The following is a 57,671-nucleotide window of genomic DNA, read 5'->3' as shown; positions in this document are numbered from 1 at the left end:
GCAGATCTTTGATGGTGCTTCCATCAATATCTTTCCATTAAAATCAACGGATGGTACAAGCTCCTGTTTGAAGAAATGCAGATACTCCTCCTTATATCCAAAATTCTTATGCTCTACAAAGAAGGATGTCGTTGCTTCGTAGTTCTTATCACTGGTCATGATATAGAGATGGATCCATCGTCCAAGTGTCCTCACAACAGTCAGGATCGTTTTCACCTGACATTCGAATATATAAAGGTCCCTTGTCTGCCCAAGATTATAGGTTCCTTTCGGTCCGTCAAACCCCAGTCTGGTGCCCTGACCTCCGGCAAGCATAACAAGAGCGAGCTGTCCTTTCTGGATCGCCGTTTCACCAAGCACCTTATAGGCAAATTCATATTCCTTGATCGTGTCAAGTGTCAATGCCTCTGTTGGTGTGATCGTTTCTTCCTTACCGGCTGATTCTTTCTCTTTTAATACATCAAATATAGAGAAGTCGATCTCTTCAATCTGGGAAAGCAGGCTCTGCTTCTCTTCATCGTTTAATTCATCATAATAGGCAAGCACATGCTCCTGCCCGTACTTTTTTAGCACTTCTAAAGCGTTTTCATATGTCATATAATTTTCCCTCATTTCACACTATCTATAATTTTTAACTCGTTTCTTCACCGCAACCGTCTCACCAAACACTTTGAATACATCCTTTAACCCGATCCTTCTTCCGCCCTTGCTGTCATCCCGGCTGTAGTTCAGCTCGATCGGAGCTTCGCAGATCTTTCTGCCATCTTTTGCTGCCATGGCAAGGATCTCAATATCAAATGCATATCCTTCTGCCTGCATCCGGCTGACGATCGGTTTGATCACTTCTTTTTTGAATAACTTAATACCGGTCTGTGTATCGTGGGTGTTCAGATGGAACATCATCTTTAACATCAGATAATATCCATAGCTCATGATCTTACGCAGCATCGGATAATGGAGCTTCGACTCCGGATGCAGCTTGGAACCGATCACGATATCGGCATCCTGCTCCTTCATATCCTTTAAGAATCGTTTCAGCAGGATCGGTGGCAGTTCCAGATCGGAATCCAAAAATGCGATGTATCGTCCCTCTGCTGCTGCGATCCCTGTCCGGATGGCATGTCCTTTTCCACCATTTGGCTGATATGAGATTCCTCTGATATGAGTATCCTGCATTTCTGCCCGGCGGATGCACTCTGCGGTGTTATCTGCACTTCCGTCGTCAACTGCTATGATCTCATACCGTTTGACGAAACCGGACAGCACTCTGCTGGTTTCAAGCAGATTATCTGTTATATGTGCTCCTTCATTATAGGCGGGCATGACGACAGATAGTGTCACATCCCCTTCCTTATTTGTTTCCATGGTCAACGTTCTCCTGTCTGACAGTCTTATTCTTCTATGTTCGCCTGTTTTACGATACCGTAGACTGCCTCTCTGACGATTTCTGACATGGATACACCTTTTTGCTTTGCATACTTTGACAGCAGTTCATGTGTATCTGTGTCGATCCTAAGTCTTAGAATTGTGTCTTTCCGTTTATCGGTCGGTCTTCCCGGACCTCTCTTGATTTCCTCTGCCATCTCCCTGCTCCGTTTCTTTTTATTTAAAGAAAATATTTCTTTACTCCATGTATCGCATATCCTGCAAAATATCCAAGTGACTTCACTGTTCCAAATCCCATCTTCCGGTATACCTGATATGTCATCTTTGCAGAATGTAATTTGGAACCTGATTTACTGTTCTTCACCATCCGGTAAAGCAATAACGGTTCATTGATGCCTGCTGCCTCCCCGTATTTCTTAAGGATTTGCAGCCAGCAGATATAATCCTCGTGAGCATCATCATCCCCCATCGGGAACTCTGCTGCCACCTCCCGCTTCATCACTACGGATGAGCAGTTGATCACATTCCCATACAGCAGCATCTTGTAAGTGATGTTCTCCGGTACCGGTAAGATCCGTCCGGTATGGGTTCCGTCCTCTTCCATCAGTTCTCTGGCAGTTGAGGATAATACCACTCCGGTCTTCTTCATAACAGCAAGCTGCTTTGAGAGCTTTCCCGACCGCCAGATATCATCGGAATCTAAGAATGCTACATATTCGCCCTCTGCAAGCTGCACACCTTTATTTCTCGTTGCTGCTACGCCAAGATTGGTTTCATTCTTATATAGTCTGACCTGTGGATTGCTTTTATATTCTGCCAGACACTCCGTCAGATCCTCCGGTGAACAGTCGTTGATCACGATGATCTCTGATATCACATCCTGACAAAGTGCGGAATCGATTGCCTGTTTAATTGTTCTGCTGCAATTATATGCCGGAATGATCACGGATACTTCTGGTTTCATTTATTTCTTTTCCTCTACACTATAGAAGGCATCCTCGGCTTCATCATGCGGATGCTTGATGCCTGTTTTCTTTGTCTTGTCTTCGCGGATCGCTGTCGTCTGATTTGCATCAATTCCCTCTGTATTCTCCTTCTGGAATAAGATCTTGAAGGTCAGCAGGATCAGCTTCAGATCCAGCCATAAGGAATACTGCTCATAATATGTCAGGTCAAGCTTCACCTTATCTCTCGGTGTGGTGTTATATTTACCGTAAACCTGTGCATATCCGGTAAGTCCGGCCTTCATCTTCAGACGATAGTCGAATTCCGGGAAAGTCTCCCTATACTGTGCTGCGATCTCCGGACGCTCCGGTCTAGGGCCTACGACTGACATATCGCCCTTTAAGATATTAAAGAGCTGTGGCAGCTCGTCTAAGTGTGTGGCACGGATCACACGGCCAACCGGTGTGATTCTGTCATCATGCTTTCTTGCAAGCTGTGCGCCATGTTCCTCGGAGTCCATCCGCATACTTCTGAATTTCATGATCTTGAATACCCTGCCATTTAAGGTCAGACGATCCTGTTTATAGAATACAGGGCCTCTGTCATAGAGCTTGATCGCAAGTGCGATCAGGATCATAAACGGTGAAAAGATAATGATCATGATCAGGGATACGATGATATCCATCAGACGCTTGAAGATCATATCTTCTCCTGTCAGTCCCTGGTTTCTGGATAATAATAACGGTGTATCAAACAAATGGATCGGTTCTGCTCCTAAGATAATGATATCCGATAACTTCGGTACCACATACGAACGGATCGAATGCTCGAAGCAGTATTTTACCAATTCGTTTCTGATATATGCCTTTGTCTCACAAAGGATAATACCATCGTACTGTAAGATTTTTTCTTTTAATGCTTTCTCACCTTCACTGACATGAATACGGTCAGCAATGATGTATTTGTCTTTTCTGGCATTGATCTTATCAATGAATTCGGTCGGTGTCTTATATCCGTAGACAAGCAGTAAATGTCTTGGAGGATAAAACTTACGGTACATCATCCTACAGACAAATACCCATATAAATATAACTATGATCTCTAAGAATGTAAGCTCGATCATGTTCAGTGCCGGCAGATAATTACGGGCAATGATACACAGCTCGACATAACCTACGATATTTGCACAGACCAATGATAATATCTGTGAAAAGAGAACATCCATCACCCGGAGGAAGCCTACTTTATAACCACCATACAGCTTCGTAAACAGATAAATGATAATCGCATACATACCGATTACCGCCCAGTTACCTTTGTTCCAGAACGGAATCTGGATAGCCTGAGTATTATCTGCATATTCGGTATACCACATTCTCGCAAACAGCAGTACTTCCGCAGCTAACAGAAGCACGCCTTCCGAAAATGTGATAATACGTTTGTAAATGTCTCTCTTTCTCACATGTCTGGTTTCTTCCATATCAATCTCCATCCCACCATGAGAGGTGGTCACCAGGTGGATATGCCACCTGCTTTCTCTTCATTTTTTTCTATTGGTATCGATTATTTTAACAGTTCACGGAGCATCTGGTTTACGGATGCCGGATCTGCCTTGCCCTTCATTGCTTTCATGGTCTGTCCAACCAATGCGCCAAGTGCTTTTTCTTTTCCGCCACGGAAGTCTTCGATTGCTTTTGGATTATTGGCAATAACTTCTTCTACGACCTTGCGGAGTGCACCTTCATCATTTACGGTGGCGAGTCCATGTTCTTTTACATAGCTTTCCGGTTCAATATCATCTGTAAATATCTTCTCAAATACTTCCTTTGCGACATTGCTGTTGATGGCTTTCGCATCTACCATCTGTATCAGCTTTGCAAGGTGCTCTGCGCTAAATGACAACTCATCTGCATCGATGGAATGTTCTTTCATCAGACGCATGGTCTCTCCCATCAGCCAGTTGGATACCTTCTTCGGATTTGCTCCGAGAGCGATCGTCTCCTCGAAAAGGTCTGCCATCTTCTTTGTATTTGTAATGATATCTATATCATAGTCTGGGATATCATACTCTTCTTTATACCGGATCTTCTTCTCATCCCGGAATTCCGGCTGACGGCTTCGGATCTCCTCCATCCACTCGTCACTGATCTGTACCGGTACAAGGTCAGGATCAGGGAAATAACGATAATCCTGTGCATCCTCTTTGGAACGCATCGGATATGAATATTCCTTGGTATCATCCCATCTTCTGGTCTCCTGTACAACCTTTTCGCCTGCTTCGATCAGATCGATCTGACGTTCTCTCTCATTCTCGATCGCATGGGCGATAGCCTTGAATGAGTTCAGGTTCTTTGTCTCTGTTCTTGTTCCGAATTCTTCTGCTCCGACTTCACGAACAGACAGGTTGACATCGGCACGCATCGAACCTTCATTTAACTTACAGTCTGATGCTCCGAGATACTGGATGATCAGACGTAATTTCTCAAGATAAGCAATTACTTCTTCCGCAGAACGCATATCCGGCTCAGATACGATCTCGATCAGAGGTACACCGGAACGGTTGAAATCGACCAGTGAACTGTCTGTATATGGATCATGTACCAGTTTACCTGCATCCTCTTCCATATGGATCTCATGGATCCTTACGAATTTCTTCTTGCCCTCCACTTCGATCTCTACCTTTCCATTTCTGCAGATTGGGTAGTACAGCTGAGAGATCTGATAGTTCTGTGGGTTATCCGGATAGAAATAATTCTTACGGTCAAATTTACAGTTCTGTGTGATCGTACAGTTGGTTGCAAGACCGACAGCAACTGCTTTTTCTACTACCCCTTTATTCAGTACCGGAAGGGAACCCGGCATACCGGTACAGACCGGACATGTATGTGTATTCGGTGCACCACCAAATGCGGTACTGCAGCCGCAGAATATCTTCGTCTTTGTCGCAAGCTCTACATGAACCTCCAGACCGATCACGGTTTCGTATACTTTACTCATCTTACAGACCCCTTTCTGCTACAGCGGCAGGCTGCTTGTACTCTCTTGTCTGCTCAAATGCATATGCCGCCTGAATGATTGCTTTCTCGTTAAATGCATCTCCTACCATCTGGACACCGATCGGCATGCCGTCTTTGTCGTACCCGCATGGAAGGGAAATACCCGGAAGTCCTGCAAGGTTAACCGGAACGGTGTATACATCGCCCAGATACATCTTGATCGGATCGGATAAGGATTCACCCATGGTCAGTGCCGTTGTCGGAGCAACTGGGCCGAGGATGATATCGTATTTTGCAAATGCTTTATCATATGCCTGTTTGATCAGGGCTTTTACCTTAAGTGCTTTTACATAGTATGCATCATAGTAACCGGATGACAGGGTAAAGGAGCCTAACATGATACGTCTCTTTACTTCTGCGCCGAAGCCTTCGGAACGTGTCTTCTTATACATGTTGTGAAGGTCTGTGTACTCTGCTGTACGATAGCCGTATTTTACGCCGTCGAAACGTTCCAGATTCGAGCTTGCCTCTGCGGATGCAATGATATAATATGCAGGAATTGCATATTCTACCATACCAAGGTCAAATTCTTCCACGATCGCACCTTTTTCTTTTAACACTTCAGCTACATGGTACACAGCATCCTTGATCTCAGGATCCAGTCCTTCTGTGAAATAGTCCTTTGGAAGTCCGATGCGCATACCTTTTACATCGTCCTTTAATGCGCTTGTAAAATCATTATCCATACGTTCTACAGATGTAGAATCTTTCTTATCATACCGGGAAATGATCTCTAATATCGTTGCACAGTCTGTTACATCCTTTGCAAGTGGTCCGATCTGGTCAAGAGATGAACCATATGCAACCAGACCGTATCTGGATACTCTGCCGTAAGTTGGCTTGATTCCTGTTACACCACAAAATGCTGCCGGCTGACGGATCGATCCACCGGTATCGGAACCGAGTGCACACGGTACTTCTTCTGCTGCAACAGCGGCTGCTGATCCACCGGAAGAACCACCCGGAACTTTATTTGTATCCCATGGATTCTTTGTCTCGCCATAATAAGAAGTCTCGGTTGTACTTCCCATCGCGAACTCATCCATATTTGTCTTGCCTACGATCACGGCTCCTGCTTCCATTAATTTCACAACAGCATCTGATGTATAGGTCGGTACGAAGTTTGATAAGATCTTGGATGCGCAGGTGGTAAGTACACCATTCTGACACATATTATCCTTGATCGCGATCGGTACACCTGCCAACGGGCCTGTCAGCTCGCCGCTGTCGATCTTCTTCTGTATTTCTTCTGCCTGTTTGAATGCACCTTCTTCATCTACGGTGATAAAACAGTTATATTCTTTGTCGTATGTCTTTATATTCTCGATGCAGGCTTTGGTTGCTTCCATAACGGAGATCTCTCCGGCCTTGATCTTCTTTCCAAGCTCTACTGCTGTCATACTCATCATATCCAATGTCCGTTACCTCCTAATCAAATGTTCTTGGCACCTTATAGCAGCCATCTTTCTGCTCCGGTGCATTTGACAGCATATTCTCTCTGTCGTCGCCATTTGTTACTTCATCTTCACGGAATACATTATTATAAGAAAATGTATGGCTCATTGCTTCCACATTCTCAGTGTCCAGTTCGTTTAACTTACTTACATAGTCAAGCATATCTGACATATCTTTCTTTGCCTGCTCCTTCTCCTCATCGGAAAGCTCAAGTTTCGCCAGATACCTACATAATCGATTGTTTCGTCTGTAATAACCATGGTATGTCTCCTTGTCTGGGTTTTATTAGGCAATTGCAATACTACTCTTTACTATGTTTGGATACTTTTGACCTTACCAATCAGGGGACGCTTTCGCTCGTTTCGGTCTGCAGCGGTACTAAGATGCCGCTTAATGCGCCATCTAAGGACCGGCGACCTCAAATACCCCTGTATTAGTAAGTCAAAGTATCCAAACAACATTCAGACTATTGTTTTCGCAATTGCCTACTATTATTTATAGTACCACAAAATTAGTTAGAGTGTACCACATAACTCCGTTGTTTGCAAGTCTACATAAAAAGGAAGGCATACTGCCTTCCTTTTTTCTGTCTTTGTAGCCATTCACACCTCATCATATGCAAAGAGGAGTGTGATGAAAACCACACTCCTCTTTGTATTCTTCATAAAGAGTTTTATGCTGGTTGTCAGCCTCGATACCCAGTTAAGATATCTAAATCGGCGTGGAAATCATTAAGTCCCCCACGTGGACTACAACCATATCCTGATTGCACGGCTCGATATCAATTAAGATATCTAATGAAATGGATTTTTTACCCTGCTCCATTTGCAGCCCAACTTTTTACGATGCTCTTTCATCGAGAATATCTCTATTCTTATATTTATTATACTCAAATCATATTATAAAAACAACATTTTTATAGTTATTTTATAACATGCCCTCTAAGGTCTCACGGATTGCCTTGATGAAGTTCTCGCTGTTTAATACAGTTGGATTCTCAAGGGTTGTGATAAGTGCAAGATCCTTTGTCATCTTTCCGGATTCGATCGTTGCGATCGTCGCTTTCTCAAGCTTGTTTGCGAAATCAACCAGAGCGTCGATGCCATCGAGTTCACCACGTTTTCTAAGTGCACCTGTCCATGCAAAGATTGTTGCAACAGAGTTTGTGGATGTTTCTTCACCCTTTAAGTGCTTGTAGTAGTGTCTCTGAACTGTTCCGTGTGCAGCTTCGTACTCATACTTTCCATCTGGGGAAACCAGTACAGATGTCATCATGGCCAGTGAACCAAATGCAGATGATATCATATCACTCATTACGTCACCATCGTAGTTCTTACATGCCCAGATGAATCCACCCTCGGATTTCATAACTCTTGCTACAGCATCATCAATCAGTGTATAGAAATATTCAATACCTGCTGCATCGAATTTCTCTTTGTATTCTTTATCAAAGATCTCCTGGAAGATATCTTTGAATGTATGGTCGTATTTCTTTGAAATCGTATCCTTGGTTGCAAACCAGATTGTCTGCTTGATATCCAGCGCATAGTTGAAGCAGCATCTTGCAAAGCTTTCGATTGACTTATTGATGTTGTGCTGTCCCTGGATCACACCCGGTCCGTCGAATTCATGGATCGTCTCTTTGATCACTGTACCATCTGCACCTGTAAACACCAGTTCAGCCTTACCGGCACCCGGAACCTTGATCTCTACGTTCTTATATACATCACCATATGCATGTCTTGCGATTGTAATAGGAGCCTTCCAGTTCTTTACACATGGCTCAATGCCCTTTACGATGATTGGTGTACGGAATACAGTTCCGTCGAGGATTGCACGGATCGTTCCATTTGGACTCTTCCACATTTCCTTCAGATCATACTCTGTCATACGTGCAGCATTTGGTGTGATTGTTGCACATTTAACAGCTACGCCATACTTCTGTGTTGCATATGCAGAATCAAATGTTACCTGATCATTTGTCTCATTTCTATATTCAAGTCCCAGATCGTAATACTCGGATTTCAGATCGATAAATGGATAGATCAGTTCATCCTTGATCATCTTCCAGAGAATCCTGGTCATCTCATCTCCATCCATCTCTACTAAAGGGGTAGTCATTTGAATTTTTTCCATCTTGCTCGTTCCTCCATGTTCTTTTATTATAGTTCTAATTACTTACCTGTTTTTATACACGCCTAGAATTATACATGAAAAATGTTGCTATTTCCAGTTTTTTGAAAGTTTTTTACACATATCCGTAAATTCCGCGCACGGACACTTCCCCGGATATAATGATCGACTCCTGTCCATCTTTATCCTTCACACGAAGTCCTCCATTTGGTGCAAGTCCGAGGGCTGTGTATTCTGTCCGGTTATATCCTTCGATCACATAGACCTGTTCATCCTTGTTCACAAGGATGGAATTATATTCATCCAGCATGAACTGAAGATCCTGGCATTTGACAAATGCGTCATACAGCTCTTCAAAATGATTTGCCACACTGGCGACCAGTTTGCTTCTGTCACAGCCGGTTCCGTTTTCCAGCTTGATCGATGTCGCCTTATCTGCCAGTTCTTCCGGAAATTCCATCATGGATACATTGATACCGATACCTACAACTGCATATTTGATATCCATACCTTCCGAACTCATCTCTGTAAGAATGCCACAGATCTTCTTGCCGCCGACTACAACATCATTCGGCCATTTGATCTGTGCCTGTAAGCCCGCTGTATCGGCAAGAGCACGCGCCGTTGCAAGTGCCGAAAGGATCGTAAGTCTGGATACATTCTCGATCGGCACATCCGGACGGAGCAGAAATGTCATGGCTATGCTGGTTCCCTTCGGGGTGCTCCATGCCCTTCCTCTTCTTCCTCGTCCTGCATTCTGTTCGTTTGCAACAAACAACGCTCCGTGTGTTCCATCTGTCTCTCCTGCAAGCTTTGCCCGTATATTTGTGGAATCCGTCTCATCATAATAATACAGTTCTCTTCCGATCACCGATGTCGTGAGTGCTGCCTCTATCTTCTCTTTCGTAACGATATCCGGCTCTCCGACCAGACGATAGCCTTTATTATTTACAGCATCTATAATGTAGCCTTCTGCCTTTAAGGCATTGATGTTTTTCCAGACAGCGGTTCTTGAGACACCTAATTTCTCACAGATCGCCTGACCGGATATATAATCACTGCTTGTCCGAAGCAACGCAAGGATTTTTTCTTTCATGATTTACCTTCTTTCTGTCTCACTTTCCTGATAAATTCCCATCTTCTTTAATAAATGATAATAGATTGCATCGCACTTATCACGTTTTCCGCTGAACGGCAGTACGAATTGCTCTTTTCCTATATCAATCTTCAATATGTAATATGGCAAATGCGGATCCGGAATGACCAGATTCACATTTGTAATCTTCTCATATGGTGTATGATAAGATTTCTTTCCCTTTTCTATGATCAGTTCATCGTCTTCAAAATGATAGGTCAGATCAAATGCCGATTTTCGAAATGATGATTTCACCAGCACCAGTCCGTATACTCCAAGTGCAAGACCAAATGCCAGCTTAAAAATACGACCACCGGTACTGCCATGGGATTTGATCATCAACAGGATAAATGCTGCTCCGATAACAACAAAAAATACACCAACCATCCGGTATGCAATTCTGGTTGCTCTGTTTTTCTTTACGGTATGCTGCATGTGTTTTCCTCGTTCTTTCTGTATATTTTCTGTTCTCTATTATATTTTCTACAGTCATAAAAAGCAAGCCAGAGTAAACATGACATTTTGTACTAAAACCCCCGACAAAAAACATGATTTTTACCAGATTGATTTTTCTTATAAAAAGAAGTAATATCCAGTATGCGCTGAAAATAAACAAGGAGGTAAAATCATTGAAAAACTTACTGAAAAAAATTAACGGTTCCAAGGATCTGACTGAAGGCAATCCTATGAAACTGATCTTGAACTTTGGACTGCCATTATTATTTGGGCTTTTATTCCAGCAATTTTATAACATGGTCGATACAATCATCGTTGGTAAATTTCTGGGTGTCGATGCACTTGCAGCCGTCGGCTCAACCGGATCGATCAACTTTATGATACTCGGTTTCTGCATCGGTATCTGCAATGGTTTTGCCATCCCGGTTGCTCAGGCCTTTGGAGCAAAGGACACTGATAATATGAAGAAGTACATTACAAACTGTGTCTGGGCTTCGATCTTCTTCGCTGCCGTTATGACAGTTGCAGTCGGAATTCTTACCAGAAATATTCTGATCTGGATGAAGACACCGGACAGCATCCTGGATCAGGCATTTATCTACATATTTATTATATTTATGGGAATACCTGCAACCTTCCTTTATAATATGGTTTCCGGTATCCTGCGTTCTCTCGGCGACAGTGTAACCCCTGTTGTCTGTCTGATTGCATCCTCCCTGTTAAATATCGTACTGGATATCCTGTTAGTTCGTCCGATGGGTGTCGCCGGTGCTGCTGTTGCAACCGTTGTTGCACAGGCAATCTCCGGTGTCGGCTGTCTGATCTATATGTGTAAGAAGCTCGGATATCTTCATTTTACAAAACAGGACTGGGCATTTAGTATGCGCCACTGTCTGACCTTATGCGGTATGGGTGTTCCGATGGGGCTTCAGTACTCGATCACAGCGATCGGCAGTGTTATTCTTCAGGCTGCAGTTAATTCGATGGGTGAATCCGTTATCGCTGCCGTATCCGCCGGAACAAAGATCTCCATGTTCCTCTGCTGTCCGTTTGATGCCATGGGATCGACAATGGCAACCTACGGCGGACAAAATGTCGGTGCTAAGAAAATGGATCGTGTGGATGCCGGCTTAAAGGCATGTATCAAACTCGGTATTGCCTATGCGATTCTTGCATTTGTATTTATCCTGTTATTTGGCAAGAATCTGGCACTCCTCTTCCTGGATGCAGAAGAGACAGAGATCATCAAGCTTGTATATTATTTCCTGCTTGGCAACTCAGGAGCTTACATCCTACTTGCCCTTGTAAATATCGTCCGGTTTATGATTCAGGGGCTTGGCTATTCCGCCTTTGCCGTTATCGCAGGTATCTGTGAAATGGTTGCCCGTACGATCGCAGGCTTTATCCTGGTACCAAAATTCGGTTATGTCTTTGTAGCACTCGGCAGTCCGCTCGCATGGATATTTGCAGATATCTTCCTGATTCCTGCCTATATCTATGTTGTAAAACGTCTTCGCCGCAAGTTCGGTCAGGAGACCCCGGCGATGCTGAAGCGTTGTCCAAAGAGCCTTGCATAAAAAAATAGCGATGATGGATTTGTACAAACAAATGCTGTCGTCGCTATTTTTTTGATACAGCTTTTTCATATAATTAAAAAATCCATACCGGCAACATATATATTCACTCAAATACATTTGCTGCCAGTATGGATTTTCTTTTTTAATTCTTATTCTTTATTTATTTCTGTAGATAATATCAGTTCTCTTTGGTCCGTTTGAAACCATAGTGATCGGATATCCGATATGTTTCTCAATGAACTCAATGTAGTTTCTGCAGTTCTCTGGAAGATCTTCGTAGTTCTTGATACCACGGATATCTGTCTTCCATCCCGGCAGAACCTCATATACAGGCTTTGCTTTCTTTAACTTAGCTGTTGTAGGGAAGTCTGTTGTTACTTCACCATCAATATCGTATCCGACACATACAGGAATCTCATCCAGATAACCCAGTACATCAAGTACGGTAAATGCTACATCTGTTGTTCCCTGCATACGGCAGCCATACTTGGAAGCTACACAGTCGAACCATCCCATACGTCTTGGACGTCCGGTTGTTGCACCGTACTCACCGCCATCACCACCACGACGTCTTAACTCATCTGCTTCATCTCCGAAGATCTCGCTGACGAACTCACCGGCACCTACAGCACTTGAATATGCCTTTACTACTGTTACGATCTGCTTAATCTCATATGGAGGAATACCGGCACCGATCGCACCATAAGCAGCCAGTGTAGATGATGATGTAACCATAGGGTAAATACCATGATCCGGATCCTTTAATGTTCCGAGCTGACCTTCTAACAGAATTGTCTTGCCTGCTTTGATCGCTTCATGGAGATATGCGGATACATCACATACATATGGCTCTACGATAGCCTTGTACTCCATCAATGTTTCATATACTTCATCTACTGTAAGAAGTGGCTTCTTATACAGATACTCAAGCAGAACATTCTTGGATGCGATAACTCTGCTGATCTTATCCTTCAATTCTTCCTCTGTGTCAAACAGTTCGCTTACCTGGAAACCGATCTTTGCATATTTGTCTGAATAGAATGGTGCGATACCTGACTTTGTAGATCCGAATGACTTACCGGCCAGTCTCTCCTCCTCGTACTCATCAAACAGAATATGATATGGCATAACCATCTGTGCTCTGTCTGAGATCAGGATCTTTGGCATTGGAACTCCCTTTTCTACGATGCTGTTCAGCTCTTTGAACAGAACTGGGATATTTAATGCTACACCATTTCCGATAACACTTGTTGTATGATCATAGAAACAACCGGACGGAAGTGTATGCAATGCAAATTTACCATAGTCATTTACAATTGTGTGACCTGCATTTGCACCACCCTGAAATCTGACAATAATATCAGATGTTTCCGCCAGCATATCTGTTATTTTACCTTTTCCTTCGTCGCCCCAGTTGGCTCCGACAACCGCTCTTACCATATTTTTATCCTCGCTTTCATGGCATTTTTCCGGAAATATCTTCCGAAATTGAACTCAATTACTTTTACATTATAGCATGTATGTATTATAAGTAAAATCGATATTAATTATATATAGCATAAGTAGTGCTTATATTTATTCTTTACAAATACATTGATTCGGTTTACACTTTCAATATAACAATTAGCATAACTGCATTTCTATATTTGATATCGTGTATACATCATTTGATATACATATACCCGATATATGCATATGCATGGCCTTAATAACGTTTTTACAATTATCTGTAATAAAATTAACCGGGAGCTTCGATTATGAATATTAATTATGAATATTATAAAATCTTCTACTATGTGGCAAAGACAGCGAGTATCTCTGCTGCCGCCAAAGAGCTGTGCGTATCCCAGCCCGCTGTCAGTCAGGCGGTCAAATCTTTAGAACATGCAATCGGTATCAACCTGTTTATCCGGACGAAAAAAGGTGTATCCCTGACAGGTGCAGGCGAACTTCTCTACAAACATGTAGCCGAAGGATACGAGGCAATCTCCATGGGCGAACAGCAGCTTGCCCGACTGATGCACTTAGAAACCGGCGAGATCCGGATCGGAGCCAGTGATATGACACTCCAGTTCTATCTGCTTCCGCATCTCGAACGCTTCCACCAACTCTATCCCGGCATCAAAGTACATGTAACAAATGCCCCGACCCCAAGTACGATCGATCACTTATTTGCAAATAACATTGACTTCGGTATCGTTACAACTCCTCTCCCACAGAATCCGAATATGGAGATTCGAAACGCGCGGGAGATTGAAGATATCTTTATAGCCGGTCCAAGATTTAACGACCTGAAAGGTAAAGTTCTCGACTATCCGGATCTGCAAAAGCTTCCGATCATCTGTCTGGAAAATGACACCAGCACAAGAGCCTATGTGGATCAGTTTCTTGCAAATGAAGGCGTCACGCTAACCCCTGAATTCGAGCTTGCAACCAGTGATATGATCGCACAGTTTGCAAAGAGGAACCTTGGAATCGGATCGATCGTGGCCGACTTTGCCGGTAACTATATTGACCGTGGTGAGATCTTCCGGTTAAATTTCAAGAAGCACATTCCCAAGCGGAACATGTGCATCATCAGCGACCGCAGACGTGGCATGAGCATCGCCGCTATGAAGTTGATGGAATTGCTGTAGCTTTCCTGTCATCCGATAATTGGTTCTTTAACTGTTAATGAACTTCTGATCTATATTGATTATAACGCTATAACAAAATATCACATGAATTAATCAGGGATGCATATCCCCTTGTAATGACATTGTGAGGATTTCGTTATGAAGTGCACATTACCAGTAAATGCGAGTGCTTGTTTGAGCCGAAGGCGAGTTAGCACAAGAGCATTTACGAATCAGGTATGTGCACTGAATAGAAACCACAACACGTCATTACAGGGGGATATGCATCCCTAATTGATTCATGTGATATTTAACTTTTATACGTTGATCTCAGCGGTCATGCCAAGTATGTCTTTATTTGCATCAAGTACCGGCTTTACAACCTCTGTGATGAATTCTTCGGTCTGCTCCGGTGCGCGTCCGACAAAGTTCTTTGGCTCAAGGATGGCTTCGATCTCTTCCTTGGTCATGCCGAATGCAGGATCTGCTGCGATCAGATCAACAAGGTTATTTTCCTTGCCCTCTTTCTTTACAGTTGCGCCTGCCTGCATGGAGTATTCACGGATAAGCTCATGCAGCTCCTGACGATTGCCGCCACGTTTTACAGCATCCATCATGATATTCTCAGTTGCCATAAACGGAATCTCCTTCATGAATCTCTGATAGATAACCTTATCATATACAACCAGACCATCTACAACATTCAGATACAGGTCTAAGATACCGTCGATTGCAAGGAATGCTTCCGGAACAGATACACGTTTATTTGCGGAATCATCCAGTGTTCTCTCAAACCACTGTGTTGCTGCTGTAAATGCAGGATTTAATGCATCAGCCATAACGTAGTTTGATAAAGATGCAATTCTCTCACTTCTCATCGGATTTCTCTTATATGCCATTGCTGATGAACCGATCTGGTTCTTTTCAAATGGCTCCTCGATCTCTTTTAAGTGCTGTAACAAACGGATATCATTTGAGAACTTATGTGCACTCTGTGCGATACCGGAAAGTACATTTAACACTCTGGAATCTACCTTACGGGAATAAGTCTGTCCTGATACAGGATAGCATGCTTCAAATCCCATCTTCTCTGCGATCTTCTTATCGATCTGACGAACCTTCTCATGATCTCCGTTAAAGAGCTCTAAGAAGCTTGCCTGTGTTCCTGTTGTTCCCTTACATCCCAGGAGCTTCTGCTGACCGATCATGTAATCCAGATCAGACAGATCCAACATCAGTTCCTGAAGCCATAAGGTTGCACGCTTACCAACAGTTGTTGGCTGTGCAGGCTGGAAATGGGTAAATGCCAGTGTCGGCAGATCTTTATATTCCATAGCGAACTTGGACAGTTCGTTGATCACATTTAATAATTTCTTTCTGACAAGCTTCATAGCCTCTGTCATAACGATAACATCTGTGTTATCACCAACATAGCAGCTTGTTGCTCCCAGATGGATGATGCCGGCAGCCTTTGGGCACTGAACGCCGTATGCATATACATGGCTCATAACATCATGACGAACCATCTTCTCACGCTCTTTTGCTACATCATAATTGATGTCCTCTGCATGTGCCTTTAACTCATTGATCTGCTCCTGTGAGATAACCGGCTTGCCGTTTTCAGAAAGGCCGAGTTCATACTCCGTTTCTGCAAGGGCGATCCATAATTTTCTCCATGTCTTAAACTTCTTATCCGGAGAGAAAATATACTGCATTTCTTTACTTGCATATCTCTCGCAGAATGGGCTTGTGTATCTGTCTGTACTCATTTTTACCTCTCCTGTATTTCTTTATTTTACTTTTGAATCTTCACCGCGTTTGAAATTCTCATGTTCTCCGCGGATATCTTCCTTTGGTGGCTCCATCGGATATTCCCCTGTAAAGCAGCCGTGGCAGTACTGTCTTCCACCGGAGATCTCTAGCAACCGCTCCTTGCGAAGATAAGCAAGGGAATCGGCGCCGATGATCTTGCAGATCTCATCAACCGAACGGTTATATGCGATCAACTGCTCTCTGTCCGGGATATCCGTTCCAAAATAACAAGGATATAAGAACGGAGGCGAACTGATCCTTACATGAACTTCCTTTGCGCCAGCCTCACGAAGCATTCCTACGATACGGTCTGAGGTTGTACCTCTGACAATGGAATCATCGATCATAATGATACGCTTACCCTTTACCGCTTCTTTTAATACATTTAACTTCACGCGGACACTGGACTCTCTCTGGCTCTGCTGTGGCTTGATGAATGTTCTGCCGACATAGCCATTCTTGACAAATGCCGTTCCGTATGGAATGCCGGATTCCAGTGAATATCCCTGAGCTGCTGCATTTCCCGATTCCGGAACACCTACAACCATATCTGCATCTACCGGACTGTCCTTTGCAAGACATCTTCCCGCGATCAGTCGGGATTCATAGATTCCCATTCCGTCAAATACGGAATCCGGACGGGCAAAATAGATATATTCAAAGATACATCTTGCATGCTTCTCCTGACACATATCCTTATAGGACTGAATACCATACTCCGGTGAGATCGTTACGACTTCTCCGGGCTCTACATCACGGATAAATTCTGCACCGATCGTATCAAGGGCACAGCTTTCCGATGCAAGAATATAGGCATTATCACGTTTTCCGATACAGAGCGGGCGGAATCCAAACGGATCTCTGGCTCCGATCAGCTTTCTTGGACTCATTACTACAAGTGAATAAGATCCCTTCACTTTTCTGAGTGCTTTCATAACTGCTTCCTCGGCACTTGCACTGTTCACACGTTCTCTTGCGATATGATAAGCAATAACCTCGGAGTCGATCGTCGTCTGGAAGATCGCACCTGTAAGTGCCAGTTCCTTACGAAGCTCCGGCGCATTGATCAGATTACCGTTGTGTGCAAGACCAAGTGTACCTTTTACATAGTTCAAGACTAATGGCTGAGCATTTTCTATCGTACTCGCGCCGGCAGTTGAATATCTGACATGTCCGACACCGATATTTCCTTTTAATTTCTCAAAGGATTCCGGTGTGTACACCTCGTTTACCAGACCCATGCCCTTCATGGAGCTTACCTTCCCCTTGGGACCTTCCGTGTCTGATACTGCGATACCACAGCTCTCCTGTCCTCGATGCTGCAATGCAAACAATCCATAATAAATGGAGGTTGCAACATCATTGTTGTCAAAATCATACATTCCGAAAACACCACATTCTTCATGCATCTTGTCATCATTCTCAAAATAATGGGATCTTATATTCTCGTTCATGTTTTGCCTCTCGTATTTTATTTTTTAACACACTAAGACTTTATACGTTTTCTGTTTTTCTGTCAATGTTGGAATGTGAAAAATTATTCCGGAAATTAACAGCCATTTTCTCTATATTGCATAACCTTTCTCTTTGATCAGATCTACCATCTGATATACATATTTGTTGCAGAGCTCATCACTCTCTGCTTCTACCATAACACGAATAAGCGGTTCTGTTCCGCTCTGGCGAAGAAGAAGTCTTCCGTCAGAACCAAGCTCCTCTGCGATCTTCTGATTTAATGCCTGCACATCCGGATCATTCATAACCGCATCCTTACTGGATACCTTTACATTTACCAGAAGCTGCGGGAAGATCGTCAGGCTCTTGAAGCACTCTGATAATTTACATTTGCGTTCCAGAATAACTTCCATGATCTTCAAAGACGTCAATACACCATCTCCGGTCGTTGCATATTTGGAGAAGATGATATGTCCTGACTGTTCGCCGCCGATAGAATATCCATGCTCCATCATGGATTCAAATACATATTTGTCACCGACTGCTGTCTTATCATAGGAGATTCCCTTCTTATCCAGTGCTTTATATAAGCCAAGGTTTGACATGATCGTTGTTACGATGGTATTCTTATTCAGTTCTCCACGTTCCTTCATATAACGTCCGCAGACATACAGGATCTTATCTCCGTCTACTAACTCACCCTTATCATCAACACACAGACAACGATCTGCATCACCGTCATAAGCAAATCCTACATCCAGTCCTTTTTCTACTACAAACTTCTGCAGTCCCTCAATATGGGTAGATCCACAATTTGTATTGATATTGGTTCCGTCCGGATCATTATTGATTACATAGGTCTTTGCTCCGAGTGCATCAAATACTGCCTTTGCAACCTGATAGGCTGCACCATTTGCACAGTCCAGGCCAACTCTCATATTCTTAAAGGATCGGGTAGGGATCGTCATCAGGTATCCCATGTAACGGTTTCTTCCCATAGAGTAATCAATCGTGCATCCGATATTTTCTTTTGTAGCCAGTGGAATCTCCGGAATCTCACCATCGATATAACGCTCGATCTCTTCTTCAACCGCAGCCTCTAATTTGTAACCCATGCCATTGATGATCTTGATACCATTGTCATAGTATGGATTGTGGCTTGCCGAGATCATGATTCCACAGTCGAAGCCATCCGTTCTGACAATATAAGAAACACTTGGCGTCGGTGTTACATGCATCAGATATACATCTGCACCACTTGCCGTTAAGCCCGCAACTAATGCATATTCAAACATATAACTTGAACGTCTGGTATCCTTACCGATAACCACCTTTGCCTTGCCTTCCGGATTCTTCTTGCCATAATAATAGCCAAGATAACGTCCGACCTTGAAGCTGTGCTGTACAGTAAGATCCTTATTTGCCTCACCTCTGAATCCATCTGTTCCAAAATATTTACCCATAACTGTAAACCTCTTTCTTTCAACTCAGTTTGAACTACTTAACTTCTTCTTTTTCTTCTTCCGGTGATACCAGCAGAGAAACTGCTCTCCGATGTACAGAGATCTCGGATGTGGTATACTCCCCGCCATACTCTCCATCCAGTGTCCATGCGATCGGTTCTTCGCTCTCGATCACGACACGATTGGTTCGGAATGCTACCATATTGGTCTCATTCGTATTTCCAAGGAGCAGCGAATTGATGATTCTCTGGAGATCTGCAAGATTCTGGATCTTGCGAATCAGGACTCCTTCAAATAAACCATCGTCGAATTCAACTCCATGGCTGGTCAGACTTTTATATCCGCCGACCGATACTGAATTCGATATCATACCGAACATAAACTCACCGGTATATGTCTGGTTATTAAATTCTATCTTCAGATTATATGTGGGAACATTTACAAGACTCTTCATACCCTGTAATACATATGCCGCATGTCCTAAAATATTCTTCATATTCTGAGGGGTTGCATATGATGTATCAGAGAATATGCCAAATGCTGCAACATAGACAAAATAATTCTTATTCAATTCTCCGACATCTACTGAAAAAGGTGCGGCAGTGACAAGCTGTTCTGCTGCCTCGATTGCTTCTTTCGGGATCTCAAGACTTCTGGCATAATCATTTGTCGAGCCACATGGGATATAGCCAAGCGGCCGGTTCAGTCCACATTCCATAAATCCTGTGACTGTATTACCAAGCGTTCCGTCACCTCCGGCACATACGATCACATCGTAGTTCTCTCCTTCTTCTTTTACGACACGGGCAGCATCGCCGACTCCCTGTGTCAGATAAATTCTGACTTCATATTCTTTCTTGCAAAAGACATCTATCACATCTATAAGACAATTCTTCAAAGTTGTTCGTCCCGCTTTGGGATTTACAATAAACAGCATCTTCTTCATATTCATACCTCATTACTGTTTACAGGAACACATTTATCCGATTGCTCTGTTCCCGTCTGACTTATGCTTTATGCATTGTGATTCTTTTTATATTCCATGTAAAGATCGTATCCTTTTTTTCTGAGCTTACAGGATGGACAATGACCGCATCCTTCACCCGGAATACCATTATAACAAGTAAGTGTCATATCTCTGATAACATCAAGTCCGCCGAGTTCATCTGCCAGCTTCCATGTCTCCATCTTATCGATCCACATCAATGGTGTGATAATATCGAATTCATAGTCCATCGCAAGATTCAGTGTTGTATTCAATGATTTGATGAAAATATCTCTGCAGTCAGGATAGCCGGAGAAATCACTCTGGCTGACACCTGTTATGATGTCGCTGACGCCCTTCTGTTTTGCGTAGATCGCTACAAATGTCAGGAATACCATGTTTCTTCCATCTACAAATGTATTCGGTGTACCGACCTCCGGCGCATTCTCGTCTACCTTCATCTCTCTTCTTGTCAATGAATTTGGTGCAAGCTGATTCAACAGACTCATATCCAGAATATGATGCTCTACTCCAAATTTTTCAGCAATCTTCTTTGCACATTCTAATTCTTTTACATGCTTTTGTCCATAGTCAAATGATACTGCGTATACTTTTTTATACTTCTTAAGTGTCCATAACAGACAGGTCGTACTGTCCTGTCCACCACTGAATACAACAACTGCTTCATCTCTGTTCTTCAAATTCTGCATCTTTCATATCCTCCTATCGGTTCATCATCAATACTTTATTCTGTAAATTCACATCATTCTCAAATGCTCCACGGAACGTCGTTGTATAGGTCTTCGTTCCCGGCTTCTTAATGCCCCTTGCTGTCATGCAGCTATGATTGGCCTCGATCAATACGGCTACATCCGGTGAGCCTGCTGCCTTTCCAACCACATATGCGATATCGGATCCGATCCGCTCCTGAAGCTGCAACCGCTTCGCTACCATGTCTGCGATCCGTGCGATCTTGCTGAGTCCTAAGACCCTGCCATGTGGGATGTATGCCACTGACACCTTCATATCATACATCAGTGCCATATGATGTTCGCAGTAACTGAACACCTCGATATCCTTTACGAATACCATATCACTTGTATGTGCCGCATCTTCCTCTTTGAATGTCTTGCCAAACATCTCAGCAATCTCATCGTTGGTATAATTCATTCCCTCAAATACTTCTTCATACATTCGCGCAACACGGTCCGGTGTCTCTTTTAAGCCTTCCCGGTCAGGGTCATCACCAAGTGCTACAAGGATTCCACGAATATGCTCCTTTATTGCTTCTTTATCAATTGCCATTTCTACTCCATTCTCTTATTACTCTTAATCGATTATCCAAATAATATGTTAATATCAATATCTGCGGTTTCATCCGTTTTACACTCCACGCATCTCCGGATCCCAGATATACTTATGAAGCTGTAACTGTAATTTTACACCATTCATTTCATTCTCGATCATAAAATCAACGATATCCTCCGGATTGATCTTGCCGTATACCGGACTGATATAGACGTTTGATTTGATATCCAATGCCCATTCATGAATAATGTCTCTTGCTGTTTCCAGATCCTTGATCGAGCCGGATACGAACTTTACCGCATCCTTCTTATCAATATAGTTATAATTGGAGAAACACATATTGCTTTCCATTCCGCTTCCCGGAAGCTTATAATCAAGTGTAAATGCTACCCGGTCTGTCAACGCTTTAAACTCTGCGATATCCACACTCCCGTTTGTCTCTACTTCTACCTGAAGTTTCTCATCCATCGCCAGCATCAGGAGCAGCTTATCGATATCCTCCTGGATCAACGGTTCTCCACCGGTTAATGTCACGTTTCTGACTCCGGTTCGCTTGATATAGTCATAGATCTCTGCATCCGTCAGTTCTTCGTATGGGGCATCTGCTTCATTTGCCCATTTGGTATCACAGTAACTGCAATTCAGGTTGCAGCCTGTAAAACGAATAAATACCGCCAGTTCTCCGGCTTTTACGGATTCACCGTTGATGCTGACAAATCGTTCTGCTACTTTAAATTTTGCCATTTCTATTTCCTTCTTACTTTTTGTATATGATATCCTTCGATGTCATTTATCTATTATGACATCCTTGATCTTGCCTGTTATTTATTCTAAGTCTTTTTTGTCTTATATTATTTTACGCTATATAGTTTTTCTTCTGCTATTATGCCATATACGTCGCTGCATTGGTCGGGGTCTCATAAACTGTGGTACGAAGCACCTGATATCCCTTATCTGCCATATATTCATAAAAATACTTTGCCAGATTCTCTGCTGTCGGACGCATCGGAAGCTCGATGATACGGAACTGTTCTTCTGCCAGTGCTTCCATCGTTTTTTCCTTCAATGTACCTTTCTCCATAATCAGGCAATGATCCATCCCTTCTGTTTTCTCTCTGAGATCCCTTTTCAGATCTCCAAAATCTACAACCATGCCTCTGGTCTGTCCGTCCTGCATCAGCTTCTCGCCGCCGACTTCAACTTCAACCGTCCAGCGGTGTCCGTGCAGATTTCTGCATTTACCCTCATAGCCCGCAAGGAAATGCGCGCTGTCAAAACTTGAATTTGTCTTTAAACTGTACATATCTTCCTCTTTCTTTTATTTTCGAATGTTATATTACACAGTTGTCAGCTTGCACGATGTAATAAGCATCGACATTTGTGTAGTTTCGTTATGAGACCTGCACTAGCTGTCAGCACCAAGCCCATGTTTGAACCCGTATGGGTGAGTTTGGGCGACTGCTGACAAATAGGCGTGCAGGCCGAATAGAAACGAAACAAGTCGGGCGATTACATCGTACAAACTGACAGCTGTGCAATATAACATTCCTATGTAAAAAACGCGCATATAGGAAAATGCCCTTCATGCGCGTTTTTTCCTAGTTTTGTTTAGTGACAGGATGGTATTAATGAACTGTCATTTATTCTGTTTCTGTATTGCCTGTCATATCTGACCGGCATCTGTTTTTAGATGTTTAAGAACTTCTTTACGACGCTCTCCATTTCTTCTTTGTCACATACTGTGTCGTGAAGAACAGGAGCTGTACGGATGTCCTCGATTGCCTGTGGAACCTTTACACCGGATAACTTGCAGAGCTCATCGACTAATTCAAAGTCACTCTTTGCTGCATAAGCTTCATCGATAGATTCCATAACACTTCTTGTAAACTTGTATGGGCTTGCTGTAGAAGCGATAACCGTAGGAGTCTTATCTCCTGTTTCTTTTACATACTTGTCATATACGGTTGCTGCTACTGCTGTATGTGTATCCATGATATAAGAATCCGACTCATATACTTTCTTGATCGTTGCCGAGGTTTCTGCTTCTGTTGCATAACCGCCCGCAAATTCAGCAAGCTTTGCTTTCATCTCATCTGTGATCGTATATATACCTTCTGTGCTTAACTGCTTCATCAGTGCTGCATTCTTCTCTGCATCATTTCCTGCGATCTTGTAGATCAGTCTCTCTAAGTTGCTTGAGATCAGGATATCCATAGATGGTGATGTTGTTAAGATAAATTCACGATTTCTGTCATAAGTACCTGTTGTAAAGAAATCATATAATACCTTATTGTCATTTGATGCACATACGAACTTCGCGATCGGAAGTCCCATTTCTTTTGCATAATATGCTGCAAGGATATTTCCAAAGTTACCGGTTGGTACAACAACATTGATCTTGTCGCCAGCCTGGATCGTACCGTCCTTAACCAGTCTTGTATATGCATATACATAATAAACCATCTGCGGAACCAGACGTCCGATATTGATTGAATTGGCGGATGAGAACTGATATCCTTTCTCGTCCATGTATGAAGCAAGCTTCTCATCTGAGAACATCTTCTTAACACCTGTCTGTGCGTCATCGAAGTTGCCTGTAATTCCTACGACAAATGTGTTTTCACCCTTCTGGGTTACCATCTGCTTCTCCTGGATTGGGCTTACACCATGCTTTGGATAGAATACGATGATCTTTGTTCCCGGTACATCTGCAAATCCTGCAAGTGCTGCCTTTCCTGTATCACCGGAAGTAGCTGTCAGAATAACGATCTCGTTCTTTACATGATTCTTCTTTGCGGATGTTGTAAGCAGATAAGGAAGAATGGATAATGCCATATCCTTAAATGCAATCGTTGAACCGTGGAATAATTCCAGATAATATGCACCTGCTTTATGTACGAGTGGTGCGATCTCCGGTGTATCAAATTTCTTGTCATATGCTGAATTGATACAATGCTTTAACTCTTCTTCTGTAAAATCCGTAAACATCAGCTTCATTACTTCATAAGCAACCTGCTGATAGTTCATCTGCGCCAGATCTGTAAGACTGACATCAAGAGCAGGAATACTGTCAGGAACAAATAATCCTCCTTCATTTGCAAGACCTTTTAAGATTGCTTCTGATGCGGTTGCTGTTTCATTTGCATTTCTTGTACTTCTGTATATCAATTCCATATGGCACTCTCCTTCTGTTTTATTTACTCTTTTGATTTATGCAGGCTTTCTTTTTCCGATGCTTTCATCCAGACATCCTGAATTCGACCTGCAAGCGTCCACATTATAGCATACCCATTTTCAAAACACAAGACGGCGGAGGTATCTCTCAAATCTGTTTTTTATATTTTATAGAATTTGATCGATCTTCCGCCATCTGTATTTTCTATTCCCTTCTGTTACAAATGGAATTAATTATTTTACTTTAATGGTAATGGTTGCTTTCTTACCACTTCCGTCTTTTGCTTTTGCTGTGATCTTAACCGTTCCCTTCTTCTTTCCGATTACCTTACCCTTAGCTGTTACCTTTGCAACCTTCGGATTACCGGAGGTCCATGTCACTTCTTTACTGATTCCCTTTGTTGGAGTCAGCTTTGCTTTTAAGGTTATAGACTGTTTCTTCTTGATCGTTACTTTCTTTACTGCCTTTTTCTTCGATGTGATCGTAACCTTCTTAACTGCCTTTTTCATAACCTTAACCGTATAGGTTGCCTTCACCTTACTGTTACCGACTGCTGTTGCTGTTACCTTGATCGTCTTTCCCTTAGCAGCTTTCTTCACTGTCAGCACACCCTTGCTGTTAATAGATGCATATTTCTTATCCGATTTACGGATCGTCCATTTTACTTTCTTATTTGTCGCTTTCTTAGGTGTAACGGTTGCTTTCAAAGTCAGCTTCCTTCCCGGAGCTATCTTTTTGGTTGCTGCCTGAATCTTGACCTTTGTCGGTTTGACCGTCTTCTTTGGTGCTTCTGTTGTTGGTTTCTCGGTCGTCGGCTTTTCGATCGTAGGCTTCTCGGTTGTCGGTTTTTCCGGATTCGGCGTTGGTGTCGGTGTTACTGTTTCTTTCTTCTTTACCGTAACGGTGCAGAAGCCTGTAACACCACTTCCATCCTTTGCTGTTACTGTAATAATTGCAGTTCCAGCACTTATACCCTTCACTTCACCGGTCTGCGATACACTTGCCACTTTCTCGTTGCTGCTCTTCCAGTCAAATGTCTTCAGTGTTGCATTTGCCGGTATAACGGCCGCTACTGCGATCCGTTCTGTATCACCAATATTTAATACCACGCTGGTCTTGTTTAACGTGATCTTCTCGATCAGGATCGTATCCGGGATCTCATCTCCATTTTCATCCTTTGGTTTCGATGAAAAGATATCCTTTGAACCTGAAGAGGATGCTACTGTATTGTCTCCAACCAGAATAATATTGTCTGATTTGATCGGTGGATCCTTCGTAACCTGATCTGCTCCGACCGTTACCTTGGAATCCTCGATCCGTACAGTATCTGCTTTGATCGCCGTTCCTGTCTCATCTGTACCTGCGACAAGCTCTGCATCCCGGATCAGAACTGTGCCGCCTGCTAAGACGCCTCCATCAACCGATACCTTTCCGCCTTTGATCGTTATATCTCCTGCTGCAGATATCTTTCCGGATACTGTAAGGAATCCATCTCCGCTGATCACAAGTCCGCCGTCCGTCTCAACATTACCTGCGATCGTTACCGTTCCTTTTCTTGCGATCTCCGTCTTACCATCTGCATTTCCAATGATCGCAACGGCTCCAACCTCTGCCTGATCCAATGTGACCCTGGTTGCCCCACCTGCCTTAATAACAAGCTCCTTATTCTTACCTGTGATCACATAGTCCCTGCCGTCTTCCGTAAGTGTGAGAACCGGTTCCGTATAGTTGACTGTTATTTTGCCATCATCTGTCCGTAAAGCATCCTGATATTCTTTGTCCGTAATCTTTGCTATATCGATCGTATATGGATCCTGAACAAGGGTATATACCGTAAGCAATTCCACTGCTTTTCCTGCATATGCAGTTGCAGTTTCTGCATATCTGCCTGAAACTGTATACTTTGTAAAGCTACGTAATCCGGCAAATTCAATTGTCTCTCCATTGGAGACTGCCTGTTTCCATGTCGTTCCATCTACGGAATACCGGACACCCGCTTGACCGGAGATCCGGATCGTATCCTTTGTTCTTGCAAGAAGATCCACACTATCCGGAACCGCTGTCTGTTTTGCCTTTCGTACTTTTACAGAAACCATCTTTTTATAAACAGCATCTTCATCAGAGTTCTCGATCTGATACTGCTTCTTGCTTGCATCACTCCATGTAAATACAACCTCATACTGATTGATACTATTTTCTACTTCCTGTTCGCCCATTGTTACATCCGGGGTGCTCCATGCAAATGTTCCATACCCGGTTGAACCGCCGGCAAGGTAGAATCAGAAAGCTTCTGTCCATATACCAGCTCAGAAGCCTCCGGGAATGTGATAGCCGGAAGTCCTGCTCTGCTGACTGTTACCGTCACATTCTGTGTGATCGTTCCTGCTGCCGCATCATACCCTGTGATCTGGTCAAATGCATAATTCTTCTTCGCATCGGAACAAAGGGTTAATACCACCTGTCCCTGATACGTTCCTCGTTCCGGTTTTTCTGCTGCATCTGCCCATGCAAATGTTCCATAGGTCTCATCTCCACCGGATAATTCTGACTCAGAAAGTGTCTGACCGGTTACGATCATTCCTGCTGTCGGGAATGTAATACCCGTTACCGGACATTTCTCAACTGTTGCAGATACCGGAATCTGAAAGGACTGTCCATTATCTGCCTCTATCAGCAGATTGTCGCTGTAAGTACCTGCATCCTTACCATTCTTTAATGATACGATCACAGTTGTTTTTCCTGCCGGTGCAAGCTTTCTTTCACTGTCGCCGGATAACGCAAATGCACTTCCTGCACCTTTCTCCAACTGAAGCGCTGCAGTTCCATCTGCATCTCCTTTATTCTCTAATACCAGTTCTGCCGCAGAACCGGTCTCATATCCATAAATAACCGGTGCACAGGTCAGTACAGTCTGGTCTGTTGAAAATACTGCCTTCGGTGCTGCTTTTACCGTAAGCTTGCAGCTTGCCGTAAGCTTGGTCCCATCCATCGTTGCCGCCGTAATCGTTGTTGTTCCTGCTGCAAGAGCAGTTACCTTTCCGACATCCGAAACCGTTGCAATCTTTTCATTCTCAGACTTCCAGGTAACCTTCTGTTCCGCTGTCTTTGGTATGACCGTTGCTCGAAGTGTAACTGTTTCCCCTTCTGTCAGCGCACAGGTTTCCTGATTCAGCTTGATCTCTGTTGCCTTTACTTCTTCCTCTGTATCATCACCGGAATTTGTTCCGTAATAAGTCTTCACACCTACAGCAGCAAGCTCTGCCGCAGAGGCTGTCTTTGTACTGTAATTCGTTGCATTCTTCTTTGCATAAGATAATTTTACTGTCTTATCATTCTTGTGAACCAGATAAAGTCCTGCTGCCGCACCAACCAGTCCGGCATTATAATCAAGCGCTACTTCATTGCAATAATAATCGCCCTGATCATCTTTATAGGTTCCATTTGCACCAGGTCCACCTACCAGAGCTCCAAGCAGCGTATAATGATTGCTGTTTATGATCTTTGAATCTGTCGATCTGGATGCTGCCCTGTGATGCGGATATTTACTAGAATTCTCGTTATAGCCTACGATATAGCATCGTTTATTCGGATTATCTCCTAACATATAATTCATCTGACTGGTTGCCCAATCTGCATATATTGTTGTTCCTGTCAGCTTATCATATACCAGACCGGTAAACTGCTCTGCTGCACTGTATCTGCAGGAGCCCCAGTCACTAACACAGTTAAATACTCCATCGATGGCACTCTTGCCTTTGCATACATCTGTAATACTTGCAATCTTTGCAGTATCCTTCTGCAGCATGCATGCCAGTGCTCCGGTATTTGCCCAGTCGATCACCCAGTACTGATTCACACCATTCCCGGAATTATCTTTGTATGTATTATAAACTGAATTATAAAAGGTATTGCCTGTAGCAACAGCAAGCGCACTTGCTGCAAGTGCATAGTCATCACCATATGACGTAGACGCATAAAATGATGATGCGCCCTCGGTTGCACATGCTTTATTATTTTTCTCTACAAATGTAAAGAGATCCTTTGCTGTCTTTAAATCCTCATTATTTCCAAAGTTAATATAGTTCAATGCCAGCGCTGCGATCACAACACTCACTTCATCTGTAGCCGGATTGCTCGCATCTGCAAAGAATGCCGGACGACTGATCGTCTGTCCCTCCGGTGCTGTCCATACACCATGATCTGTATTACCGTCACCTACCTGATAGCAGAATGCGATAACCTGATCTCCCTCATACACTGTACACCGCTTAAAGTAATCGCAGAAATAATCCGTGATCTTCTTCAGATGTTCCTTCTGACCAAGCTCGTCAAATGCATCCTTGAACTGATAATAGCTCATTCCAAGCATGGATGCTGCATATCCCTGTGGAAGTCCGAATTTCACATGATCGCCTGCATCATGGAAACCACCGGAAGCATCTACATTGTAGGTTTTTCCATTCTTTGTATATGTTACATTTTTATCATAGGTATGGCAGTTTCCACGCCAGGAAAGTGCACAGGTGTCTTCCAGATAACCACACATATTTGCGTCATAGAAATACAGACTTTCCTGCAATGCCTTTGCATAGTTGAATTCTACATCCAGATCTTTATTCGTTGTGGTATCACCGGATGAGGTACCACCGGAACCGCCGGAGCCGCCCGTATTATCATTGGTATCTCCCTGGGAATAATCTACAGAAGATGAAGTTCCTTTGTTATAATAAACTCCCTTTACCTGAATGCTGGATGCGTTTACATATTTTGCTGCGAATCCACCACCTGGTATATCATTCTGCATTGTTCCTGCCGCAAGGACTGCATTTCCCCCACTCTGCATCGGATACATATAGATCGTATCACCATCTGCCACAAAGGTTGCATTCCAACACTTAAATGCCGAAGCCGTACCGGATGGTACCTGTAATACTACGATCCAATCACAGATCGATGCTCCCGTATTATTGCTGATCGCCATTTCAAAGCCTGACCAGTCATTGCTTGGTGTTCCCTGATTCTTCACGGTTGCTGTCACACCTGATGAATACTCTCTCTCTGTTCCAAAATCAGAAGAATCGGAACCGCTGCCGGAATCTCCACCTGAACTGCTGCCTGAGTTTACCAGAACCGCTTCTTTGATCTTGTATGTGATACTTGTTACATTTTCAAACTGAAAACCAAAATTATATAACTGACCTGATTTACTATAGAACTGTGTCAAGTCCAGTTCTACGGTCTGAGTGCCGGAGCCTGCATTCACATTGATCCATTCACCCTTCCATGTTCCTTTCGCATTTACAAACGCCTGTCCGCCAATATTTCCGGTTCCATCGGCTGATGATACCTCGAAGCTGACACGAAGCTTGGTAAGCCCCGCACTCTTAAGCTCCGACAGATCGCTGTATCCGCCATTTCCAAGATCAAGGCTGACCTGATTATCCACATTTCCACTTGCTGTCACCTGATCCGTACTGTAAGACAGCGCAATCGTCTCCCCCGCTGCTTCTGTCTTGTCTGAAGGAATCACCACAAGGCTTACTGCCATTGCAAATGACAGCATCCATGCTATGACCCTTGTAACCCATTTGTCCCTTTGTCTGCTCATACCTTCTCCTTTCTTTTTCTCAAAAGCCGTTCCAGCAATACCCCACTCATCCATTACCTGTCTGCAACAGCTTTTTCTATAAATTCACAGTTAAATTAATTATACCAATAACTGCCAGATCCCACAATGAAAATTGCCTGCCTAATCTCACAAATATTCCCCTCTATTTTCGTACATACGGGACAAAATATAAGGTCCGGATACTTATCTGCGCGATGAATTCTGGCCGTCATATAGAAATATGTGCAAGCACAATTTCTGCATAACATGTATAACAGATAAAGCCCATGTATGGTAACAGTCTTCTATGATCGGGAATGACATTCATGTAGTTTCGTAATGAGATACACTCTAGCTGTCAGCACCAAGCCCTTGTCTGAACCCGCAGGGTGAGTTAGGGCGACTGCTGACAAATAGATGAGTGTATCGAATAGAAACGAAATGAGTCATAACCGATCATAGAAAACTGTTACCATACATGGGCTTTATCGTTGCCACACAGTGAGCAGGGCATGGTCTACTCGCTGCGCAAAAAAGGACAGAACCTTTTGGGTTCTGTCCCGCTCTGTCTATACTGAATTATTTAACATATACATCAACAGTTCTTCTTCCGTAGTTTAAAGCTGCCTGATGGCTTGAGAAGAAAATATCAATTCTGTTACCATGAATTGCACCACCTCTGTCCTCAACGACATATGTGTGCCCATCAATGATAAGCTCTGTACCAAATGCAAAACTGCTTGGTGCTGCAATGGTTCTTCCTTCTGTTGCATAAGTACCGCTGGCTGTAATTCCATCGGACTTACCACAGCAACGAGAACATCCACAATAAGCTGTTGTTGTGTATGTACCAAGATAAGTTCCTGGCTGGTAGCTGTCATCTTCTACAAGAATTGCACCTGCTGTTGCTTCCTCTGTAGCTTCTGTTGCTTCGATTCCTGTCTGCTGCTTCTTATCTGTAGCCTCTGTTGTATTCTTCTTTGATTTCTTACCGTTTGACTTTGCTAATTCTGTCTCTTCTGTAGTTGTTACTTCTGTGTCCTCTGTTGTTACCAGCTCGGTTGTAATATCTTCTGCAGTGATATCTGCGGAGGATGCTTCCTCTGTTGGTTCTTCAGCAGTCTCTTCTGTAACATCCTCTACGAGGTTTGCACTTGTTGTATCTTCCTTCTCAGCAAAAGCAAGCTCTGCTTCTGTAGCTATTGTGGCATCCTCTGTCGGTACTTCTTCTTTCTTTGCCAATGCAACTGCTTCTGTTACTTTTCCGGTCTTCTCAATCTTAGCTGATAACTCAGCGTCCTTGATCGACTTCTGTAAATCTGTGTATTCAATCTTAGAATATTCAACCTTAGTATCTTCAATTGCTGTAGATTCAAGCTGGGATACAGCTATCATTTTTGCATCGGAATGGAGTTTGGATTCATCGGATGCAAATGCGATCACAGATGCAACTCCAAGGGAAGTGGATACTACAGCAATACCTGCTCTTTTCAGATATTTCTTAAGATTCTCAGAAAACATCTGGCTGGAGCTTGAAAATTTCTTCATAATATTCTCTCCTTAATTTCTTTTCGGTTTCGAAATTGTTACAAAAAGATTAACTCTTGTTTGTATCGTTATTATAATGCCTGACAATCAAAAGGTCAAGCAAACCAGCCATTTTTATTAATTATGTCGTGGCTACAAATTTTATCATCATTATTTTGTGGTATTTATAACCAATTTATATATTAATCAATTGTGCATATTGCACATTTTAACATCTTAACAATTATGCAACAACTTAGCACATTGGACACTTCCACGAAGGTAATTTCTTAAATTTTAGCATCAAAAGTGCATTTTTTCTTAAAAAAAATAGAAATAATTTTGAATCACGCACGCATCCGGCTGCATATATTTCAAAATCATCTCTATTTGTTTCTATTATCCTTATTAATTATGTTAAAACATTTTCAAAACTGTATCATAACTGCATCTAAACGTATTATATTATAACTCCAAACAACGTCTGACACACCTGCGGATTCATACATGACTTAAAGCAGCATTCCATCTGTCCATGCATCAAGCAGTTCCACCATCTCGTCATAGTTCTCTACCTGATTGATCAGATTCCGAAGTCTGGAAGAATCATACATACCTGCCGAATACCATGCCACATGCTTCCGCATCTCATGGATTCCTGTAAATTCCCCTTTAAAATCAATCATCAGTCTGGCATGGCGAAGCATCGTCTCCTTCACCTGCTGCTTATCCGGTCTTGCCGGAATCTCTCCTGTCTCAAAGTATGTCTTTAATTCATGGAAGATCCATGGATTGCCACGCGCACCTCTTCCGATCATAAAGGCATCACAGTTGGTCTGCTCTTTCATCCGAATTACATCCTCCGGAGTCAGAATATCACCATTCCCGATCACAGGAATCTTCACAGCCGCTTTCACGTCTGCGATCACGCCCCAGTCTGCATGTCCGTGATAATACTGTTCTCTGGTCCTGCCATGAACAGCCACAGCAGCCGCACCGCTTTCCTCTGCTATATGTGCAATCTCCGGCGCGTTAATATGCCCACTGTCAAAGCCGCTGCGGATCTTGATCGTGATTGGCAGCTTACACGCTTTTGTCATTGCCGACACGATCTTTCCTATTAGCAACGGATCCTTCATCAGTGCAGATCCCTCGCCGTTATTTACAATCTTTGGAACCGGACATCCCATATTCACATCGACAAATGCAAATCCACGGTCTTCGATCTTCTTCGCCATCTCTGCAAGCAGCTCCGGATCCGAACCAAACAGCTGCACACCGATCGGATCCTCTGCCGGCAATACCGCAAGAAGCGGTACTGTATTCTTATTATTATAATACAGTCCCTTTGCACTGATCATTTCCGTATATAAAATATCGCAGCCCTGTTCTTTCGCCAACAAACGAAATGGCTGGTCACACACCCCAGCCATTGGCGCCAAAACAAGTTTATTCGTAAAATCCATAAATACTCCTATGCCTGTTTTTGTTTATCCATAATAATTCGAAGACCATACAGTGTCAGATCCGGATCATAGGTATCGATGCAGTCGGTATTCTCATAAATCATCTTACCAAGTCCACCGGTCGCAACAACCTTCATATTATCAAAGCCGGATTCCTTCCGCATACGCTTTACAATGTATTCTGTCTGTCCGATATAGCCAAGACATACACCTGCCTGCATACTGGAGATCGTATCCTTACACAGTACCGTATCCGGCACCTTGATCTCAATTTCCGGCAGCTTCGCTGTTCCGCTCCATAATGCATTTGCACCCAGGCGAATACCCGGTGAAGTTACACCTGCTATAAATGAACCATCTCCATTTACCAGATCATATGTGGTTGCAGTTCCAAAATCGATCACCAGCACAGGTCCGCCATACATATGGTACGCTGCTACCGCATCTACGATACGGTCTGCACCAAGCTGTCTTGGATTTGGAATCGTAATATTAATACCTGTTTTTACCCCAGGCTCCACGATCAGAGGATCTAACTTAAAATATTTTCTTATTCCATTTGTCAGGGAATGCATCACATTTGGTACTACAGATGCAATAATAACTTCATCAATTACATCTAACGGAAGATTTCTCATTCGAAGCAATTCTCCCAAAAATACACCAAACTCATCTGAAGTTCTCGATATTCCCGTCGTCATACGGAATGTCTTCTCTAACTTTTCTCCGTCAAATAATCCCATCGTGATATTCGTATTTCCTACATCAATTGCAAATAGCATCTCTCACCTCTAATAGTCTTCCAGATAAAATACCTTATAAAACAATTCCAGACTGGAAAACAACTGCTGCTTGTCCTTCTGTAACTGCTTGATCTTCAACTCACATCCGATCTCATCATATAACAAATCCTCATCAAATGCTTCTGTTACAAGATTCAGGCTTCCCTCCTGGTCAAATTCAAGCCTCAGTATACCACCTACATCCTCTGTAAACAATACACACATGATTTTTAATTCTTTTTTTATTTCTTCCGGAAGTCCTTTAAACTCCTCATTCAGATAAAATTTCTGTTCGTACTTCGAACTAGCACATAATACAACCTTTTCTGGTTCATTGTTTCTCCTATCCTATCACATCTGCCATATCATACATGCCTGCCGGTTTTCCTGCCAGGAATTTTGCGGCTTCTACTGCGCCCTTTGCAAATACTGACTTGGAATATGCTGTATGCTTGAACTCGATCACTTCATCGATTCCCGCAAAGATGACCTCATGTTCTCCAACAATCGTTCCGCCACGAACGGCTGAGATACCAAGCTCTTTCTTATCTCTCTTTTTTCTGACCTGACTTCTGTCGTAGACATATTCATATTCTCCGCCTCTTGCTTCATTAATAGAATCCGCAAGTGCTATCGCTGTTCCGGATGGTGCATCTACCTTCTGGTTATGATGCTTCTCAATGATCTCGATATCATAGCCTGCCGGTGCAAATACATTTGCGGCATCCTTTAACAGCTTCATCAAAGTGTTGATTCCAAGTGACATATTGGCTGACTTTAAGATTGCAACCTTCGCACTGCATTCTTTTACCTTTGCAAGCTGTTCATCACTTAAACCGGTTGTACAGAGAACTACCGGGATCTGTTTTTCCACACTGTAATCAAGAAGTGCATCCACTGCTACTGCTGCTGCAAAGTCAACGATTACATCTGCCGCCACATCACACTTTTTAATATCTGTAAATACCGGATATCCGTTATCTCTGTTATCTGCGATATCAATGCCTGCAACGATCTGTGCATTCGGATCATCCGCTACAAGTCCTGTGATCACCTGTCCCATCTTACCATTACATCCATGCATTATAATTCGAACCATTTTCTTTTCCTCCATTTATCCTGTGTTTTTCTCATTCTGCCGTAGCAGCCGCCAAATCTCTCATGCAGACATGAGCTTTGGCTGAGTACCCGCAAACTAAACAAAAATCCCGCAGAACCTGCGGGATTTTATATACTACAGACAGATTCCTGTATCCCTTCTGTCCATCTTTGTTTATATCATACAGCCTAATCCTCTACCGGATCATCTGTATTTTCTTTTTATTCTAAAGTAAACCGTACGCTGTCATTGCGGCCTTTAACTTCTCTACATGTGCAGGCTCCATCTCTGTTAATGGCATTCTCATTGTTCCGCCGCATAAGCCCATAAGCTCAACTGCTTTCTTAACAGGAATTGGATTTACTTCACAGAACAATGCCTCACACAAATCGATCGTCTTTAACTGGATATCAAGACTTCCCTTTACATCGCCGTCCATGAATTTCTTAACCATATCATGTACATCTCTTGGAGCAATATTTGCTGTTACAGAGATAACACCCTTTCCACCTAATGACAGGAGTGGTACTACCTGATCATCGTTACCGGAATAAATATCGATACAGCCATCTGCCAGTTTTGCAAGCTTAACTACCTGTGCGATATTACCGGACGCTTCCTTGATACCTACGATATTTGGTACAGTCTTTGCAAGTGTAACTGCTGTCTCCGGCTGAATGTTACATCCTGTACGGGATGGTACATTGTATAAGATAATTGGAATCTTTACAGAATTCGCAATAGCTGTAAAGTGTGCGATCAGACCATTCTGGGTTGCCTTGTTGTAATATGGTGTTACTAACAGTAATCCATCTACGCCATAGCTCTCTGCCTCTGTAGAAAGGTAAATAGCTGTTCCTGTACAATTAGAACCTGCACCTGCGATAACAGGGATTCTGTGATCTACATATTCTACACATGCCTTTATACATGCGAGATGTTCTTCATGTGATAATGTAGATGCTTCACCTGTTGTTCCACATACGATAATGGCATCTGTACCATTTGCAATATGGAATTCAACAAGCTCCTTCATCTTATCGAAATCAACCTCGCCATTCTCCTTAAATGGTGTTACTAACGCTACACCTGAACCTTCAAAAATTGACATAAATTTTTCCTCCTTAAAATCTAAAACCTGTAAATCCTCGTGGAATCAATTTTACTTCTTCTATACAGTATAAAAGGCCGGCACGCGAGCGCCGACCTTTAGAAATAATATACTTTCTGAAAAAGTAGCCCTCCATCTGTGACGATGACAGTCATACAGTTATTCGCTGCACAACCAGGTTACAGCCCTATGGATAACTGCTTCCTTCGGCGGTATCCCCTTTCAACACATATCATCTACCTCCATATATATCCATATATTTACTGATAAATACCGCGCCTCTACTGAATTTTCTTTTTTCCATTAGATAAAATTACTATATCATTCCTGTCTGTTTCTGTCAATATGTAACAACTTCTTTTCCCTGCCTGTTCATTGCTTTACCGTCCCTTTGCCGTACTACTCCAGACATTCCATTTTGCTGACAGATACCTCATAAGCCGTCTTGCTGATGATCTGGTCATTCCCGATCCGTTTCTGATATTCCCGGCTCTGGATCCTGCCCCAGACCGCAACATGCTCCCCTACCTTCAGCTTCCCTGCAAATCTTGCATTTCTGCCCCAGCAGATACATGGAATATAGTCACTCTTGCCATATGCCCGGTTAACTGCAAGCAGAATATCTGCAATCTCTCTTCCAAGTGGTGTCATACGGTACACCGGCTCCTTGCAGATATAACCATCCAGATAAATCTGATTTGGTTTGTTTTCCGCTTCGTCCTCCTCATCATCCAGTACCGATATCTCCCTGACAAATACCGATAAGATCAGACGGTTTCTCGTCTCCTCATGTTTGTTATAAGAACGGAACTGTCCTCTTGCAACCACCTTTTCCCCAATATGGGAATTTTCTACATCAAATAACCGGTCAGATACCATAAGTGGTATTACGTCATAGGTATCACTCAGTCTGGCAACAACAAGATCCACCATATAAAATCCCTCTCCGAAGATCTCATGACTGAACGTAAAGTCTGACGCGATCTCCCCCGCTACGATCACCTGGTTATTGTTTAATGTTTTTTCCATGCTTTTTCTCCCTTCTGGTATATCCCTTCGAATGTATACCATAAAATATATTCTTATATACCAGAAGATATGCTGCCTTTTTTTGTCTTGTTTTGTCTATTATCCGATCATTTTCGCTGCCTGTATGCTTCATATGCAAGAAGTGTCGCTGAAATTGCAGCATTTAAGGATTCCACCTGACCTGCCATCGGAATACGGATCAGGCGGTCAGCCTTTGCAGAAAGTTCATAGGTCAGACCGTTTCCTTCATTTCCGATCAGGAATGCATTGTTCTTTTCAAGTTTTCCCGCGTACAGATCCTGTCCGTCCAGATGCGCCCCATAGACAACAATTCCATGTTCCTTTAACCTGTCAACCGTACCCATGAGATCATCCACATAGACAAATGGCACCCGGAAGATCGTTCCCATTGTAGATCGTACCACCTTAGGATTGTATATATCACAGGAATCCCCTCCAATGATAATACCTGTAACGTCAGCAGCCTCTGCTGTCCGCACGATCGTACCCAGATTACCGGGATCCTGTATGGATTCCAGCACCAAAAAAGTGTTTCCCCCTTCATGTTTAGCCATCACAGAAATCAAATCATCCATCGTGTAATGATATCTATCCACGACAGCAAGAAGTCCCTGCGGGGTTTTCGTCTGTGACATCGACTGAAACACACTGTCTGATACAACAACCAGTCGTCCGTCCTGTTCTGTGATCCCTTTTACAGAAAGCTCCGCTTCATATTTTCTATATGCCGTTTCCGATACAAACACCTGCTTTACCCGGTCAACCGGAAGTTCCCGGAACATACGGCTTCCTTCTACTATAAATACCTGTTCTTCTTTGCGGAATGCCGCATTTTTACTTAACTTGTTGATATTCTTTATCTTAGGATTTGAATTTGCAGTAATGATCTCCATACCTGCATCCTCCTGTCATTTTCTTTTCCAGCAATCCTTCAGAATCTGCCATGTAAGCAATCCAGACAAGAACGCTGCTATTTCTTCTTATTCGGACGAACGGTTACACGGCTGACACCATATTCCAGCTTCAGCCGGTCTACGATACCGGAAGCTCCGTCTACCATAAAGCCCCTTCCCATATTCTTGTATTGCTTTTCCTGTTTGATGAATATATATACCGGACAGTTTCCTTTATATTCTTCCAGGATTGACAGGAACTCTTTCTCCAGCTCATCATATTCTTTTCTATCATCAAAGCATACCCAGACCTGCAGATCACCCTCTGTAAATTCCGGTTTTCCTGTATTTTCTCTGCGAGGCTTCTTCCTGCCACTGTTATTATAACGGCTGAAATCATTTCCTGCCGCCACTTCATCAAAGGTCAGGATCTCTTCTGCGATCAGCTTCGCGTCCTCCTCTGAAACCGTCGCCCGACCCTTTACAAAGATCTTATTATCTGTCGTCAGTTTCTCCCGGTAATCTTCATATTTCTTTGGAAATACAATGATCTCCGTCTGTCCGACCATGTCCTCCAACGTAACAAATGCCATGTTCTGATTGTTCTTTGTCAGCTTCACCGTAACACCTGCTACCATGCCGCCAAGAATACAGATACTCTGATCCGGAACTCTTGCCCGTCCTTCTTCCTCATCGATCATGAAATCCACCGATGAAAATGCCGTTTTCTCACTCATCAGTTTCTCATAATCAAGAAGTGGGTGGCCGGATATATAGATACCAAGCACAGATTTCTCAAGTGCCAGCTTCTCCTGCTCGTCATATTCCTCTACATCCGGAAATTTCGTCTTTGCCGCTTCTGCAAACTCACCGCCAAAAAATTCTGCAAATGACATCTGTCCTGCAGATGAATTTTTCCGCTCTTTATAGACTTCATCGATCATCATCGGATATGCCATCATCATCTGGCGTCTCTTCACACCAAAGCTGTCAAATGCACCTCCAAGGATCAATGCTTCAACCGTCTTCTTATTGGTCTCCTTCGGTGTCATACGAACCAGAAAGTCCTTCATGTCTTTATACGGTCCATTTGCCTCCCGTTCTTCTACAATCCGGTCTACTACTGCACTCCCGACACTCTTGATCCCTGACATGCCATATCGTATCGCACCCTTGGCTGCTGAGAAGCCGCTGTAGCCTTCATTGATATCCGGCGGCAGGATCTGGATTCCCATCTGGCGGCAGGACTGAATATAACCCGCCACCTTGGAACTGTTATCCTTTACTGATGACATCAGCGCCGCCATAAATTCAACCGGATAATAGCATTTTAAAAATGCTGTCTGATAGGCAACAACCGCATATGCTGCTGCATGAGATTTGTTAAATGCATATTTTGCAAAATCCGTCATATCATCGAAGATTTTATTTGCAGTTGCTTCCGGGATGCCTCTGGCGATACAGCCCGGCACTCCTAATTCTTCATTTCCATATACGAAATACTGGCGTTCCTTCGCCATGACATCTGCTTTCTTCTTTGACATGGCACGGCGCACCAGATCGCTTCGTCCTAGTGTATATCCGGCAAGCTTCATAACGATCTGCATAACCTGCTCCTGATATACAATACAGCCATAGGTTGGTTCCAGGATCTCCTGAAGCTCCGGCACGTCATAGGTAATCTTCTCCGGATGTTCCTTACCATTGATATAGTTTGGAATAAAATCCATAGGTCCCGGGCGGTACAGAGAGATTCCGGCTATGACATCTTCCAGACTCTGAGGCTTTAACTCCTTCATGAAGTTCTTCATACCGGAACTTTCAAGCTGGAAGATACCCTCTGTCTTACCTGACGTAATCAACTCGAATACCTTTTTATCATCATAATCGATATGATCGATATCAATATCAACTCCGGTCTCCTGCTTTATAAACTTTACTGCATCCTGAATAACGGTCAGAGTACGAAGTCCAAGAAAGTCCATTTTCAGAAGTCCTAATCGCTCGATTGTTGTCATTGTAAACTGGGTGATGATCGAATCATCACCGCCTCTTGCAAGCGGTACATATTCATCGATAGAATCTCTGCCGATCACGACACCGGCTGCATGCATACCGGTATTTCTTGGAAGTCCCTCTAACTTTCTTGCCATATCGATCAACTGTTTGACATCTGCATTTTCCTCATACATCTCTTTCAGATCCTTGCTGACCTTCAGAGCTGTGTCAATATTCATGCCGATCTCCATCGGGATCGTCTTTGCTACCGCATCACAAAGTGCATATGGGAGATCCAGCGCGCGACCAACATCACGGATAACATTTCGTGCCGCCATCGTCTGGAAGGTTACGATCTGTACGACCTTTTCTTTTCCATATTTACGGACAACATAATCGATAACTTCCTGCCTTCTCTCGTAACAAAAATCCACGTCGATATCAGGCATGGATACACGCTCCGGGTTCAGAAATCGTTCAAACAGTAAGTTATAACGGATTGGGTCAATATTTGTGATCTCAAGGCAATAGGCTACGATACTGCCTGCCGCAGATCCACGACCGGGTCCGACAGCAATCCCATGATCCTTTGCATATCTTATAAAGTCCGATACAATCAGAAAATAATCTACATATCCCATTTTCTTGATCGTATTGATCTCATAGGTCAGACGCTCCATCAACTCCGGTGTTACCGGGTTATAACGCTTCCTAATGCCCTCCATACAGAGCTTCTCCAGATACTCCTCGGCCGTCAGTCCATCCGGCACATCAAATTCCGGCACCTTCTGCTCGCCAAATACGATCTCTACATTACAACGGTCTGCAATCTTCTGTGTATTTGCAAGAGCCTCCTTCGCATAAGGGAAAAGCTCATACATTTCTTCCTTGGATTTCAGATAATACTGTCCACCTGTATAGCGCATACGATCTTCTTCATGTACCTTCCGGTTTGTCTGGATACACAGAAGGATATCGTGTGCCTCCCAATCCTCCGCAAGTATATAGTGAGAATCATTCGTTACGACCATCGGAATACCCAGCTCTTTGGACAACCGCATAACACCCGCATTTACCGTTGCCTGTTCTGCCAGCCCATGATCCTGCATCTCAAGGAAATAGTTGTTTTCTCCAAATATCTTCAAATGACGGAGTGCTGCCTCTTTCGCTCCTTCATAGTTATTCTTTCTTAAATTGACGGCAACCTCCCCCGCCAGACAGGCTGAAAGCGCGATAATGCCCTCATGGTATTGTTCCAGCACTTCCAGATCTACTCTTGGCTTATAATAAAAGCCCTCCGTAAATCCTCTGGATACGATCTTAGACAGGTTCTTATATCCCTGATTGTTCTCTGCGAGCAGCACCAGATGATAATATCGTTCCTCACCTCTGGTATTCTCACGGTCAAATCGTGACCCCGGACTGACATAGATCTCGCAGCCTATGATCGGCTTGATTCCCTCTGCCCTTGCTGCCTCATAAAAATCAATAACTCCATACATAACGCCATGATCGGTAATCGCAAGTGAATCATACCCCAGTTCCTTCGCACGCTTTACCAGACTCTTGATCTTCGCCGATCCATCCAGCAAGCTATATTCTGTATGCACATGTAAATGTGTAAAATCCATATTTATCCCTCCGGCTTTTCAGCCTCTCTTCCGTTTGTTTACTTTCTCCAGTCTGACGTTACTGTCAATAACGATCTTATTTCTATTTTTCTTCGGTTTTTTATTATGCAATACTTCCCGCCGTATATAGTCAAAAGTATAATCTTCCCCTTTTTCTGCCAGCATAACCAGCAGACTCTCAAGCAATGCATCCGTTTCCGGATGGAGCAGATGATTCTTTCTAGCCTTACCTTTTCTGAAATATTCCAATGGGAAAGAATCGTTATACTTCTCTTTATTATAATTCTTACTTGCTGCAATCCGGTCACAGAACATCTCAACTACATATTTTTCCGGCATTTTACAGCCCGCTAACGCACCGGAATGATCGGTGCTGTAATCTACCCAGTATTCCAGATGATGCTTATTTCTTCCTTTATGGTGCAGCCAGGCACTTGTATAGCCTTTATCCTCTCGTTCCGCATCATTCGGGCTTCGGTCTCCCTGATAATACTTCACACCCACTGAAAACTCCGCCCATGAGTATTTGGACAGATCATGCAGCAGTCCCTGTTTATATAAGCCTACCCGGAAGCAGTTTTTCATAACCAGCCACTTATGATGGTTGATCGTTTTCAAATGTTTATACCAGTTCATGTTCATGAAACGTTTCATCTCCGATTTTATTCTAAATATTATCCATCTTTTTATTGTATTTCATTTTGCCCTTTTTGCCAACACCCAAGAAAGCAGTTACCTGAGAAAAATTGCGATTATTTTTATCATCCATTAAAAACGGATAATACCTCTGCTTTATTATAATTTAATTTCATAATTCTACCCCTAAACTGCCCCTAAAACCATTTTAAGACATAAAAATACCCCGAATCCCTTGCTTTCTCTTAGGTTTCGGGGTATAAGGTTCAAAGCCGAAAAAGGGACTCGAACCCTCGACCCACGCATTACGAATGCGTTGCTCTACCAACTGAGCTATTTCGGCGTTTGTTAAAAGTTCCAGATGCCGTATAGCGGAACATTTAAAAGTCCGTTATTCATATACATGTCATCTGTTGAAATTCTGATAGACGTTGCATTGTTATATCTCTGCTTGAACACCTTGGAACTCTGTGCCTTCGTATGTGGCTCTGTCTGTACATCAACCGGTACAACCTCACCATCACCTTCATACACAAAATCAACCTTCGCTGTTGCAGATGATATCCAGAAGAACAACCTGCCAATATTCTTATTCGCATATAATTCTTCCATCGCATACTGCTCGGCTATCATGCCATCCATCGTATCAACGATATTGGTCTGATCTATATCATAATAATGAATGCCTGCCATAATCCTTAAAAGTCCATGATCCAAATGATAGATCTCAAAGGACTTTTCATCCACCTGCTCTGCAAGTGGCAATATACCATGTTTTACACGGTACACCTGACGGACAACTCCGATCCGTACAAGATGGTCAACTGACGACTCATACTCTCTGGCTCTCGCCTTTGGATCTACGTATCCGTACATAAACTTTTTATTCTCTTTGGTAAGCTGAACAGGAATACTGTTCCAGATCAGCATCACCTTTGTTAAAAGTTTCTTCGGTGTTACTTTTACTATATATTCGGTCATCTTGTCAAGTGTTTTTTGCAAAATACCGTCAACTTCTTCAAAATTTTCATTTTTGTAATATGCATTTACCGCTTCCGGCATTCCCCCGGTCACTAAAAATGCATCCAGCATCGTATCTACGCTTGCCCGTACCTCCTCCGGCAATCCTTCCAGTCTCTGGTTCTCAATGTACTTCCAGAGCTTTCTGCCTTTTCCTGCCTTTAAAAACTCATCAAAGGTCATCGGCGTTAACTCATACACAAAGAGATCATCCTGGCATTCTGCTTCACCCGGCAACATTCCATTCACTGTTGCAAGCATACAGATTCGCACGCCGCTGCTTACCCTGGCATATTCTACCAGATTCGGAACCGCCATTGTACTAAGCTGTACATTATCAAAAATCAATAACTTTCCCTGAAAGTCATATTTATCCAATGAAGTTGTTAATTTCGCATGTAGTTTCTCCGGCTTTCTCTCCTTTGAAATATACTGACAAAAATCCGGATACTGCTCCAGATCGATAAGAATGTGTTCATCAAAAAAACCTGTAGCAAAATCAAGGGCTGCCCATGTCTTTCCTACAAACTTTCCTCCTCTAATGAGTGCTGCTTTATTTTCTCCAATCTCATACCATGTTGCCAGATTGTTCATGATATTTCTAAACATTTGTACTCACCTCTACGACAAACACATTTGTCATTTCTACATGCTGCTTCAACAGACACTTGCCCGAAGAATTATTCTCCGGGCAAGATACTGCTTTAAAACATATTGTTCTAAATTCTATTAAGCATCTTTTCCTATCGAAAGGAATCCATTCTCATTTGCCTTAAGAAGGAATGCAAGACCAATGTTCTTTCTGTTTTCACCTGTTGCTTTGTAGATCTCACCAGTCTCAACCAGAGATTTTGCAATCGTGTTCAATACATCTTTGAACTGCATCATCTCCCGTCTGTCCTTCGAACTAAGCTTAAAGATATACTGATTCTTTGAGCTGATCAAAAGAATACTGTATGTATGGATGTTATCCTTCGAACTTCTGATCGCAGAACCGATCATTCTGGAGTTCGCAATAATAACCTCTGCATTCTCATCTGGCAGATATTCTGATACAATCAGTTTATAAATCTTCAGATAATCCTGCTCTGCTGTCGCATTGACAGGCATCTCAGCCACCGCAAATTCAACAACAGAATCGGCGAGCTTGATCGTACCGCCTTCATCATTGATCGTTGCTGAACATTCTTTTGGAACACATAAGCGGAAAAACTTGTTCTCCACAATCTTCTGTCCCTTACCCGGTTCACGGATAATCAGATCTACATAATGCATTTCCAGTTTGTTCATCGCTACGATAGCAGTCTCATCACCGGTCTCTGCCAGCTCGATCAGTGCATCATACAAACTCCAGATCTGCTGTGTTGTAAACGGAACCAGTTCAAACAGCTTTTCGATAGCCGGAACGTAACCCATACTTGCATTTTCGATATAGAGCTTGATAGCCTCTTCGTTATCGAGTCCCTTTTCAACCTTGTAATTAATAACTCTGAACAGATTTTCCTTATCCCAGTCATCAAAGTTCGCATTAAAGGCTTTCTCAAAATACTTGATACTCTTGATCTCGCCCTTATAGTTTTCCTGTTTCTCCTGAAGCTGATAGATACGTCCAAGTTCATATCCTGCTCTGGCACTTCCAAGTCCAAGTGCTTCCAGATATGCTTTCTCAATCTCGTACGGCGTTGCTATATAGAAAATCTGCTGTTGTTTCATCATTGCGATCTTAATTGCTGCAGATTCACTTCCTGCCTGAACCGCTCTTTCCCATTTCTCAACGGCCGTCTGGAGATCTTCACCCTTCAATTCCTCAAGATCCTTGATATAACCTTCTGCTTCCGGTATACCGTTCTCTCTTGCCTTCTTGAAATATTCCAGAGCCTTTCTTCCATCTCTCTTGGTACGGAGTAATCCATAATAATAAATACGTCCCAGATAGAATGCAACTCGCTTATGTCCCAGCCGTTCTGCATTCTCGTACCAGTTCAAAGCTTTCATGTAATCTTTCATCTGCTGATCGTATACATTACCAATCAGGAACGCAAGTTCCGGATCCTTCGTCGCTTCAAACAACTGCTTTGCATAACTAATCGTCTTTTCCAGATCACGGTATGGGCTGTCCTCATCATAGTATAGCTCTACAAGCAGATAACTTGCTTTGATGCTTCCAAACTTCAGTGCCTGCTTTGCAGCCTTCATGGCACCTTCATAATCTTCCAGATAGTAACAGTAGATTGCTTCATTGTAATACTGCATATCTCTCCGGTTTGCACTTTCTTCACTGACCAGTGTCGGATCAATAAATGCAAATGAGTTTGCTACCTCGAAGATAATCTCCTCGTACTGTTCAATGATCTCCATCGTTGCACATACGAAACGCATACATGCCAGTCGTCTTCCCTGATAGAACGCAAATGAAACAATACCCTTTTCCATATCCTTATGGTAGTATGTCGTGCAGATACCATCTGCATACTCTGTAATATATGCTTTCAACTGTAAATCTTCGTCAAATGCATCATTACAATATCTCAGATAGTTTTCCAACGTCTTCTTAGAATCCTTTGGTATACTGTCATAATAAACATAGATTGCAAAGTCTTTATATGTAAGGCTTGGTGCGTAATATTCTTCACCGGTTGACTCATTAATCGTCTTTACCCAGTCTTTTGGAAGTTTGTGGATATATCCTTCCACCTGATTGTGTACATAGGAATACTGATACTGTAACCTGGATGCCTCGATCACCTTATATCGTGGCTCTTTTCCCTTTTCTTTTCTTCTCTGGGAAATCTCCGTATACAGCTTATCTTTTTCCTCAAATTCCAGACTGTCTTCATGTGTGCTTGCATATAACACGCGCTCATAAGATGCCCTTGCCTTTGCATCACCGGCATCAGCAAGCTTCTTATACCACTGCATTGCCTTTTCCAGATCAACAGGAACGACGAAATCACTCTTATTTCCATATTCATCAATCCGGTTCAGACCGCTTTCATAAATAGAACCAAGGCTCATGTATGCTGCCTTGATACCATAATCCGTTGCTGCCATCTCGAAGTACTTGATTGCCTTTGAAAAATTCTGGATTTCCAGCATCATCTTAGCAAGCTTGTATATCACATCACCATCACGGTTCTGATTCACATACTTCTCGTAGTATTTTGTAGACTTGTTCATATCTACATTTATTTTTGCGTTGCGGTAAACACCCTTTTCATAAAACTCAGCAAGTGCGAGAAGGGCATCATCTCCATATGATTTGTACTGGGTATCCATAATACCGATATCTGCAACCTGTTCCAGTATCTTAACAGATTCTTCAGAATCACCATTATCCATAAGATTCATAGCCTTGTTATACTGTAACTCTACATTATTAACCGGCGCTTTCTTTTTCGAGAATCTGGACACGAAAGGTATTTTCTTAAAAATCCCATCAAAAAATCCCATATCTGCTTCCTCCGATGACACATATCCATTAATAATCTGATTTTATCACATTCAACCAAAGCGTGCAATAAAAACACCAATTAATTAACAGAAGATTTTATGCATTCGCTGTCAGATATTCTGAGATCTCCTTTACTGCTGCTGCTTCATCTTTTCCATCTGCAATGACCGTAATCTCCTGTCCTTCTGTAAATCCCATACTCATCATGCCCATAATGCTCTTGGCATTGATTTTTTTGTCATCTGATACAAGATGGATCTGGCTCTCATACTGACTTGCGATCTGTACAAGCACTGCCACTGGTCTTTCTTCGGTTCCTTCGGTCATGGCTACCTTAACTGTTCTTTCTAACATTTTTTCCTCCTACACATACGACTTTTGTCTTAGGTCTTCTGCTATTTCACTTATTTTTCTTAATCTATGATTGACTCCCGATTTTCCAATGGGAGGATTCATCATCTCGCCTAATTCTTTCAGCGACGCATCCGGTTCTTCCAGCCGGAGTTCTGCAAGACTCCGCAGATTATCCGGAAGATATGTGATACCTCTTGTTTCTATCACATAATTGATATCCTGGATCTGTCGGACAGCCGCACTGACTGTTTTATTCAGATTCGCTGCTTCGCAATTTACCCTGCGGTTTACATTATTACTTATATCTTTTAATATTCTCACATTTTCCATATTCATTAAAGAAATGTGAGCGCCCATGATGTTCAACATATCAACGATCATGGTTCCATCCTTTATATAACAGACACTATACTTTTTTCTGGCAATGACACGGCTTTCGATATCAAGCTCCGCCATGATCTTCCCGATCATTCCGGCACGATCCTCATTATTACAGACGATCTCCAGATGATATCCTTTCTTCGGATCACTGACCGATCCGGATGTCATAAATACACCTTTGATAAATGCCCGTTTGCAGCATTGCTGCTGCACAACCATCCGGTTGACTGTCATATCCTGACAGCTTACCTTTGCTACGCCATTCTGAGATATCCCAAAATCAGGCGAGAGCTTCAGTGTCTGCATCATCCGTTCGATCTCCTGTTGCTGATCTAACACCATCCGGTAGATTCGGCTGTTGCTCCCGGTTCTTTTTACGGAACATTCCATACGGATATCAAATAATACCTTGATCAAAGCTGCCATCGTCTTTGCTATAATACTGCGTTCTGTCGTTATACAGAGTTTAAAGAGTGAACCATTCCTGTACCATACATCTGCCACCATCGACATCATTCCTGAAAGCTCTGCGATCCTGCAGTGTCTGGCACTGCTGATATTCTTCGCAAGTTCTGCTTTTACTTCCGAGGAAAAGGACATATGTCTCACTCCTGTTCTACAATTTCTTTACGACTGCATCTTTTCCGATATCACGGTGATATATTCTCACAGTGTATGTGGATTTCTGCAGACGACTATATACTTCATTCGCGATCGTTACAGAACGGTGTTTGCCACCGGTACAGCCGATCGAGATAACAAGCTGGTTCTTGCCTTCTTTAATATAATTCGGAATCAGGAACTGTACCAGATCTATAAATTTATCCAGAAATTCCGGTCCTTCCTTACAGTTCATGACATAATCCTGAATCACCTTATCATTTCCGGTCAGTGGTCTCAATTCTTCATCATAATAAGGATTTGGCAGGAATCTTACATCCTGCACAATATCCGAATCTCTTGGGATTCCATATTTGAAGCCAAATGACATAATGGTAATGATAAAATTCCCATATTCCATATTCTGCACAAAGATCTTATCCAGTTCAGATTTAAACTCCCGAACCAACAAATTCGTTGTATCTATGATATAATCGGCTTCATCCTTGATAAAGCCAATCAGTTCTCTTTCTTTTTTGATACCATCTATGATCCTTCCGTTCTTTGCAGATAATGGATGATTCCTTCTTGTTTCCTTGAACCGTTTTACCAGTTTCTCATCTGAACATTCCATAAACAGGATCTCATACTGGTATCCATTTTCTTTCATGTCATTTAAGCAGGCATTCAACTGGCTTAACGCTCTTCCACTCCGGATATCGACACTGATCGCCACGTTATCAACTTGAATCTGTTCATCATATGCAATTTCCGCAAAACGCTTAATAAGCTGGATTGGAAGATTATCCACACAGAAGTATCCTGCATCCTCCAGCGTTTTCATCGCTGTTGTCTTTCCTGCGCCGCTCATTCCTGTCACAATTACAAATCTCATCCTAGAATGCCCCCAGTGTCTTTATCTCAAGCTCCAGATCCACACCGGAACTGTCTTTTACTTTTTTCTTTACATCGTCTACCAACTGCATAACATCAGCCGCCGTTGCGCCGCCTTTGTTCACCACAAAACCACAATGCTTCTCTGATACCTGAGCTCCTCCTACAGTATAACCGCGAAGTCCCGCATCCATGATCAGCTTTCCTGCAAAATATCCCTCCGGTCGTTTAAAAGTTGATCCTGCCGACGGATATTCCAGTGGCTGCTTTGAGATTCTCGCTTCTGCCAGCCGTTTCATCTCTTCATCTATCTTATCCATATCTCCGGTCTGAAGTTCAATTACAGCTTCCAGCACAACCAGGCCATCCTGTTCTGCCTTACTGTGGCGGTAGCCGAATTCCATATCTGCACCCGCGATCTCATAGATCTGTCCATCCTGATCCAGCACCTTTACAGATGTGATAATATGCTTCATCTCTCCGCCATATGCTCCTGCATTCATATAAACAGCACCGCCAACGCTACCCGGTATACCAGATGCAAATTCCATTCCGGTCAGTCCGTGCTGTTTTGCTGTTACCGCAGTTTTAATCAGGGATGCACCTGCCTGCGCAGTGATCCTTGTTCCTTCCACCGTGATCCTAGACATTCCATCTGCTATATGAATGATCATTCCACGATAGCCAGCATCTGATACCAGTAAGTTGCTTCCATTTCCCATAATAAAAAACGGAACTTTTTCCTTTTTACAGAGGTCTGCAAGCTCTGCGATCTGCTCCGGTTTCTCCGGTTCAGCAATAAAATCTGCTTTTCCACCGATCCGGAAGGTTGTATATCGGTTCAAAGGTTCTTTTGTTTTTATTCTGTTTTCTCCTGTGATCGCTGCTGCGCTCTCATAAAACGATGTCATATAATTTTAAACTCCTGACCTGTTTTTATTCCGGATTCTCAAGAATCTTATAAACCTGATAGACAAAACAAAGCCTTTAACATAAGGTTTTGCATGCTGTTCCAGTTGATTTCTCAAAATCTCAAACACTACCATACAATATCATACATTAAAGGCTTTTAGAATTCAATATTAAAAATGTATAGAATTTTCAGGGCGTTTCAACCCGATTTATGTAATTTCACATAGTTTACTTAATACTTTTACTGATTCAGTATACTGCACGCACCACCATACATACCCGCATCGTTACCAAGTGTAGCAAGTGCAAACTTGGTCTGTCTGCATGCATGAAATGCATATTGTGCAAAATATTTTGCAGTTGTATCGATCAGGATATCTCCTGCTCTGGATACGCCACCACCGATTACGAAGATTTCAGGATCTACTACACATGCGATCTGGGCAAGTGCTTTTCCAAGAACCTTTCCATGATTTTCTACCAGTGTTGCTGCAAGCTCATCACCTTCTTTTGCTGCATCAAAGATCTCTTTTGCTGAAATGTACTGGATCTGACGAAGCTTGGATGGCTTGTCTGTTGTATTTAAAATGATCTTTGCCATACGAACGATACCGGTTGCTGATGTATACTGTTCCAGACAGCCCTTGTTACCACATCCGCATACTTCTGTCTCGTCGTCATTTACGCAAATATGTCCGATCTCACCGCCTGCACCGTTGGTTCCCGCGAGCATCTTTCCATTTAAAATAATACCGCCGCCGACACCGGTTCCAAGTGTTACCATTACGATATCCTTATGGCCTTTTCCGCCGCCCTGCCACATCTCACCGAGCGCTGCCATGTTTGCATCATTTCCGGCTTTTACAGGAAGGTCTAATAATTTGCTGAGTTCTTCTTCTACATTGAAGATTCCCCATCCAAGGTTTACACATTTGATAACCGTGCCGTCTGCCTTTACAGGACCCGGAACACCCATTCCAACACCTGCTACATCAGACTTCTCGATCCTTTTCTCTGCCAGTTTATCTTCAACAGATGCTGCGATATCGCTTAAGATATATTTTCCGCCTTCATCTGTTCTTGTTGTGATCTCCCATTTCTCAACCATCTCACCCTGTGTTGTAAACAGACCGATCTTTACGGTTGTTCCTCCGATATCTACTCCAAATACATAGTTTGCCATTTTTCTACTGCTCCTCCTTATTTGCATTGCCCTTCATAATATTCTGCGTCACTCTGTTATATAATTCCTGTGCCGCATTATATCCCATCTTCTTCTGTCTATGGTTAACCGCTGCAGATTCAACAATGATCGCGATATTTCTGCCCGGACGGATCGGAATATTATGACTTACGACTTTATTTCCAAGAAATTCCGTGTACTGGTCTTCCAGTCCCAGACGGTCATACTCCGTATCCTTGCTCCACTCTTCCAGATTGATGACCAGATCGATGTTCTGATCCAGCTTTACACATTCTACACCAAACAGTGATTTTACGTCAATGATTCCAATACCACGCAGCTCGATAAAATGTCTGGTAATATCCGGTGCTCGTCCAACCAGCGTCGCATCACTGACCTTCTTGATCTCAACCACATCATCTGCAACCAGACGGTGCCCTCTCTTGATCAGCTCCAGAGCAGCCTCCGATTTACCGATACCACTCTCACCCATGATCAGAACACCTTCGCCGTATACATCGACCAGTACAGCATGTACGGATATTCTTGGTGCCAGTTCTACATGGAGCCAACGATCTACCTCATGAACAAATGCAGATGTAACAGCACTTGATGTGAGGACAGGCACTCCGTGTTTCTTTCCTGCTTCTATAATAAATTCATATGGTTCCAGATCTCTGCAGAATATCAGACACGGCGGCTTATATGAGAAAAATTCATTTATGATCTTGATATTTTCTTCCTCTGTATGCATCGCCGCAATATAGGCATGTTCTACATTTCCGCATATCTGGATACGTCCTGCATCAAAATGTTCAAAGAATCCTCCAAACTGTACCGCCGGGCGGTTCATACCCGGATCCTGGATCAGCACCTTATCGGTATCGATCTCCGGTGTATAATTCTTCAGATTCATTTTCTCTATGAGTTTGGATACTGTTATACTATAAACCATCTTCTCCTCCTGTTTTCCCTAGTTTCAGTTCTTGTTTCATTATATTCTACAACCTATTTATCGTCAATTCATCAATTTATTTTTTCAGGAAAAAAGCCACCTGTTTTCTGAATCTTATGTTATACTGATTTCTATGTGTGAATCTGCTGTTTTTAGAATACGCAGCGGAAAGGATATGAATTCAAAGTATGTTTAATTTTGAAGAAGAATTAAAAAAACTGCCTCATACACCGGGTGTCTATCTGATGCATAACAAGACCGATGAAATCATCTATGTCGGCAAAGCCATTGATCTGTATAACCGGGTACACCAGTATTTTCAGTCAGGATATAAACGCTCACCTAAAATCGAAAAAATGGTCAGCCACATCGCGTGGTTTGAATATATCATCTGCGAATCTGAAATTGAAGCACTGGTGCTGGAATGTAATCTGATCAAAGAACACCGTCCGCACTACAATACAATGCTTACGGATGACAAAAGCTATCCATACATCAAGATCACAGTCAACGAGGATTTCCCTCGTATTCTGTTCTCGCATCAGATGCACCGGGATCACGCCAGATATTTTGGTCCTTATACTAATGCAGGTGCTGTCAAGGATACCATTGATCTGTTAAAAAAACTATATCATCTGCGAAGCTGCAACAAAAAGCTGCCACAGGAAACAGGGCTGGATCGTCCATGTCTGTATTACCACATCGGACAGTGCAAGGCTCCCTGTCAGGGTTACATCTCAAAAGAGGACTACAGCAGACAGGTGGGACAGGCAATCCATTTTCTGACCGGGCATCACCAGCAGACGGTAAAAGAACTGGAAGAAAAGATGAAACAGTTGGCAGCCGATATGGAATTTGAACAGGCGGCAGAGGTTCGTGATCTGATCGAAAGCATCAAGCACATCGCATCAAAGCAGCGTGTTGACAACACAACAACCGATGACCGTGACGTGATCGCGATGGCTACCAACAACATGAACGAAGGCGTTATCTCGGTCTTTTTCATCCGAAACGGCAAGATGATCGGCAGAGAACATTTTCATATGACCGGTGTGCAGTCGGAATCTTATGGAGATATTATGGCTGCATTTTTAAAACAGTATTACGCTTCTACTCCATTTCTCCCTAAGGAGATCATTCTGGAGCATGAAGTAAATGAGCAGGAGCTGATCGAACAATACTTAAGCGAACGACGGGGAAATCTGGTACACATCCTCACACCTCAAAAAGGTGACAAAGCTAAGCTGTTAAAGCTTGCGCGTGACAATGCTTTTCTTGTTCTGACACAGGATACTGAAAAGCTGAAACGGGAGCAGGCTCGAACAGAAGGTGCTGCAAAGGAACTGGCAGAACTGATCGGTGTCCCATCTGCCAAACGGCTGGAAGCCTTCGATATCTCGCACATCAGCGGCTACCATTCGGTTGCTTCGATGGTGGTCTTTGAAAATGGAAAAGCCAGGTCAAATGAATACCGCAAATTCAAATTAAGAACGATCGACGGACCGGATGACTACGCCAGTATGCGCGAGGTTCTGACAAGACGATTTACCGATGAACGTTTTAAGGTCTATCCTGACATCCTTATGATGGATGGTGGTAAGGGACAGGTCAACATTGCCCTGGAGGTTCTTGACGAACTACATCTGAATATTCCGGTCTGCGGTATGGTAAAGGATGACTACCACCGGACCAGAGGACTGTATTATAACAATAAAGAAGTGGAATTTCCAAAGAATACACAGGCATTTGACATGGTTACCCGTTTGCAGGACGAAGCCCACCGTTTTGCCATCGAATATCACAGAAGCCTCAGGAGCAAATCTCAGGTACATTCTATCCTTGAGGATATACCGGGCATCGGCCCTGCCAGACGAAAGGATCTGATGGGGTACTTCAAGGATATTTCAAGGATCCGGGAGGCATCCATCGAAGAACTGATGCAGGCGCCATCCATGAACCGGAATGCCGCCGAAGCGGTGTACGGATTTTTCCACAAGGAGTGAGCTAACCTGTGAATATATCTGCAAAAGATGGAAATAGCATAATATATTTGGACACTTTTGACCTTACCAACCAGGGGACGTTCCCACTCGTTTCCACTCTGTGTAACTTCGAACTAACCTCGGCTAAGCCTCGCTAAGGTCTCAGTTACTCCTGCAGCGGTACTAAGATGCTGCTAATGCACCATCACACCACAGGGGTGCGCTTTCGTTCTAAGCTCGTGCAAGCACTCACTAAGTACGAAATGTGAGTACCGGCGGACTCAAATGCCCCTGTTTTGGTAAGTCAAACTGTCCAAATATAATTTACTTTCTTATTTTTTTGCAGATATATTCACAATTATTTAATAAGGAGATAACGATGGAATATAATTTTTTTGCTATGATTTCAAGGATGAAATACATCGACCGCTGGGCGTTGATGCGGAATACCAGAGAAGAAAATCTGTGTGAGCACAGTCTGGAAGTCAGCATTATCGCTCATGCACTTGCCGTGATCGGCAATACCTATTATGAAAAGGATCTGAATGCGGAGCGGGCTGCTCTGATCGGACTATACCATGACGCTTCAGAGATCATAACCGGTGATATGCCGACACCGGTCAAGTATTATAACGATGCTATCAAGGAATCCTTTAAAATGATCGAGAAAACAGCCTGCTACAAGCTGTTAAACAAACTGCCGGATGAAATGAAACCACAGTATGAACCACTCTTCTTCCGCCAGTCCGGAGATGAATATATCTGGAAGCTTGTAAAAGCGGCAGATAAACTATCTGCTCTTATCAAATGTATGGAAGAAACCTCTGTCGGCAATCCGGAATTCTCCAGCGCCTACGAATCCACAAAGATCGCTGTCGACAAGCTGGCTGCCGACCTTCCGGAGGTTGAACGCTTTCTGTCTGACTTCCTCCCGGCCTACGGCAAAAACCTCGACCAGCTTCAATTTTAAATAATTCTTGTTTTCAGATAGAGCCCAACAGGCATAAAAAACTGAATGCAACAGCATTTTCAGATAACAATATCAAAAGTCACCGGCATATATCACAGCATACACTGTTATGAAGCAAGCCTTTCCGAGCGTCGGTACTTAAGTTGCGTCTTTTGCAACTTTATGTACCGCTACGCCGAGGAACAGAGCGCAAGCGTCTTGCGGAATAACATGTGTATACTGCGATATATGGCAGTGGCTTTTCGTTAATCATTAGCAAATGCTGTTGCATTCAGTTTTTCTATTTATCTCTGTGGTTCCACCTGAGCAAGAATTGACATGAATTCTTTGCCGGTGATCGTTTCATGTTCTATAAGAAAGCTGGCGATAGAATCCAAAGCTGCCATATGGGCAGACAAAAGTTTCTTTGCTTTATTATAGGAATCTCGCAGCATATCACGGATCTCCTTATCGATCTTGGTTGCAGTCTCATCGGAACACTGAAGGGCAAGATTTCTGTCCAGATACTGTCCTTCTATTGATTCAAGCTGCACCATACCGAATTTATCTGACATACCATACATGGTTATCATAGCCCTGGCGGTCTTGGTCGCCTTCTCGATATCATTTGATGCTCCTGTCGTTACAGAGTCAAATTTCAATTCTTCCGCTGCACGTCCGCCAAGCAGGGTTATAAGCTCTGCTTCCAGCTCTTTCTTGGATTCCAGATATTTTTCTTCTTCCGGAACCTGCCATACATAACCAAGGGAACCCATGGTTCTTGGAACGATCGTAATCCTCTGGATCGGCTCCGTATGCTTCTGGAGTGCTGCAAGCAATGCATGTCCGACTTCATGATAAGCAACGATCTGTTTTTCTTCTTTGCTGAGCAGACGATCCTTTTTCTCTTTGCCTGCAAATACAACCTCTACCGCACCGATCAGATCCTGTTGGGAAACCAGACTTCTGCCATCTCTGACGGCTGCCAGTGCTCCCTCATTTATGATATTTGCAAGATCCGCACCAACCGCACCTGAAGTTGCAAGTGCCAGTTCATGAAGATCAACCGTTTCATCCATCTTGACATTCTTGGAATGAACCTTCAGTGTATCGATTCTTCCCTTCAGATCCGGCTTCTCTACGATAACTCTGCGGTCAAATCGTCCCGGACGAAGAAGTGCCTTATCAAGCACCTCAGGACGATTCGTTGCTGCAAGGATCACAATACCCTTTGATGTATCAAAGCCATCCATCTCTGCAAGAAGCTGATTCAGGGTCTGCTCCCGTTCGGAATCTCCGCCATGCCTGGAATCTCTGCTTCTTCCAATTGCATCGATCTCATCAATAAATATAATACATGGTGCCATCTGTGTCGCCTGTTTGAACAGATCTCTGACACGGGAAGCACCCACACCGACATACATCTCTACAAAGCTGGACCCGGACATGGAAAAGAATGGTACATTTGCTTCACCTGCCACTGCTTTTGCAAGCAGGGTCTTACCGGTTCCCGGAGGACCGACAAGCAGTGCCCCCTTTGGCAGCTTCGCTCCGATATCCAGATATTTCTTTGGATTATGAAGGAAATCGACCATCTCTGTCAGAGATTCCTTAGCCTCTTCCTCTCCGGCAACATCCGCAAAGGTAACACCTGTTTTCTTCTCAACGTAAATCTTCGCATTTGCTCTACCTACACCGCCGCTTCGCTTCATGATCATCGACAACAACAGATAGAATGCAACGATCATTACAATGTAAGAAATGATCGTGCCAACCATGGCACTTCCGCTCTCATCAATGCCTTCATATTCTGTTCCATATTTCGTCTTTGCCTGACGAAGCTTCTCTGCCAGACTGTCATCCGATATTCTGGTTGCAGTATATTTTGTCTTACTGATCACCTTATCATCGGCATTATTTTCAAATACGATCTTGCTTCCATAGATCTTTACGGAACCAACCTCGCCCTTATCTAACATCTCGATAAACTGACCATATGTGACTTCCTCTTCCCTGCCGGATGACACCCGGTCAAATACGCGCCAGAATAAAAATGTCAGTAAAATGGAAATAACCAGGATCACCATGATCGAGCGATTGTTTCTTCCCTTATTTCCATTATTATTGTTATTATTGTTATTATTGTTGTTATTACTGTTATCAGGTAAATTGTTGTCCAATCAGAACCTCCTTTTTATACAGCCTGCCTGCTGTATTCTTCTTTTGTATATAT

The 57,671-nt window shown here is 43.0% G+C and carries 44 protein-coding genes, 1 tRNA gene, 2 pseudogenes and 1 riboswitch (1 of these 48 only partly in view); of the genes and pseudogenes, 4 read left to right on the top strand and 43 right to left on the bottom strand.

The features are described 5' to 3' along the window. From DW959_RS07325 to DW959_RS07275, 11 genes and pseudogenes are all read right to left on the bottom strand, one after another. On the bottom strand, positions 1–597 hold the 5' end (the start) of the coding sequence (locus DW959_RS07325; protein ID WP_117823403.1) for a UDPGP type 1 family protein. The gene continues 630 nt to the left of window position 1, outside the view; 597 of the gene's 1,227 nt are visible here — the first part of the coding sequence; the start codon lies at positions 595–597; its stop codon lies beyond the left edge, outside the window. 21 nt (positions 598–618) lie between these two features. Further along, a complete protein-coding gene (locus DW959_RS07320; RefSeq protein WP_117808460.1) occupies positions 619–1,365 on the bottom strand; it encodes a glycosyltransferase family 2 protein in 747 nt (248 codons plus the stop codon). A 26-nt stretch (positions 1,366–1,391) separates the two neighbouring features. Continuing rightward, positions 1,392–1,583, bottom strand: a complete 192-nt coding sequence (locus DW959_RS07315) for a ribbon-helix-helix protein, CopG family (protein WP_008401390.1) — start codon at positions 1,581–1,583, stop codon at positions 1,392–1,394. 23 nt (positions 1,584–1,606) lie between these two features. Then, the gene (locus DW959_RS07310) at positions 1,607–2,350 is read right to left on the bottom strand and encodes a glycosyltransferase family A protein (protein ID WP_117808461.1); all 744 of its coding nucleotides are present in this window, start codon (positions 2,348–2,350) and stop codon (positions 1,607–1,609) included. Beyond that, positions 2,351–3,811: an exopolysaccharide biosynthesis polyprenyl glycosylphosphotransferase gene (locus DW959_RS07305; protein ID WP_117785109.1), complete on the bottom strand. Its 1,461-nt coding sequence runs from the start codon at positions 3,809–3,811 to the stop codon at positions 2,351–2,353. A gap of 83 nt (positions 3,812–3,894) precedes the next feature. Then, positions 3,895–5,328, bottom strand: a complete 1,434-nt coding sequence (gene gatB / locus DW959_RS07300) for an Asp-tRNA(Asn)/Glu-tRNA(Gln) amidotransferase subunit GatB (protein WP_008401386.1) — start codon at positions 5,326–5,328, stop codon at positions 3,895–3,897. A 1-nt stretch (position 5,329) separates the two neighbouring features. Next, entirely contained in the window at positions 5,330–6,796 is a 1,467-nt protein-coding gene (gatA, locus tag DW959_RS07295) for an Asp-tRNA(Asn)/Glu-tRNA(Gln) amidotransferase subunit GatA (protein ID WP_347475340.1), read from the bottom strand. Between the two features lie 19 nt (positions 6,797–6,815). Beyond that, positions 6,816–7,102: pseudogene (gene gatC, locus DW959_RS07290) on the bottom strand (Asp-tRNA(Asn)/Glu-tRNA(Gln) amidotransferase subunit GatC). Positions 7,103–7,769: 667 nt separating this feature from the next. Beyond that, the gene (locus tag DW959_RS07285; protein WP_008401383.1) at positions 7,770–8,978 is read right to left on the bottom strand and encodes an NADP-dependent isocitrate dehydrogenase; all 1,209 of its coding nucleotides are present in this window, start codon (positions 8,976–8,978) and stop codon (positions 7,770–7,772) included. A 112-nt stretch (positions 8,979–9,090) separates the two neighbouring features. After that, on the bottom strand, positions 9,091–10,071 hold the full coding sequence (locus DW959_RS07280) for a biotin--[acetyl-CoA-carboxylase] ligase (RefSeq protein WP_117808465.1): 981 nt from the start codon (positions 10,069–10,071) through the stop codon (positions 9,091–9,093). A 3-nt stretch (positions 10,072–10,074) separates the two neighbouring features. Then, positions 10,075–10,545, bottom strand: coding sequence for a hypothetical protein (locus DW959_RS07275; protein ID WP_021944860.1), 471 nt, complete (start codon positions 10,543–10,545; stop codon positions 10,075–10,077). A gap of 251 nt (positions 10,546–10,796) precedes the next feature. Here DW959_RS07275 and DW959_RS07270 point away from each other — a divergent pair, with 251 nt between their 5' ends. Next, positions 10,797–12,143: an MATE family efflux transporter gene (locus tag DW959_RS07270; protein ID WP_118615814.1), complete on the top strand. Its 1,347-nt coding sequence runs from the start codon at positions 10,797–10,799 to the stop codon at positions 12,141–12,143. 156 nt (positions 12,144–12,299) lie between these two features. Here the strand turns inward: DW959_RS07270 and DW959_RS07265 are convergent, their stop codons facing one another. Then, complete coding sequence (locus DW959_RS07265) at positions 12,300–13,583, bottom strand: adenylosuccinate synthase (RefSeq protein WP_021944858.1); 1,284 nt, start codon at positions 13,581–13,583, stop codon at positions 12,300–12,302. A gap of 317 nt (positions 13,584–13,900) precedes the next feature. Here DW959_RS07265 and DW959_RS07260 point away from each other — a divergent pair, with 317 nt between their 5' ends. Then, positions 13,901–14,779 (top strand): LysR family transcriptional regulator, encoded by an 879-nt coding sequence (locus DW959_RS07260; RefSeq protein ID WP_118615804.1) that lies wholly within the window; start codon positions 13,901–13,903, stop codon positions 14,777–14,779. 296 nt (positions 14,780–15,075) lie between these two features. Here the strand turns inward: DW959_RS07260 and purB are convergent, their stop codons facing one another. From purB to hprK, 30 genes and pseudogenes are all read right to left on the bottom strand, one after another. Then, on the bottom strand, positions 15,076–16,527 hold the full coding sequence (gene purB, locus DW959_RS07255; protein ID WP_118615802.1) for an adenylosuccinate lyase: 1,452 nt from the start codon (positions 16,525–16,527) through the stop codon (positions 15,076–15,078). A gap of 21 nt (positions 16,528–16,548) precedes the next feature. Then, positions 16,549–18,024, bottom strand: a complete 1,476-nt coding sequence (gene purF / locus DW959_RS07250) for an amidophosphoribosyltransferase (RefSeq protein ID WP_118483934.1) — start codon at positions 18,022–18,024, stop codon at positions 16,549–16,551. Positions 18,025–18,135: 111 nt separating this feature from the next. Next, positions 18,136–19,488, bottom strand: a complete 1,353-nt coding sequence (gene glmM, locus DW959_RS07245; protein ID WP_117808469.1) for a phosphoglucosamine mutase — start codon at positions 19,486–19,488, stop codon at positions 18,136–18,138. Between the two features lie 34 nt (positions 19,489–19,522). Then, positions 19,523–20,434, bottom strand: a complete 912-nt coding sequence (locus DW959_RS07240) for a diacylglycerol kinase family protein (protein ID WP_117808470.1) — start codon at positions 20,432–20,434, stop codon at positions 19,523–19,525. Between the two features lie 68 nt (positions 20,435–20,502). After that, the gene (gene queC, locus DW959_RS07235) at positions 20,503–21,183 is read right to left on the bottom strand and encodes a 7-cyano-7-deazaguanine synthase QueC (protein ID WP_118615800.1); all 681 of its coding nucleotides are present in this window, start codon (positions 21,181–21,183) and stop codon (positions 20,503–20,505) included. Positions 21,184–21,196: 13 nt separating this feature from the next. After that, entirely contained in the window at positions 21,197–21,778 is a 582-nt protein-coding gene (gene folE, locus DW959_RS07230; RefSeq protein ID WP_008401371.1) for a GTP cyclohydrolase I FolE, read from the bottom strand. A gap of 78 nt (positions 21,779–21,856) precedes the next feature. After that, positions 21,857–22,525, bottom strand: coding sequence for a putative 7-carboxy-7-deazaguanine synthase QueE (gene queE, locus DW959_RS07225; RefSeq protein WP_118615798.1), 669 nt, complete (start codon positions 22,523–22,525; stop codon positions 21,857–21,859). Positions 22,526–22,664: 139 nt separating this feature from the next. Continuing rightward, entirely contained in the window at positions 22,665–23,084 is a 420-nt protein-coding gene (gene queD / locus DW959_RS07220) for a 6-carboxytetrahydropterin synthase QueD (protein ID WP_117808473.1), read from the bottom strand. 383 nt (positions 23,085–23,467) lie between these two features. Continuing rightward, positions 23,468–24,955 carry a threonine synthase gene (gene thrC / locus DW959_RS07215; RefSeq protein WP_118615796.1) on the bottom strand — a complete coding sequence of 496 codons (1,488 nt, stop codon included), beginning with the start codon at positions 24,953–24,955 and terminating at the stop codon, positions 23,468–23,470. 234 nt (positions 24,956–25,189) lie between these two features. Continuing rightward, complete coding sequence (locus DW959_RS07210; protein WP_118615794.1) at positions 25,190–27,172, bottom strand: Ig-like domain-containing protein; 1,983 nt, start codon at positions 27,170–27,172, stop codon at positions 25,190–25,192. A gap of 2 nt (positions 27,173–27,174) precedes the next feature. After that, positions 27,175–30,564, bottom strand: a complete 3,390-nt coding sequence (locus tag DW959_RS07205) for a glycoside hydrolase family 9 protein (protein ID WP_182430063.1) — start codon at positions 30,562–30,564, stop codon at positions 27,175–27,177. A gap of 579 nt (positions 30,565–31,143) precedes the next feature. Beyond that, positions 31,144–32,112, bottom strand: coding sequence for a 3D domain-containing protein (locus DW959_RS07200; RefSeq protein ID WP_226801067.1), 969 nt, complete (start codon positions 32,110–32,112; stop codon positions 31,144–31,146). A gap of 491 nt (positions 32,113–32,603) precedes the next feature. Continuing rightward, complete coding sequence (dusB, locus tag DW959_RS07195; protein ID WP_118615790.1) at positions 32,604–33,557, bottom strand: tRNA dihydrouridine synthase DusB; 954 nt, start codon at positions 33,555–33,557, stop codon at positions 32,604–32,606. An 8-nt stretch (positions 33,558–33,565) separates the two neighbouring features. Continuing rightward, the gene (locus tag DW959_RS07190) at positions 33,566–34,339 is read right to left on the bottom strand and encodes a type III pantothenate kinase (protein WP_021944847.1); all 774 of its coding nucleotides are present in this window, start codon (positions 34,337–34,339) and stop codon (positions 33,566–33,568) included. A 9-nt stretch (positions 34,340–34,348) separates the two neighbouring features. Continuing rightward, positions 34,349–34,663: pseudogene (locus DW959_RS07185) on the bottom strand (DUF6145 family protein); the annotation flags it as partial. Between the two features lie 19 nt (positions 34,664–34,682). Next, positions 34,683–35,438 (bottom strand): 4-hydroxy-tetrahydrodipicolinate reductase, encoded by a 756-nt coding sequence (dapB, locus tag DW959_RS07180; RefSeq protein WP_118615786.1) that lies wholly within the window; start codon positions 35,436–35,438, stop codon positions 34,683–34,685. 226 nt (positions 35,439–35,664) lie between these two features. Beyond that, complete coding sequence (gene dapA, locus DW959_RS07175; protein ID WP_021944845.1) at positions 35,665–36,549, bottom strand: 4-hydroxy-tetrahydrodipicolinate synthase; 885 nt, start codon at positions 36,547–36,549, stop codon at positions 35,665–35,667. Between the two features lie 117 nt (positions 36,550–36,666). Then, a riboswitch (Lysine riboswitch) is annotated at positions 36,667–36,841 on the bottom strand. A 107-nt stretch (positions 36,842–36,948) separates the two neighbouring features. Beyond that, the gene (locus DW959_RS07170; protein ID WP_242997360.1) at positions 36,949–37,578 is read right to left on the bottom strand and encodes a single-stranded DNA-binding protein; all 630 of its coding nucleotides are present in this window, start codon (positions 37,576–37,578) and stop codon (positions 36,949–36,951) included. 107 nt (positions 37,579–37,685) lie between these two features. Continuing rightward, positions 37,686–38,492 carry a 23S rRNA (guanosine(2251)-2'-O)-methyltransferase RlmB gene (gene rlmB / locus DW959_RS07165; protein WP_181986551.1) on the bottom strand — a complete coding sequence of 269 codons (807 nt, stop codon included), beginning with the start codon at positions 38,490–38,492 and terminating at the stop codon, positions 37,686–37,688. A gap of 77 nt (positions 38,493–38,569) precedes the next feature. Beyond that, positions 38,570–42,121 (bottom strand): DNA polymerase III subunit alpha, encoded by a 3,552-nt coding sequence (locus DW959_RS07160; RefSeq protein WP_118615784.1) that lies wholly within the window; start codon positions 42,119–42,121, stop codon positions 38,570–38,572. 18 nt (positions 42,122–42,139) lie between these two features. Further along, positions 42,140–42,757, bottom strand: a complete 618-nt coding sequence (locus tag DW959_RS07155) for a DUF5662 family protein (protein ID WP_242997373.1) — start codon at positions 42,755–42,757, stop codon at positions 42,140–42,142. Between the two features lie 270 nt (positions 42,758–43,027). Beyond that, a tRNA-Thr gene (locus DW959_RS07150) sits at positions 43,028–43,100 on the bottom strand. Between the two features lie 5 nt (positions 43,101–43,105). After that, complete coding sequence (locus DW959_RS07145) at positions 43,106–44,386, bottom strand: DUF4143 domain-containing protein (protein ID WP_226801065.1); 1,281 nt, start codon at positions 44,384–44,386, stop codon at positions 43,106–43,108. A gap of 120 nt (positions 44,387–44,506) precedes the next feature. Further along, complete coding sequence (locus tag DW959_RS07140) at positions 44,507–47,227, bottom strand: SEL1-like repeat protein (protein ID WP_021944839.1); 2,721 nt, start codon at positions 47,225–47,227, stop codon at positions 44,507–44,509. A gap of 97 nt (positions 47,228–47,324) precedes the next feature. Further along, positions 47,325–47,582 carry an HPr family phosphocarrier protein gene (locus tag DW959_RS07135; RefSeq protein WP_021944838.1) on the bottom strand — a complete coding sequence of 86 codons (258 nt, stop codon included), beginning with the start codon at positions 47,580–47,582 and terminating at the stop codon, positions 47,325–47,327. A 9-nt stretch (positions 47,583–47,591) separates the two neighbouring features. Further along, on the bottom strand, positions 47,592–48,563 hold the full coding sequence (gene whiA / locus DW959_RS07130; protein WP_021944837.1) for a DNA-binding protein WhiA: 972 nt from the start codon (positions 48,561–48,563) through the stop codon (positions 47,592–47,594). Positions 48,564–48,579: 16 nt separating this feature from the next. After that, positions 48,580–49,458 (bottom strand): RNase adapter RapZ, encoded by an 879-nt coding sequence (rapZ, locus tag DW959_RS07125; RefSeq protein WP_117808479.1) that lies wholly within the window; start codon positions 49,456–49,458, stop codon positions 48,580–48,582. A 1-nt stretch (position 49,459) separates the two neighbouring features. Then, entirely contained in the window at positions 49,460–50,368 is a 909-nt protein-coding gene (gene murB, locus DW959_RS07120; RefSeq protein WP_117823372.1) for a UDP-N-acetylmuramate dehydrogenase, read from the bottom strand. Between the two features lie 242 nt (positions 50,369–50,610). Continuing rightward, positions 50,611–51,552, bottom strand: a complete 942-nt coding sequence (locus DW959_RS07115) for an ROK family glucokinase (RefSeq protein ID WP_021944834.1) — start codon at positions 51,550–51,552, stop codon at positions 50,611–50,613. Positions 51,553–51,556: 4 nt separating this feature from the next. Next, positions 51,557–52,507 carry an HPr(Ser) kinase/phosphatase gene (gene hprK / locus DW959_RS07110; protein WP_008401344.1) on the bottom strand — a complete coding sequence of 317 codons (951 nt, stop codon included), beginning with the start codon at positions 52,505–52,507 and terminating at the stop codon, positions 51,557–51,559. Between the two features lie 188 nt (positions 52,508–52,695). Between hprK and uvrC the strand changes: the two genes are divergently transcribed. Then, positions 52,696–54,510, top strand: coding sequence for an excinuclease ABC subunit UvrC (gene uvrC, locus DW959_RS07105; protein WP_118615782.1), 1,815 nt, complete (start codon positions 52,696–52,698; stop codon positions 54,508–54,510). Between the two features lie 358 nt (positions 54,511–54,868). Then, positions 54,869–55,459 (top strand): 5'-deoxynucleotidase, encoded by a 591-nt coding sequence (gene yfbR / locus DW959_RS07100; protein ID WP_117808482.1) that lies wholly within the window; start codon positions 54,869–54,871, stop codon positions 55,457–55,459. A 284-nt stretch (positions 55,460–55,743) separates the two neighbouring features. Here the strand turns inward: yfbR and ftsH are convergent, their stop codons facing one another. Then, positions 55,744–57,618: an ATP-dependent zinc metalloprotease FtsH gene (ftsH, locus tag DW959_RS07095; protein ID WP_182430062.1), complete on the bottom strand. Its 1,875-nt coding sequence runs from the start codon at positions 57,616–57,618 to the stop codon at positions 55,744–55,746. Positions 57,619–57,671 lie beyond the last annotated feature (53 nt).

This window comes from Clostridium sp. AM46-21, from assembly GCF_003480025.1.
Lineage (GTDB): Bacteria > Bacillota > Clostridia > Lachnospirales > Lachnospiraceae > Coprococcus > Coprococcus ammoniilyticus.
The sequence above is the reverse complement of the archived record's forward strand: the minus strand, read 5'-3'. Positions and strand labels throughout refer to the sequence as shown.

Excerpts from the sequence above, each read along its gene's own strand:
- DW959_RS07320 (WP_117808460.1), bottom strand. The coding sequence starts at position 1,365 with ATGGAAACAAATAAGGAAGGGGATGTGACACTATCTGTCGTCATGCCC.
- DW959_RS07315 (WP_008401390.1), bottom strand. The coding sequence starts at position 1,583 with ATGGCAGAGGAAATCAAGAGAGGTCCGGGAAGACCGACCGATAAACGG.
- DW959_RS07310 (WP_117808461.1), bottom strand. The coding sequence starts at position 2,350 with ATGAAACCAGAAGTATCCGTGATCATTCCGGCATATAATTGCAGCAGA.
- DW959_RS07305 (WP_117785109.1), bottom strand. The coding sequence starts at position 3,811 with ATGGAAGAAACCAGACATGTGAGAAAGAGAGACATTTACAAACGTATT.
- gatB (WP_008401386.1), bottom strand. The coding sequence starts at position 5,328 with ATGAGTAAAGTATACGAAACCGTGATCGGTCTGGAGGTTCATGTAGAG.
- gatA (WP_347475340.1), bottom strand. The coding sequence starts at position 6,796 with ATGATGAGTATGACAGCAGTAGAGCTTGGAAAGAAGATCAAGGCCGGA.
- DW959_RS07285 (WP_008401383.1), bottom strand. The coding sequence starts at position 8,978 with ATGGAAAAAATTCAAATGACTACCCCTTTAGTAGAGATGGATGGAGAT.
- DW959_RS07280 (WP_117808465.1), bottom strand. The coding sequence starts at position 10,071 with ATGAAAGAAAAAATCCTTGCGTTGCTTCGGACAAGCAGTGATTATATA.
- DW959_RS07275 (WP_021944860.1), bottom strand. The coding sequence starts at position 10,545 with ATGCAGCATACCGTAAAGAAAAACAGAGCAACCAGAATTGCATACCGG.
- DW959_RS07270 (WP_118615814.1), top strand. The coding sequence starts at position 10,797 with ATGAAACTGATCTTGAACTTTGGACTGCCATTATTATTTGGGCTTTTA.
- DW959_RS07265 (WP_021944858.1), bottom strand. The coding sequence starts at position 13,583 with ATGGTAAGAGCGGTTGTCGGAGCCAACTGGGGCGACGAAGGAAAAGGT.
- DW959_RS07260 (WP_118615804.1), top strand. The coding sequence starts at position 13,901 with ATGAATATTAATTATGAATATTATAAAATCTTCTACTATGTGGCAAAG.
- purB (WP_118615802.1), bottom strand. The coding sequence starts at position 16,527 with ATGAGTACAGACAGATACACAAGCCCATTCTGCGAGAGATATGCAAGT.
- purF (WP_118483934.1), bottom strand. The coding sequence starts at position 18,024 with ATGAACGAGAATATAAGATCCCATTATTTTGAGAATGATGACAAGATG.
- glmM (WP_117808469.1), bottom strand. The coding sequence starts at position 19,488 with ATGGGTAAATATTTTGGAACAGATGGATTCAGAGGTGAGGCAAATAAG.
- DW959_RS07240 (WP_117808470.1), bottom strand. The coding sequence starts at position 20,434 with ATGAAGAAGATGCTGTTTATTGTAAATCCCAAAGCGGGACGAACAACT.
- queC (WP_118615800.1), bottom strand. The coding sequence starts at position 21,183 with ATGCAGAATTTGAAGAACAGAGATGAAGCAGTTGTTGTATTCAGTGGT.
- folE (WP_008401371.1), bottom strand. The coding sequence starts at position 21,778 with ATGGCAATTGATAAAGAAGCAATAAAGGAGCATATTCGTGGAATCCTT.
- queE (WP_118615798.1), bottom strand. The coding sequence starts at position 22,525 with ATGGCAAAATTTAAAGTAGCAGAACGATTTGTCAGCATCAACGGTGAA.
- queD (WP_117808473.1), bottom strand. The coding sequence starts at position 23,084 with ATGTACAGTTTAAAGACAAATTCAAGTTTTGACAGCGCGCATTTCCTT.
- thrC (WP_118615796.1), bottom strand. The coding sequence starts at position 24,955 with ATGGAATTGATATACAGAAGTACAAGAAATGCAAATGAAACAGCAACC.
- DW959_RS07210 (WP_118615794.1), bottom strand. The coding sequence starts at position 27,172 with ATGGGCGAACAGGAAGTAGAAAATAGTATCAATCAGTATGAGGTTGTA.
- DW959_RS07205 (WP_182430063.1), bottom strand. The coding sequence starts at position 30,564 with ATGAGCAGACAAAGGGACAAATGGGTTACAAGGGTCATAGCATGGATG.
- DW959_RS07200 (WP_226801067.1), bottom strand. The coding sequence starts at position 32,112 with ATGAAGAAATTTTCAAGCTCCAGCCAGATGTTTTCTGAGAATCTTAAG.
- dusB (WP_118615790.1), bottom strand. The coding sequence starts at position 33,557 with ATGGATTTTACGAATAAACTTGTTTTGGCGCCAATGGCTGGGGTGTGT.
- DW959_RS07190 (WP_021944847.1), bottom strand. The coding sequence starts at position 34,339 with ATGCTATTTGCAATTGATGTAGGAAATACGAATATCACGATGGGATTA.
- dapB (WP_118615786.1), bottom strand. The coding sequence starts at position 35,438 with ATGGTTCGAATTATAATGCATGGATGTAATGGTAAGATGGGACAGGTG.
- dapA (WP_021944845.1), bottom strand. The coding sequence starts at position 36,549 with ATGTCAATTTTTGAAGGTTCAGGTGTAGCGTTAGTAACACCATTTAAG.
- DW959_RS07170 (WP_242997360.1), bottom strand. The coding sequence starts at position 37,578 with ATGGAAAAAACATTAAACAATAACCAGGTGATCGTAGCGGGGGAGATC.
- rlmB (WP_181986551.1), bottom strand. The coding sequence starts at position 38,492 with ATGGAGATCATTACTGCAAATTCAAATCCTAAGATAAAGAATATCAAC.
- DW959_RS07160 (WP_118615784.1), bottom strand. The coding sequence starts at position 42,121 with ATGGATTTTACACATTTACATGTGCATACAGAATATAGCTTGCTGGAT.
- DW959_RS07155 (WP_242997373.1), bottom strand. The coding sequence starts at position 42,757 with ATGAACTGGTATAAACATTTGAAAACGATCAACCATCATAAGTGGCTG.
- DW959_RS07145 (WP_226801065.1), bottom strand. The coding sequence starts at position 44,386 with ATGTTTAGAAATATCATGAACAATCTGGCAACATGGTATGAGATTGGA.
- DW959_RS07140 (WP_021944839.1), bottom strand. The coding sequence starts at position 47,227 with ATGGGATTTTTTGATGGGATTTTTAAGAAAATACCTTTCGTGTCCAGA.
- DW959_RS07135 (WP_021944838.1), bottom strand. The coding sequence starts at position 47,582 with ATGTTAGAAAGAACAGTTAAGGTAGCCATGACCGAAGGAACCGAAGAA.
- whiA (WP_021944837.1), bottom strand. The coding sequence starts at position 48,563 with ATGTCCTTTTCCTCGGAAGTAAAAGCAGAACTTGCGAAGAATATCAGC.
- rapZ (WP_117808479.1), bottom strand. The coding sequence starts at position 49,458 with ATGAGATTTGTAATTGTGACAGGAATGAGCGGCGCAGGAAAGACAACA.
- murB (WP_117823372.1), bottom strand. The coding sequence starts at position 50,368 with ATGACATCGTTTTATGAGAGCGCAGCAGCGATCACAGGAGAAAACAGA.
- DW959_RS07115 (WP_021944834.1), bottom strand. The coding sequence starts at position 51,552 with ATGGCAAACTATGTATTTGGAGTAGATATCGGAGGAACAACCGTAAAG.
- hprK (WP_008401344.1), bottom strand. The coding sequence starts at position 52,507 with ATGGTTTATAGTATAACAGTATCCAAACTCATAGAGAAAATGAATCTG.
- uvrC (WP_118615782.1), top strand. The coding sequence starts at position 52,696 with ATGTTTAATTTTGAAGAAGAATTAAAAAAACTGCCTCATACACCGGGT.
- yfbR (WP_117808482.1), top strand. The coding sequence starts at position 54,869 with ATGGAATATAATTTTTTTGCTATGATTTCAAGGATGAAATACATCGAC.